The organism is Nonomuraea sp. NPDC047897, assembly GCF_043204415.1.
Classification (GTDB): Bacteria; Actinomycetota; Actinomycetes; order Streptosporangiales; family Streptosporangiaceae; genus Nonomuraea.
On sequence record NZ_JBIDCC010000018.1, the window covers coordinates 1 to 57,671 of the forward strand.

General features: G+C 72.3%; 47 protein-coding genes, 1 other RNA gene and 2 pseudogenes (1 of these 50 running past the window's edge). 21 read left to right on the forward strand and 29 right to left on the reverse strand.

The features are described from left to right. Positions 1-90: 90 nt before the first annotated feature. Entirely contained in the window at positions 91-630 is a 540-nt protein-coding gene (locus tag ACGF0J_RS32440; protein ID WP_393152031.1) for a nitroreductase family deazaflavin-dependent oxidoreductase, read from the reverse strand. Between the two features lie 370 nt (positions 631-1,000). On the opposite strand from ACGF0J_RS32440, the gene ACGF0J_RS32445 reads away from it, so the two are divergent. The 6 genes from ACGF0J_RS32445 to ACGF0J_RS32470 all read left to right on the forward strand — a co-directional run bounded on the left by ACGF0J_RS32445 (position 1,001) and on the right by ACGF0J_RS32470 (position 6,929). Continuing rightward, complete coding sequence (locus tag ACGF0J_RS32445; RefSeq protein WP_393152033.1) at positions 1,001-1,246, forward strand: hypothetical protein; 246 nt, start codon at positions 1,001-1,003, stop codon at positions 1,244-1,246. Positions 1,247-1,496: 250 nt separating this feature from the next. Then, complete coding sequence (locus tag ACGF0J_RS32450) at positions 1,497-1,910, forward strand: hypothetical protein (RefSeq protein ID WP_393152035.1); 414 nt, start codon at positions 1,497-1,499, stop codon at positions 1,908-1,910. 199 nt (positions 1,911-2,109) lie between these two features. Continuing rightward, complete coding sequence (locus ACGF0J_RS32455) at positions 2,110-2,655, forward strand: Ig-like domain-containing protein (protein ID WP_393152039.1); 546 nt, start codon at positions 2,110-2,112, stop codon at positions 2,653-2,655. Positions 2,656-2,947: 292 nt separating this feature from the next. Further along, the gene (locus ACGF0J_RS32460; protein ID WP_393152041.1) at positions 2,948-4,564 is read left to right on the forward strand and encodes a hypothetical protein; all 1,617 of its coding nucleotides are present in this window, start codon (positions 2,948-2,950) and stop codon (positions 4,562-4,564) included. Between the two features lie 98 nt (positions 4,565-4,662). Next, complete coding sequence (locus ACGF0J_RS32465) at positions 4,663-5,256, forward strand: hypothetical protein (RefSeq protein ID WP_393152043.1); 594 nt, start codon at positions 4,663-4,665, stop codon at positions 5,254-5,256. A 965-nt stretch (positions 5,257-6,221) separates the two neighbouring features. Next, positions 6,222-6,929 (forward strand): hypothetical protein, encoded by a 708-nt coding sequence (locus tag ACGF0J_RS32470; RefSeq protein ID WP_393152045.1) that lies wholly within the window; start codon positions 6,222-6,224, stop codon positions 6,927-6,929. Between the two features lie 496 nt (positions 6,930-7,425). On the opposite strand, the gene ACGF0J_RS32475 is transcribed toward ACGF0J_RS32470, so the two are convergent. From ACGF0J_RS32475 to ACGF0J_RS32485, 3 genes are read right to left on the reverse strand one after another with little or no spacing between them, the layout of a single operon-like run. After that, entirely contained in the window at positions 7,426-9,603 is a 2,178-nt protein-coding gene (locus ACGF0J_RS32475) for a hypothetical protein (protein WP_393152047.1), read from the reverse strand. Between the two features lie 28 nt (positions 9,604-9,631). Then, positions 9,632-11,230 (reverse strand): peroxidase family protein, encoded by a 1,599-nt coding sequence (locus ACGF0J_RS32480; protein WP_393152049.1) that lies wholly within the window; start codon positions 11,228-11,230, stop codon positions 9,632-9,634. After that, positions 11,227-12,534 (reverse strand): cytochrome P450, encoded by a 1,308-nt coding sequence (locus ACGF0J_RS32485; RefSeq protein WP_393152051.1) that lies wholly within the window; start codon positions 12,532-12,534, stop codon positions 11,227-11,229. The genes ACGF0J_RS32480 and ACGF0J_RS32485 overlap by 4 nt, the downstream gene beginning before the upstream one ends. A 217-nt stretch (positions 12,535-12,751) precedes the next feature. Between ACGF0J_RS32485 and ACGF0J_RS32490 the strand changes: the two genes are divergently transcribed. After that, entirely contained in the window at positions 12,752-13,708 is a 957-nt protein-coding gene (locus ACGF0J_RS32490) for an acyl-CoA desaturase (protein WP_393152053.1), read from the forward strand. 233 nt (positions 13,709-13,941) lie between these two features. Here ACGF0J_RS32490 and ACGF0J_RS32495 read toward each other — a convergent pair whose 3' ends face one another. From ACGF0J_RS32495 to ACGF0J_RS32510, 4 genes are all read right to left on the reverse strand, one after another. Further along, positions 13,942-14,385, reverse strand: coding sequence for a hypothetical protein (locus ACGF0J_RS32495; RefSeq protein WP_393152055.1), 444 nt, complete (start codon positions 14,383-14,385; stop codon positions 13,942-13,944). 215 nt (positions 14,386-14,600) lie between these two features. Beyond that, entirely contained in the window at positions 14,601-15,449 is an 849-nt protein-coding gene (locus ACGF0J_RS32500; RefSeq protein WP_393152057.1) for an ABC transporter permease, read from the reverse strand. After that, complete coding sequence (locus ACGF0J_RS32505) at positions 15,446-18,232, reverse strand: alpha/beta fold hydrolase (protein WP_393152059.1); 2,787 nt, start codon at positions 18,230-18,232, stop codon at positions 15,446-15,448. Before ACGF0J_RS32505 ends, ACGF0J_RS32500 begins: the two co-directional genes overlap by 4 nt. 175 nt (positions 18,233-18,407) lie before the next feature. Next, on the reverse strand, positions 18,408-18,815 hold the full coding sequence (locus ACGF0J_RS32510; RefSeq protein WP_393152061.1) for a PaaI family thioesterase: 408 nt from the start codon (positions 18,813-18,815) through the stop codon (positions 18,408-18,410). A gap of 239 nt (positions 18,816-19,054) precedes the next feature. Here ACGF0J_RS32510 and ACGF0J_RS32515 point away from each other — a divergent pair, with 239 nt between their 5' ends. Beyond that, positions 19,055-20,224 (forward strand): hypothetical protein, encoded by a 1,170-nt coding sequence (locus ACGF0J_RS32515; protein WP_393152063.1) that lies wholly within the window; start codon positions 19,055-19,057, stop codon positions 20,222-20,224. Here the strand turns inward: ACGF0J_RS32515 and ACGF0J_RS32520 are convergent. From ACGF0J_RS32520 to ACGF0J_RS32535, 4 genes are all read right to left on the reverse strand, one after another. Next, positions 20,182-21,207 carry a copper resistance D family protein gene (locus ACGF0J_RS32520; protein ID WP_393152065.1) on the reverse strand — a complete coding sequence of 342 codons (1,026 nt, stop codon included), beginning with the start codon at positions 21,205-21,207 and terminating at the stop codon, positions 20,182-20,184. The two genes, ACGF0J_RS32515 and ACGF0J_RS32520, sit on opposite strands and share 43 nt — an antisense overlap. Next, a complete protein-coding gene (locus tag ACGF0J_RS32525; protein WP_393152067.1) occupies positions 21,204-21,950 on the reverse strand; it encodes a copper resistance CopC family protein in 747 nt (248 codons plus the stop codon). Before ACGF0J_RS32525 ends, ACGF0J_RS32520 begins: the two co-directional genes overlap by 4 nt. 172 nt (positions 21,951-22,122) lie before the next feature. Then, positions 22,123-22,686 (reverse strand): TetR/AcrR family transcriptional regulator, encoded by a 564-nt coding sequence (locus ACGF0J_RS32530; RefSeq protein WP_393152069.1) that lies wholly within the window; start codon positions 22,684-22,686, stop codon positions 22,123-22,125. A gap of 118 nt (positions 22,687-22,804) precedes the next feature. After that, positions 22,805-24,142, reverse strand: coding sequence for a sensor histidine kinase (locus ACGF0J_RS32535; protein WP_393152071.1), 1,338 nt, complete (start codon positions 24,140-24,142; stop codon positions 22,805-22,807). Positions 24,143-24,302: 160 nt separating this feature from the next. Here ACGF0J_RS32535 and ACGF0J_RS32540 point away from each other — a divergent pair, with 160 nt between their 5' ends. From ACGF0J_RS32540 to ACGF0J_RS32550, 3 genes are all read left to right on the forward strand, one after another. Then, positions 24,303-25,469, forward strand: coding sequence for an acyl-CoA dehydrogenase family protein (locus tag ACGF0J_RS32540; RefSeq protein ID WP_393152073.1), 1,167 nt, complete (start codon positions 24,303-24,305; stop codon positions 25,467-25,469). A 103-nt stretch (positions 25,470-25,572) separates the two neighbouring features. Next, complete coding sequence (locus ACGF0J_RS32545) at positions 25,573-26,640, forward strand: acyl-CoA dehydrogenase family protein (RefSeq protein WP_393152075.1); 1,068 nt, start codon at positions 25,573-25,575, stop codon at positions 26,638-26,640. After that, positions 26,640-28,142, forward strand: a complete 1,503-nt coding sequence (locus ACGF0J_RS32550; RefSeq protein WP_393152077.1) for an AMP-binding protein — start codon at positions 26,640-26,642, stop codon at positions 28,140-28,142. Before ACGF0J_RS32545 ends, ACGF0J_RS32550 begins: the two co-directional genes overlap by 1 nt. On the opposite strand, the gene ACGF0J_RS32555 is transcribed toward ACGF0J_RS32550, so the two are convergent. Genes ACGF0J_RS32555 through ACGF0J_RS32590 form a run of 8 tightly spaced genes read right to left on the reverse strand, consistent with a single transcriptional unit; the run spans position 28,128 to position 38,227 of the window. Further along, the gene (locus ACGF0J_RS32555; protein WP_393152079.1) at positions 28,128-29,240 is read right to left on the reverse strand and encodes a C45 family autoproteolytic acyltransferase/hydolase; all 1,113 of its coding nucleotides are present in this window, start codon (positions 29,238-29,240) and stop codon (positions 28,128-28,130) included. The two genes, ACGF0J_RS32550 and ACGF0J_RS32555, sit on opposite strands and share 15 nt — an antisense overlap. A gap of 34 nt (positions 29,241-29,274) precedes the next feature. Next, a complete protein-coding gene (locus tag ACGF0J_RS32560; RefSeq protein ID WP_393152081.1) occupies positions 29,275-30,267 on the reverse strand; it encodes a helix-turn-helix transcriptional regulator in 993 nt (330 codons plus the stop codon). Between the two features lie 16 nt (positions 30,268-30,283). Beyond that, positions 30,284-32,140, reverse strand: coding sequence for a zinc-binding dehydrogenase (locus ACGF0J_RS32565; RefSeq protein WP_393152083.1), 1,857 nt, complete (start codon positions 32,138-32,140; stop codon positions 30,284-30,286). Between the two features lie 34 nt (positions 32,141-32,174). Beyond that, positions 32,175-33,605, reverse strand: a complete 1,431-nt coding sequence (locus ACGF0J_RS32570) for an Nramp family divalent metal transporter (RefSeq protein ID WP_393152085.1) — start codon at positions 33,603-33,605, stop codon at positions 32,175-32,177. A 46-nt stretch (positions 33,606-33,651) separates the two neighbouring features. Continuing rightward, on the reverse strand, positions 33,652-34,485 hold the full coding sequence (locus ACGF0J_RS32575; protein WP_393152087.1) for a GNAT family N-acetyltransferase: 834 nt from the start codon (positions 34,483-34,485) through the stop codon (positions 33,652-33,654). After that, positions 34,475-35,731 (reverse strand): TetR family transcriptional regulator, encoded by a 1,257-nt coding sequence (locus ACGF0J_RS32580; RefSeq protein ID WP_393152089.1) that lies wholly within the window; start codon positions 35,729-35,731, stop codon positions 34,475-34,477. The genes ACGF0J_RS32575 and ACGF0J_RS32580 overlap by 11 nt, the downstream gene beginning before the upstream one ends. A 22-nt stretch (positions 35,732-35,753) precedes the next feature. Then, positions 35,754-36,782, reverse strand: a complete 1,029-nt coding sequence (locus tag ACGF0J_RS32585; protein ID WP_393152091.1) for a dipeptidase — start codon at positions 36,780-36,782, stop codon at positions 35,754-35,756. Further along, complete coding sequence (locus tag ACGF0J_RS32590; RefSeq protein WP_393152093.1) at positions 36,779-38,227, reverse strand: flavin-containing monooxygenase; 1,449 nt, start codon at positions 38,225-38,227, stop codon at positions 36,779-36,781. The genes ACGF0J_RS32585 and ACGF0J_RS32590 overlap by 4 nt, the downstream gene beginning before the upstream one ends. Positions 38,228-38,338: 111 nt before the next feature. Between ACGF0J_RS32590 and ACGF0J_RS32595 the strand changes: the two genes are divergently transcribed. The 4 genes from ACGF0J_RS32595 to rnpB all read left to right on the forward strand — a co-directional run bounded on the left by ACGF0J_RS32595 (position 38,339) and on the right by rnpB (position 41,723). Then, positions 38,339-39,139: a Nif3-like dinuclear metal center hexameric protein gene (locus ACGF0J_RS32595; protein ID WP_393152259.1), complete on the forward strand. Its 801-nt coding sequence runs from the start codon at positions 38,339-38,341 to the stop codon at positions 39,137-39,139. A 2-nt stretch (positions 39,140-39,141) separates the two neighbouring features. Further along, positions 39,142-39,882 carry a zinc ribbon domain-containing protein gene (locus ACGF0J_RS32600; RefSeq protein ID WP_393152095.1) on the forward strand — a complete coding sequence of 247 codons (741 nt, stop codon included), beginning with the start codon at positions 39,142-39,144 and terminating at the stop codon, positions 39,880-39,882. Next, on the forward strand, positions 39,879-41,177 hold the full coding sequence (locus tag ACGF0J_RS32605) for a bifunctional RNase H/acid phosphatase (RefSeq protein ID WP_393152097.1): 1,299 nt from the start codon (positions 39,879-39,881) through the stop codon (positions 41,175-41,177). The genes ACGF0J_RS32600 and ACGF0J_RS32605 overlap by 4 nt, the downstream gene beginning before the upstream one ends. A gap of 159 nt (positions 41,178-41,336) precedes the next feature. After that, an RNA gene (gene rnpB, locus ACGF0J_RS32610) (RNase P RNA component class A) lies at positions 41,337-41,723 on the forward strand. Between the two features lie 29 nt (positions 41,724-41,752). Here the strand turns inward: rnpB and ACGF0J_RS32615 are convergent. Next, positions 41,753-42,136, reverse strand: a pseudogene (locus ACGF0J_RS32615) (tyrosine-type recombinase/integrase); the annotation flags it as partial. 15 nt (positions 42,137-42,151) lie between these two features. Continuing rightward, entirely contained in the window at positions 42,152-42,526 is a 375-nt protein-coding gene (locus ACGF0J_RS32620) for a hypothetical protein (protein ID WP_393152099.1), read from the reverse strand. Positions 42,527-42,567: 41 nt separating this feature from the next. Here ACGF0J_RS32620 and ACGF0J_RS32625 point away from each other — a divergent pair. Together ACGF0J_RS32625 and ACGF0J_RS32630 are read left to right on the forward strand one after the other, a co-directional pair. Further along, positions 42,568-42,705: pseudogene (locus ACGF0J_RS32625) on the forward strand (Tn3 family transposase); the annotation flags it as partial. Further along, on the forward strand, positions 42,668-43,159 hold the full coding sequence (locus tag ACGF0J_RS32630; protein ID WP_393152101.1) for a Tn3 family transposase: 492 nt from the start codon (positions 42,668-42,670) through the stop codon (positions 43,157-43,159). The pseudogene ACGF0J_RS32625 and the gene ACGF0J_RS32630, both read left to right, overlap by 38 nt. 610 nt (positions 43,160-43,769) lie before the next feature. Here ACGF0J_RS32630 and ACGF0J_RS32635 read toward each other — a convergent pair. Both ACGF0J_RS32635 and ACGF0J_RS32640 read right to left on the reverse strand, forming a co-directional pair. After that, positions 43,770-44,480 (reverse strand): hypothetical protein, encoded by a 711-nt coding sequence (locus ACGF0J_RS32635; protein WP_393152103.1) that lies wholly within the window; start codon positions 44,478-44,480, stop codon positions 43,770-43,772. Positions 44,481-45,020: 540 nt separating this feature from the next. Next, on the reverse strand, positions 45,021-45,359 hold the full coding sequence (locus ACGF0J_RS32640) for a DJ-1/PfpI family protein (protein ID WP_393152105.1): 339 nt from the start codon (positions 45,357-45,359) through the stop codon (positions 45,021-45,023). Positions 45,360-45,617: 258 nt separating this feature from the next. Here ACGF0J_RS32640 and ACGF0J_RS32645 point away from each other — a divergent pair, with 258 nt between their 5' ends. Beyond that, complete coding sequence (locus ACGF0J_RS32645) at positions 45,618-46,316, forward strand: hypothetical protein (protein ID WP_393152107.1); 699 nt, start codon at positions 45,618-45,620, stop codon at positions 46,314-46,316. Here the strand turns inward: ACGF0J_RS32645 and ACGF0J_RS32650 are convergent. From ACGF0J_RS32650 to ACGF0J_RS32660, 3 genes are all read right to left on the reverse strand, one after another. Then, positions 46,313-48,577: a SulP family inorganic anion transporter gene (locus tag ACGF0J_RS32650; RefSeq protein WP_393152109.1), complete on the reverse strand. Its 2,265-nt coding sequence runs from the start codon at positions 48,575-48,577 to the stop codon at positions 46,313-46,315. The two genes, ACGF0J_RS32645 and ACGF0J_RS32650, sit on opposite strands and share 4 nt — an antisense overlap. A 44-nt stretch (positions 48,578-48,621) precedes the next feature. Further along, complete coding sequence (locus ACGF0J_RS32655) at positions 48,622-50,253, reverse strand: hypothetical protein (RefSeq protein ID WP_393152111.1); 1,632 nt, start codon at positions 50,251-50,253, stop codon at positions 48,622-48,624. 183 nt (positions 50,254-50,436) lie between these two features. Continuing rightward, positions 50,437-50,949 (reverse strand): YbhB/YbcL family Raf kinase inhibitor-like protein, encoded by a 513-nt coding sequence (locus ACGF0J_RS32660; RefSeq protein ID WP_393152113.1) that lies wholly within the window; start codon positions 50,947-50,949, stop codon positions 50,437-50,439. A gap of 150 nt (positions 50,950-51,099) precedes the next feature. On the opposite strand from ACGF0J_RS32660, the gene ACGF0J_RS32665 reads away from it, so the two are divergent. Then, positions 51,100-54,465, forward strand: coding sequence for a BTAD domain-containing putative transcriptional regulator (locus tag ACGF0J_RS32665; RefSeq protein WP_393152115.1), 3,366 nt, complete (start codon positions 51,100-51,102; stop codon positions 54,463-54,465). Between the two features lie 25 nt (positions 54,466-54,490). On the opposite strand, the gene ACGF0J_RS32670 is transcribed toward ACGF0J_RS32665, so the two are convergent. After that, positions 54,491-55,300, reverse strand: a complete 810-nt coding sequence (locus ACGF0J_RS32670) for an ABC transporter permease (protein WP_393152117.1) — start codon at positions 55,298-55,300, stop codon at positions 54,491-54,493. Further along, positions 55,297-56,283: an ATP-binding cassette domain-containing protein gene (locus tag ACGF0J_RS32675; RefSeq protein WP_393152261.1), complete on the reverse strand. Its 987-nt coding sequence runs from the start codon at positions 56,281-56,283 to the stop codon at positions 55,297-55,299. The genes ACGF0J_RS32670 and ACGF0J_RS32675 overlap by 4 nt, the downstream gene beginning before the upstream one ends. A 118-nt stretch (positions 56,284-56,401) precedes the next feature. Here ACGF0J_RS32675 and ACGF0J_RS32680 point away from each other — a divergent pair, with 118 nt between their 5' ends. Together ACGF0J_RS32680 and ACGF0J_RS32685 are read left to right on the forward strand one after the other, a co-directional pair. Further along, entirely contained in the window at positions 56,402-56,923 is a 522-nt protein-coding gene (locus ACGF0J_RS32680) for a PH domain-containing protein (protein ID WP_393152119.1), read from the forward strand. A gap of 299 nt (positions 56,924-57,222) precedes the next feature. Next, on the forward strand, positions 57,223-57,671 hold the start of the coding sequence (locus ACGF0J_RS32685; RefSeq protein ID WP_393152121.1) for a PH domain-containing protein. It continues 1,090 nt past the right edge of the window; 449 of the gene's 1,539 nt are visible here — the first part of the coding sequence; it begins with the start codon at positions 57,223-57,225; its stop codon lies beyond the right edge, outside the window.

A 57,671-nucleotide genomic window follows, 5' to 3' on the forward strand; every position in this document is an offset into this window, starting at 1 on the left:
ACCCACCGATCTCCAACTCCGTCTCCTGGACCTTCTGGATATCGATCCGCGAGACCTGCGGTGAAGATCGCTCACATGCGGAAAACGGGGCTAGCCGGCACCGGGATCGGCCCGCTCCAGCACCACGACCGGAATGGTCCTGCTGGTCTTCGTCCGGTATCGCTCGTAGTCGCCCCAGAGCTCCGCCATCATCCTCCACAGCCGTTCGCGTTCCTCCCCCTTTGCCTCCACGGCCGTGACGGGGAACCGTTCCGCCCCTGCCTGCACCTCCGCGGACGGGTCGGCGAGCAGGTTGAGATACCAGGCGGGGTGCGCGTCCGCACCCCCGTTCGACCCCACGACGATCAGCCGCTCACCGTCCCTCCCATAGATGAGCGCCGTCCTCCGTGGCCGCCCCGACCTCCGGCCCCGGGTGGTGAGCAGCAGCGTCGTCACCCCCCACCGCCGGTGCCCCTTGCGCCCGTCCGTCTCGACGTACTCCTTGATGTGCTTGGCGACCCAGTCGATCGGGCTGTCCGTGGGGTCCGCCGAAGGGGTCGGGCTCGCCGCACCGGCCCGCGTGGAGGCCGAGCGTGCCGAAGATCGAGGTGATTGGCCGATGTCCCGGCAGGGCTGGATCGGATTCTCCATGGTCGACCGCTTTCTGTTTATAGCGTACACATCGATATGGACTATATACGCACTATCCTGACTAACAGGAAGCGGCGTCTGGCTCGTCGCGATCCAAGTTTCGTCACGCTTTTTGTCACAAAGGTGCTCGTTGCGGGGCGAGACTCACCCCCATGCTCGCCGGAACTCGCCTCGACCGCCGGCACGATCTGAGAGAGTGGCGCCGTCCGGCATGCGGGCTTCACGGGCGGGGAACACCCCGAAGAGCGAAACCCTTCACGGCGAGGCCCGTGTCGCCCCCCGTCGTCCGTGCCGCTCCCTGCCGGGATCGCCGCCGTTCCCCGCCGGCTGGGGCGCCGCCGTTCCCCGCCGCTCCCTGACCGGAGGACCGATGCCAGCCGACCCCTCGCTGATCACCGCCCACGCGGCGGTCCTGCAGTCCGACGCTCGCACGCTCGCCGAGTGCGCGGAACGCCTCCAGGCGATCAGGGCGAGGCTGGAGGCCGGAGGCTGCGCGCCCCGATGGCTGCGCGCGGCGGTCGAGGCCCACCTCGCCGCCTGCGCGACCGCCGCCGCCGACCTGACGACGGCAGCCACGCACCTGCGCCGCTACGCCGAGCGGGCGTACCGCGCCTGACCCCTGCCGACCGCTCCGGCCCCGGGACCGGACCATGGGCCCTTCGTGAGCAGGCCGGGCGACGCGGCAGGCCGGGTGACGCGCCCCTGCCGACGGTGGACTGGCGTTCTCCCGTGGTTGGGCCACCGGCAACCCGCAGGAAGCTCGGCCGTTCCCCGGAGTTGCTTATGATCTTCCGCTTTGCACCGCTCGCATCCCCGTCACCGGGGACTGCGAACACGACGAATCGGGAGCATCCACCTTCATGCGCATGCGTAGCAGTGTCGCCACCCTGACCGGTGTGGCGCTCGCCTCCACCTGGTTGCTGATCGGGCCGTCGCCGGCGAGCGCGGCCGGCCCCTGCGGCAGCGGGTACAGCCGCATCGGCGTCTACGCCATCCCCAAGAGCGGTCCGAAGATAGGGTCCCTGGAGGTCTACTACAGCTCGGGCACCGGCAAGAACTGCGCCCTCGCCTACGGGGTCGGCCCCAACTACTACGGGAAGACCACCTACAAGCACGTGGCCATCCGCCGGGCGGGGGGCAGCGGCGGATGGGTGTCGAACTCCGGGAACTTCACGTACTACGCGGGCCCGGTCTACATCTCAGCCAGAGGCACGTGCATCGACCTCGCCTCCTACATGGGCGGAACCGAGCGCTACGTCTGGAAGGTGCACTGCGGCTGACCCCGGGCCCAGTAGCGCGGGCACGGCCGCGGGACCTGTCCCAGGAGCTGTACTACAGCATCGAGGACATCGTGCGCGAATGGGCCGGCGGTGCCCCCAACTACGGTCTGCAGATCGCCGCGTACGGCGACAGCAGCGGCCCTTCGAACTACGTGAGTACCTGAGCAGTGAATGGGCCGGGACCGACGGCCGGGGGCCTGTGCTGTTCGTCGAATACGATGAGCCCGATCCGGAGGTCGGCGCCGTGGGCTGGTTCACGCCGGACGAGCCGGGAATCACGGACCGGACTGCCGCTGAGGCGATAGTGGCCGATCCGGACCTGGGCCGGGCCAGTGAAACTCAGCCGGTAGCGGAGGACGTGTCCGACGAGCAGGCTGTCGAGGAGAAGGATGCCTCTTCGGATGTCCATGACATCACGATGGAGGGAGCCATCGAAGGTGACCCCGTCGTGGACAATCCGTCTCCGGACACCACGCCTCCGGCGGTCGTCAGAACCGATCCGGAGAAGGACGCCACCGACGGCTCCGCCTCTGCCGTGTCCGTGCTCTTCAGCGAGGGAGTGACCGACGTCCAGCTCACCGTGAAGGACGCGGCGGGAACTCCGGTGCCGGGAACGGTGTCGGATGGCCACACGCCCGTAGGCTGGACTTTCACGCCCGGCCAGCGGCTGAACCCTCAGGAGTCCTACACGGCTGAGGTCAGCGGCGCCAAAGATGCAGCGGGCAACGTGATGACGGCCCCTTAACCATGGACGTTCACCACCGCGGCGGACATTCCTGCCTGCACGGCGCCTCCGTACGCAGACACGTCGTACGACTACGGTGACAGGGTGACCTACGAAGGACACACCTGGGAGGCTCAGGCCTCCAGCTGGCTCGGCGAGCCGGGGGAGCGAACTGGGCTTCTGGCTTGATCTCGGGCCCTGCGGTGGCGAGCCCGATCCGGACCCGGTACCCGCGTGCACCGCAAAAGCCTGGAACCCTGCTCTGTGGTACTCGTATGGGGACGAGGTCACCTATCTCGGCCACACCTGGCGGGTGATCGCCGACTGGGTCGACGAGGGCGTCGAGCCGACGGCGGGCGAGTTCTGGGAAGACCTCGGCGCGTGCTCCGGGCAGCCGCCCACTGATCCTCCGTGCACCGCCTACGAGTGGAGCATGTTCGCTCCCTACTACGTCGGCGAACAGGTCGCGTGGGACGGCCACATGTGGGAGGCCAAGGACTCCCGTGGGCAGGAACCCGGGGTCCATGCGGCGTGGAAGGATCTAGGAGTCTGTAGCGGCGAACCTCCGTTGAGCGCCAAGCGGGGACAGACGCGGTCGGCGGCAGCTCTGCCGGACATGCCGAACGTCCCCCCGAAGGCTTCCGGAATGTTCGACCGCATGACGCCGGCGAAGTGCGCGGAAAGGGCCAATCTGGCCGGGCGGCCCCAAGGTTGGCTGATGAACCGCTTCAGCTGGTGCCAGATGGGCAAACTCGATGCTTACTACTCGTCCGGGAAATGTCTGGGGAACACGACTCCCTGCATCCCGGAGCCGGCGGAATACTACAAGGCCGATGTCATGCCCATCGGATACACGTTCAACGGTGTCGAAGGCCGTGACCAGCCCAAGGGTGACACGGCTCGCGATATCGTGGTCGAAGCCTTCGTCTATAACCAAAGCACGTACGGGAATATGCCGCCCGGCAACAAGCTGACCCTGGGCATGGACATCGGCAACAAGACCAGATGCGAGCACGTCACTTCCCGGGGCGGCCAGACGGTTCAGAATCACCGTACGGCGCTCATCAGCAGCTGGATCATCGACGGCTGGGCGACCTTCCGCTTCAGATGTCCGCATGGCAAGGCGTCCACGAAGCGCATCATCGAATGGCTGGACGGAGCCAACGGCGTCAAGGAATACGTGGCAAATGACGAGCTGGTGAGTTTCACCAGCATCAAGCCGTACGCCAACTTCCCGGACTGGCCCGTCAAGGCCCTTGGCATCTCGCGCCACACCAAGTACATCACCGGCACCGACAAGTGGCTCGTGGGCAACATCATCCGCTGCGACAGCGCGGTGGAGTCCGACTATAAGGCCGGCGGCTGTGTCTTCTACAAGACCAACCCCGCCGTCCACTGGAAACCCCTGGTCACGAACAAGGCCGGTACCAAGACGTGGGACATCATCCAGGCGTACCAGCACTATTGGAACGCGTGTCTGGATCCCGACGCGCAGACCTGGCCGGACAACCCCGCGAAGGACATCGCTGGGTGTGACATCCCGCCCTCTCGTGATACCGGTTACCTGCATAGGGAGAAGGAGAAGCAGGCAGGCTCGAACCAGGACGCCACGTATGTGAAGTGCAGCAGGATGTGGCCCGGGTACCCATCGTCAGGCGACTATCCGAAGCAATGCGACGAGTATCCATTCGCATCGACTCGCCAGCGCACCCTCGCCCCCGACGGGACTTCACACTTCTATGGCGAATGGTCCTTCTGTCCGATCCGGGCCAACGACAACGAGAAGGCCGGCCTGTATCTCAAGCGCTATTACCATTCCGACAGAGTGCTGTACAGCGATAAGTTCCGTAACAGGTTCGCCTCTCCGCCGTCCGGCGACCCGGTTCCCGCGCGGGCGCAGCTCTGCGGGACTCCATCAGTCGCCAACTAGTTAGCCGCCCCGAAAGCCGCCCGGGCTGGTATACGCTGGATCGCCGGCGCCCCCTCCCCGGGCGGCCTCCCCTTCTCTTCGGACGGAGCAGACGGGCCATGACCATGCCCCTTCAGGCGATCAGTCATTATGAGCGGCTTTTGAACGAGCACCCATGGATGCGGGACGGTTTCCACTGGACGGTGGTTCGGACCCCGGCTGATCCTCCGTCCATCGAGGAAATCGGCGAGCGACTGTCGAGTTCTGCCGAGGCCGGTGTCGAGAAAGAGGTTGACGTCGCGTCGGGGGCCGACCTTTACCTTCCGCGCACCGTGGTGTCGGTGGACAGGCAAGAGGGAGGGTATTTTCTCTTCCAGTCCCAGGACGGCGGTATTGATGATCCTGCCGTCCTGCGCGAACTGAGTGGGAAAGATGGACCGGTGTGGAGCATCGCCTCCATACTTCACAAGCACAAATACACGTATGTCACCGACGGTGAAATACGCTGGACCTGGCGCGAGTTCCCGCGCGGCGAACGGCCGAACGTGGATGAGAATGTCGTGTTCGTCGAGAAGGCATGCGAGGACATGGATCTCCCGTTCGGCCTCGCCGCGCTCATGGCCGTCGTCGAACTGGGTAGCGGCGTGAGCATGGACCTCAACTGGCCACACGCGCTGAGACCTGCCGTCGTTTTGGACGATCCCCTTTGGTGATCTTCCTCACACGGATCATCCCGGTTGGGCGTGGCTGATGTCTCTCGCGGTCGTCGCTTTGGTACTCGTGGTCAGCGTTCGTCTGGTTGGCGGTGGCGAGCACCCACGGCCCAGCAGCGTGACTCCGCTGATTGAAACGTGAGGCTGGTGCGCGGACGGGCAGGTGCCGGGGCGCTGGCCGCGCAGTCTGCGGGGTGTTTGGTAGCGCGGGCCAGAGGGAAGCTGTGTGGCCTGTCTCTGGCCCGCGCCATGGCGCGGCCGTGGTCCCTCCCTTGTTTCGGCCGCGCAAGGGGCGCAGGTGTCGACTTAACGGACCCGGAACCGCCAGCCAGTGTCCCCGCGCCCGGTCTGTGTCATCCGGCCGCCCTTCCGAGCTGATCGGGAAAGCTCCCGGCGACCGCCGTGCGCCGCGCAAGTACGGGCGCGGCGGCCATCCGGAGATCCAGCTCGGTCTCGATGATGACCTCTTCCATCTCCTCGGGCGTCTTCGCCTGCAGTAGATCCCGCGAGGAGCGTCGCCCCGGTAGAAGGCCGTGAGGTGCTGGCCTCCGGGCTCCCACAGGAACAGCCATCGGGTTTGGAATTGCTGTGCCGGCTCGGCAGCCCATGCCCTGCCCCTGGGCGTCATCCACGATGATGTCCGTCGAGCCGCTGCCGGGTTTCCATGTCGGTCGTTACCTCACGGTGCTGGGGTGGATGTGATCGTTTGTGAATCGTCCCTGCGCTCGCGGCGACATCACCAGGACTTGCGGAACGTCATCGCCGACTTCTCCACGACGTCGCTCCGACTTCTGGCCGACTTGTCCGGACTTCCCGACGCGCATGCTTGAACTGCTTTCGCGGCGGGGATCTCGCCCCTACCTTGAGCACAAGAGCCAAGTCGCCCGGCAGGAAGGGCTAGGCATGGATGGGACTGTGCTGAGGCAACTCGCCCAGGCCAAGGTCTACGGGCGCACCGCCACTTCGTGCGCGTCTACGAGGAGACAGCCAGCAAGCTCGGCTACCTCGAACGGGACGACGTCTGGATCTCCGAGTACGGCGGTTCGGACGACTATCAGCGCGCGGGGCTCAGCCACTGGGACGGCCGCTCGTGGCGATCCGTCCCCAAGCCGAGCACGTACGGCTACGAGGTCTCGCGGCTGTCCGCGCCCGACCGAGGCGAGCTGTGGGCCCTGATCGATCACCCGGACGGGACCGCGGTCATACGGCGGAAGGGTTCCGGGTGGGCCGGCGCCGCCCCCCTGCCTCCCCAGCCTTGCTGCCCCTCTTCACCCGCCCGCGGGTTCCACGGCCTCGCGGCCCGCGCCCACGACGACGTGTGGGTGATCACACAGGACGCCGCCTGGAGGGCCGGGCCCGGCACGGTGCCCGACCGCGGCCTGGTCGCGCGCTGGGACGGCAGCGCCTGGACGTGGCTGAACCTGCCGCTCGACGCGACCTGGCTGCCCGCCGTCCGCGCCGACCGGGTCGGCGGCGTGTGGATCGCCGCCAACCCCGCCCGCGGTCAGCCGTACGTGCTCAACTTCCGCGACGGCCGCTGGACCCGGTCGGCGCTGCCCGCGGCAGGCGGTTGGGCGGGGTTCGTGGACATCGTCCCGGTGCCGGGGACCACCCGGCTGTGGGCCCTGGCACGGCGCGTCGACGGCACCCTGCTGATCTATGAGCTGGCCTGACCGCTCACGCCCAGCCGGCAGGCCAGGCGGCCGACGGTGCTGGCCGGGTCGGCCGACCGGCTGCGGAGGGCGCCACACGGGCCGCCCGGCCAATCCCTCACCACGTTCACCTACGAGGCCACCGGCCGAGGAACGACGACGGCCGCTCGGGAAGACAGCGGAGCATTGAGGCGTGCGGCGGTGGCCGGCCGGAGCGGTGGGGGGCCCCGCCGGCGAGACGGGGGAGTGTGGGCGTGGCGATGGTTGGTGGGAGCGGGGGGGTTGCTGCGGGAGGGCGATTGCGGGCGTGGGGTGATGGGTGGTGGCAGCGGTGGGGGTTGCCGGGGGAGTGTGGGCGCGAGGTTGACGGTCGGGAGCAGCGGTGGGGCCTGCTCAGGTGCGGTGGGGCATGCTCAGCAGCGGCGTGGCCTGCTCAGGAGCGATGGGGCATGCTTTTAGCAGCGGCGGGGGCTTGCTCAGGAGCGGTGGGGCCCGCTCAGGAGCGGTGGGGGCCCGCTCAGGGGGCAGGTAGGGGGACGACGGCGTCCTGGAGCGTCCGGCGGCGGGTGGTCGCCAGGCAGAGCAGGGGCCGGGCCCCATTGAGGCCCAGGTCGCGGAGCCGGTGGGCCAGCGGGTGCGCCGACCGTGGCGAGACGGCCAGCCGGACCCGGGGCAGGAGATGGAGCCGGCTCCGCCCGCGACTCCGTACGCAGGAGCGGAGCGTGTCGCCCGCCGTGCCCCGCGTGTAACCGACCAGACCGCCGTCGCGCGCCGGCAGCCACGGGCCGAGACGTCCGCCCAGGGTGAGCAGCCGGTCGCCGGGGCCGCCGACGCTGACACGGACCGACCCGCCGATGAGCCGGAACTCCATGGGCGCCAGGTGCGCCTCAGCGCCCCACACCAGCGGAGCCGCAGCCTGGGCGGCCGGCACGTCGACGACGGAGCCGGTCAGGACACAGCCCCCGACCCGCCGGTCGGCGCCGCGTAACAGGTCGAGCCAGACATGCGGCGACCCCGGCCGCCACGGATCGGGCACCACGACGCCGACGTGCATCTCGCGGTGGTCGCCCATGCTGGTGCGCCGTCCCCAGGCGGCGTGCACGGCGACGAGAGCGCGCCCGGCGACCCGGACGGCGGGGCCGAGGCCGGCCCCGGCCAGCAGACGTGCCGCCGCCGCCGGGTCCACGGCGAAGTAGGCCGTGACCGCGCCGCCGTCGTGACACCTGATCGGCAGCTCGACGGTGCCCCCCGGCCCGTCCACGGAGCGGGTGGGCACGGTGAGGAAGGGGAAGCCGTCGGGGTAGGGGGCCCGGTCGAACAGCCGGTACGCCTGCGTCCGCACGACCGGCCCCCGGTACGGCGCCAACCGCGCGTCGATGTGGTCGCGGGCCTCGGGCAGGTCGTCGGCGATGTTGGCGATGTAGTGGTCGATGCTGTGGCAGAGCGGGAACAGGTGCGTGGAGTCGGAGTAGTCCACCACGTACCAGTCGGGATGCAGGTCGAAGCAGTTGCCGGCGCCCTGCCCGTCGAGGGTGGGCACGATGTCGTGCTGGTTGGTGACGCTGGCGACCCAGGTGCGCGGGTCGGCGGGCCTCTTGAAGTCGACGGGCGAGCCGACGGCGATGGCGTGGGTGACGGTGTGCCGGGCGCAGAACCCGGTGTCCTGGGCCAGATTCATGATCGCCGCGCCGCCCGCGCTGTGCCCGATGAGCGCCACCTCGGCGCCCGGAGGCAGGCCGTAGTCGGCGACGGCCTCGGCCAGGGCGCGGCTGTAGGGGCTGCTGTCGAGCACGGCGCTGCTGAAGGCGCCCAGCAGGTCCTGGGGCGAGTCGAGATCGGGCCGGCCCGCCCGCATGCCGGGTGCCTGGACCACGTGGCGCACCACCCCGTCCGGACCTTCGACGCTCTGGATGACCATCCGTCCCGTCGTGCCGACCACGCTGATGTTGCGCAGGTAGCCGAGCAGCGATCCCGCGGTGCTGAGCCGTGCGGACTCGGCGGCCGGCAGGTCGATCCGGCGCGCGGCGCCCGCTCCCGCGTCGAGGGCGGCGACGGCCCTGTTGCTCATGCCGGTGATCGGGTCGGCGGTGGCGAACCCCGTGCCGGTCGCGATCAGCCAGGCGGTGTCGTCGTTCAGCGGATTCTCGTCCAGGAGGGCCCGCAGGGCGAGGACCTCGCCGAAGACCGGGGCGAGCTGGCTGAGCGCCCGCACGGCGCCGCGGTCCTTGAGCAGGGCGCGCAGCGCGCGGACGGCCTCCAGATCACGGTCGGCGGCGGCGGCCTCGACAAGCCGGACGATCATGGGGTCGTGGGTCAGCTCGGGGTGGTCGGCGGCGACGGCGGCGATCCGCAGCCGCAGCGAGGTGGCGAGCACGCGGATTGCCAGGCTCTCCTGCCCCGCCAGGGCGCCCAGTTTGGCGGCCAGAGTGCCCAGCCTGCCGCCGGCGGGCGCGTACCCGAGCCCCCTGCCGTCGGTGAGCGCGCGCAGCAGCGCCCGGTGGGCGAGGCCGCCGGCGGAGGGGGCATACGGAAGCGCTCCGAGCAGCGCGCCGTCGGTGAGCGCGGCCGTGGCGTTGACGCCCGCCTGCCGGATGGCGATCCCGATGTCGACCAGTTCGCGGGCGGCGTCGCGCAGCGGCCCGGCCCCCACACCACCGTCGCCCCCCACCACCCCGCTCCGCGCGGGCTCACCCACCGGCCCGCTCCCCGGGCCGTACATCGACTCACCCACTCGCCCGTCCCCTGGTCATGCTGACGAAACGGGGACGTGGGTCCTCCGGGACATTGCGGTGCAACACGTCGGACAGGCTGCGCGTGGTCGCGAGGATCCGCATGCCCTCCGGGGAGAACGTCGCGGCGTTGAACACCCGCGGGGCCAGCAGGGGGTTGGTCAGCGCCTGGGAGAACGCGTCGATAGCGATGATCTTCGTCAGGAGCGGCGGCAGGATGGCGTCGGGCGAGCCGGGCTCCTCGGCGAACAGGCCGACGTACAGGTCGAGGTCGTCGACGCTGCGGTAGAGCTCTCGCAGCGCTCCGGCGACCCGCTCATCCCCGGTGACGTGCTCGAATCGGCACACCCGGGGGAAGCGGCAGTGCTCCCGGTAGCTGTTGTAGGGGGCCAGGCCGAGCACGCGCGAGTCGGCGATGCTGGACATGTCCACGGGTGTCAGCAAGGGGTCGGTGTTGAACAGGCCGATGCGCCCGGCGCGCTGGCGGGACGCGTCCTCGAAGAGCCGGGCCAGACCGGGCTCGGGGATCAGCGCGCCGCCGCTGAGCAGGGTCTGCTCCATCGGCAGGTCGCGGCCGCCCACCGACAGGCGGGACGGGATCAGGCTGTGCCAGCGGTAGACGAGGTTGAACTCCACCGAGGCCCAGTTCTCCCGGTGCCAGGGCGCGCGGGCCAGTAGCGCCGACAACCGCGGATCCAGCGTGAAGCGGAAGTGGTAGGGCGTGATGTGGTTGATGTACTCCTCGACCACCAGCTTGATCAGCAGCACGATGAGGATGTTGCGCGCCGTCTGGAACAGGCGCTCGTCGTCCCATCGCGGGTGGCGCTCGGCGAGCAGGCGGGCCACCCGGTTGTGCTCGCGCAGGAACAGCACCGTGAGCATGGTGAAGCCGACCTGGGTGTTGCCCCGGTCACTCCCGGTCGCGAACAGGGTGGCGCGCTGCGCGTCGGTCAGCTCCTCGAAGCGGATGACGCTCAGCGGGGCGAACTCCGGTTTGATCTTCCCGTGCTCGCACAGGTGGGGCGGGAACTCTCCGCCGTTGATGAGCTGGCTCTTGAGCAGCCCGCCGTCGAACGTGCGCAGCGCGGCCGTGGCCGCCTCGTTCAGGCCGTAGACCTGGTTGAGGTCGATGTGGTGGTTGGAGGTGTTCTTGCGGGGGTCGCGCGGGATGTTGGTGTCACCCCGCAGGAATCCGTCGGTGAACCACTGGGCGAAGTAGGCGAACAGCACAGTGGAACGCGGGCAGGGGATCATGGTGTCGCCGCGGGTGAACAGGGCGGCGGCCCGCTCCGGGGTGGGCCTGCGTCCCTCGGCCGCGGCGATCGGCGGCAGGTGCCTGCCGTTGTAGGTGCGGTCGGTCAGCGAGACCCACGAGGTGTAGTCGGCCATCGTGCTCAGCGGCTCGGGTCGTGGGGGCATCTCACGGATCGCGCTGTCGATCAGTATGGCGTTGAGGCGGTGCCGTGCGGCCGGAACAGCCTGGACGAGATCCCAGAACGGCCGGCCACCGGTCAGCGCCAGGAACCGGAGCCGGTTGACCACCCCGTCGGTGGCCATGGACCGTGCCGTCACCCGGGTCGTCGCCATCGTCATCCCGCCTTCCCGGCTGAGCCGAGACCGAGGACGAACCGGTCGGGGAAGATCCCGCCGGAGCGGACGACCCCTCCGTCCGGCGGGGGGAGCGGGTGCACGCCCGGCCGCCGCAGCACGCGTCGCAGGACCTCGCAGACGACGCCGCCGGCCAGGTGCGCGCCCAGGCAGGCGTGATGGCCGTAGCCGAAGAACAGCCGGTGATGGTCCGGCCGGTCGAGGCGGAACTCGTCGGGCTCCGGCACCACGTCGGGGTCGAACATGGCCGAGGCCGGTGCGGGGAGCACGAACGTGCCCGCCGGGATCACCGTGCTGCGCGGGGTGCCGGCGGCCAGCACGTGGTCGCGCTCGCACACCCGGGGAAGCAGCTTGAAGAACGGGTTGAACCTCAGCGCCTCCCACACATGGCGGTCGAAGTGGGCAGGGTCGGGCTCGGCGGCGGCCTCCACCGCCCGTGCCAGCACCTGCGGACGCAGGAAGAGCTGGTCGAGCGCCTCGGTCATGGCCCCGGGGGCGCTCTCCACGAATCCGAGCGGCAGGCCGGCCATGTTGATCACGATGCGCTCGTCGTCCATGCCCAGCCCGGCAGGCAGATCCGTCCGGGCGAGCCGGGTGAACACGTCGTCGGGCAGATCGCGGCCGGCGCGCAGCGCGGCCCGGCGCTCGGCGAGCCGGTCACGCAGGTAGGCGGTCATCTCCGAGCCGGCCCGGACCGACGCCGCCTGGATCTCCGGATCGCCCGCGTAGTTGGCGAAGCCGTCGGTGACGACGGCCCGAGTCCACCTCGACAGCGTCTGCGGGTCGGGACCGGGAAAGCCGAAGTAGTCGGCGCACACGCGCAGGGCGACGCGGCGGAACACGTCGTGGACCGCTTCGACGCGGCCGGCCGGCCAGGCGGCGTCGAGCGCCTCGTCGGCGACGCGCCCCGCCAGCTCGCGCACGCGGGCGGTGTCGCGCTGGTCGAGCATGACCTGCATCAGGCCCTTGTCACGCCAGTTCGTCGGGGTGGCGTCACGGCCCAGCATGAAGGGGCCTCCCAGCGCGGCGTCGAGCCGCGGACCGAAGGCCCGGACCGAGAACACCGACTCGCGTGACAGCACCTCGGTCACGTCGGCGAAGCGGGTCACGACCGTGAAAGCGGGCGTGACGAAGACCGGCCGTCGCTCCCGAAGCTCGGCGAACAGCGCGCGCCAGTCGGTGCGCATCCACTCCCGGACGAGCCCGAACGCGGCCATCGGGTCGCGGGCCAGCGTCTCGTCATATCTGTCCAGAAGGCCGCCCGTCGTCGCCTGACCGACAGCACCCATGCCGTTGCCCACCCTCCGCCGTTGCCGGAACGCGCATAGATCATCACGTTGTGTAGCCACAATCTAGAGGGCGGGACCGACAATCCCTGATGGCTACCGTGCGGAGTGTTTTGCTTCCCCTGAGTGACGACATGCTCACCGTCCGGTCATTGCCGAAGGCCGGGGACCCGGCCGTTGAATGGGGAGCCGCAATCCCGCACCGATCATGGGAGATCGCGTGAACTCGTCACCCAACCCGCGCGCGGGCTCGGGCACGGCGGAGACGGTGACGGTCACGACCGGCCGCCGAACCGCCTACCTCGTCGTCCTCGTGGTCCTTCCCGTGCTGCTCCTGGCCCTCGCCGTGCCGGCGGCGTGGGGCTGGGGCATCGGCCCGCGCGACGTGGTCATCGCCGTCGTGATGTACGTGGTCAGCATCTTCGGGATCGCCGTCGGCTACCACCGGCTCTTCACCCATCGCTCCTTCAGGTGCCGCCGGCCGCTGCGCATCGCCCTCATGCTGGCGGGCGGCCTGGCGGTCGAGGGGCCCGTCACCCTGTGGACGGCGGAGCACCGCCGGCACCACAAGTACGCCGACCGCGAGGGCGACCCGCACTCGCCCTGGCGATACGGCGACGACGGCCTGGCCCTGCTGCGAGGCATGGCGCACGCGCACGTGGGCTGGTTCTACACCGCGCGCGAGCGCTCCAGCCGCCGCCACTGGGTGCCGGACCTGCTGGCCGATCCGGACGTCCGGCGGTTCGATGCCGCCTATCCGGCCGTCGCGGCGCTGTCGTTCGCGCTGCCGGCAGCGGTGGGCGGGCTGTGGTCGATGTCGTGGGCGGGCGCGTGGACGGCCTTCTTCTGGGGCGGCCTGGTGCGCTACGCCGTGGTGCACCACGTGACCTGGTCGGTCAACTCCATCGCCCACACCTTCGGCGAGCGCCCGTTCCGCACCAGGGACCGCTCGTCCAACGTGCGGTGGGTGGCGCTGCTGACGCTGGGCGAGGGCTGGCACAACTGGCACCACGTGGAGCCGACCTGCGCCCGGCACGGGGTGCTGAAGGGTCAGCTCGACCCGAGCGCCCGGCTGATCCGCTGGTTCGAGCGCGCCGGGTGGGCGTACGGCGTGCACTGGCCCGACCCCGCCCGGCTGGCCGCCCGCCGCACTTCCCAGGAAGCCCCGCCCGCCTGACGACCGTACGGCAGGCGCAGGGCATGGTGGCCCGCTCCCGCGTCCGCCCGCCGGGGCCCTGCGAAGGGGAGCGCGCCGGCCGACTCACTGGCCGAAGGGGAACGCGCCGGCCGACGCACTCGCCGAAGCGGCTCCCCGTGACGCGCCGGTGTCGCCGGAGGAACGAGGAGCGCGTCCACGCGGTGGTCCGGCGACGGACCGCCTGACGCAGGCACGCGGGGATTCGCGGCTCTCTAGGCGAGGTACGCGAAGACGAGGTCCAGGTCGCGCTGGATCTCGGCCCTGAGTCCGGCGTCGTTGATCTGGTCGTTCTTGTAGTGCGCCTTGCCGTTCTTCTGCTTCCCGTCGAAGTCGAGCAGCGTCTGCGTGACCCGTGCGCCGCCGGCGTCGTCCACTTCGTAGAAGACGTGGTTCTTGCCCTTCCTGTCGACCGTGAGATGACAGTAGGTCCAGGACGCGCCGGCGGGCTCCTTGGTCGGCTTCTTCGTGATCGTGATGTGCGCGGTGTGGGTGTCGCCGTCGAGGGTGACCGTGAAGCCCTCCAGGTAGAGCCACGTGCCGGGCTCGCCCTTGTTGGAGTAGTCGTACGCGGGGGTGGTGAATTGGATGACGTTCAGCGCCAGGCCCGCGTTGTGGATGTTCTGCCAGTTCTGAATCGTCTGGTGGACGTCCGGCATGTGACGCTCCGTTCGCTCGAAACCGTGATCCCCGAATCGTCCTCATCCTCATGCCGGGACATCGCCCCACGATTAACGGCAGATTGCAGGTGTTTCGTCGCTTGTCGGGGACGTCGTTCCGGGCGTCGCCCCGTTCGGAAGGCGGGCGGCGCCGAGAACCGGCCGCCCGCGACAGGTCGTGTCGCGGGCGGTGGAGACGGCGTCGGCATGACCCCTCAGCTGACCACGTCCTTCGTCCGGAAGCGGCGGAAGGCGACCGCGATGAGGATGGCCGCGTACGTCACCGACACCGAGGCGCCCTTGAGCATCCCGCTCCAGTCGAGGTCGGGCGCGAGGGCGTCCAGCCAGGCCGTGTTCCAGAACGTGGGCAGGAACTCGCGCAGCGTGCCCAGCGCCTCCACCGCCTGCAGGATGGTGCTCACGATCCACAGCCCCACCGCCCCGCCGACCGCGCCCAGGGGGGAGTCGGTGACCGTGGAGATGAGGAACGCGAGCGCGGCGACCACGAGCTGGCTCACCAGCGCGTAGCCGATCACGATGCCGAAGCGGGGCAGGACGTCGAGCGCCGCGATCGTCTCACCCGTGCCGGGGACCTGGATGTCGTGCCAGCCGAACGCCAGGGTGCCGGCCAGCAACGCCATCAGCGGCAGGCAGACGATCGCCGTGGCGGAGTAGCCGAGGGCCACGATGAGTTTCTGGCGCAGCAACCGGTCGCGGGGCACTGGCGCGGCAAGCAGGTAGCGCAGCGACGACCAGCTCGCCTCGCTCGCCACCGTGTCGCCGCAGAACAGCGCCACGGCCACGACCAGCAGGAAGCTCACCGACACCGACAGCACGAACGCCGCGAAGTTGAGCCCGCTCGCCGACGCCAGGTCGGACATGCGCAGCGTCGCCGGCCGGTCGCCGCCGGCCTGCGGCCCGAACTGGAACGCCACGACGAGGATCCACGGCAGCGCCATCAGCAGTCCGAACATGACGAGCGTGCGGCGGCGCTTGAACTGCCTGACGATCTCGACCTTGAGCGGGAGCGTCCGGTGCGGCGCGTAGCCGTTCGCGGCGGTCACGATTTCTCTCCGATGAGATCGAGGAACACGTCTTCGAGCCGGGGGCCGTGGCCGTTGGTGGACACGGCGCCGCTCAGCAGCACCGACACCGGCCCTGTGGTGATGAGCCGGCCCCGATGCATGACGACCACGTGGCTGCAGGTCTGCTCCACCTCGGACAGCAGATGGCTGGACACGATCACCGACCGGCCGTCTCGCGCGTAGCGCTTGAGCACCTCGCGCATCTCCCTGATCTGGGGCGGGTCGAGCCCGTTGGTGGGTTCGTCGAGCACCAGCAGGTCGGGCAAACCGAGCATGGCCTGAGCGATGGCGAGCCGCTGCCGCATCCCCTGGGAGTAGGTGCGCACGGCCCGCTCCAGCGCCTTGCCGAGGCCGGCGATCTCCAGGGCCTCGTCGACGTGGGCGTCCGCGACCGGCCGGCCGGTCGCGGCCCAGTAGAGCTCGATGTTCTCCCGCCCGGACAGGTGCGGCAGGAAACCGGCCCCCTCGACGAACGACCCGAGCCGGGACAGCACGGGAGCCCCCGGCACCACCTGCTCGCCGAAGATGCGGATGTCGCCGTCGTCGGGCCGGATGAGCCCCATCATCATGCGCATCGTGGTGGTCTTGCCGGCGCCGTTGGGCCCGAGCAGCCCGAGCACCTGGCCCCGCTCCACGCGGAACGACAGCCCGTCGACGGCCAGCTCGCCGTTGCGGTAGGCCTTGGTCAGGCCGGTGATCTCCAGGGGGACGTCCTCGTCGCCGGGGTCGCCGGCCGCGACTCTCGCGCCGTTGGCCCTGGCGCGGGGCCCCCCGCCGGCCTTGGCGAGGGACTCACGGCCGGTGCCGTTCGCCCCGGCTGCGACACGGACGGGCGCCGCAGTGGCGGGAGAAGCGGCGGGAGAAGCGGCGGGAGAAGCGGTGGCGGGAGCGTCGGTGCCGGTGCCGGTGCCGGTGTTGGTGCTGGCGCCGGTGACGGCGGCGTCCGTGGCCGCGCGGGACCCGGCGAGGGCGCGCCGGAGGCCGGAGCGGCGACGGGCCGGGGTGCGGCCCGTCGCCAGCAGGACGCCGGCGAGGACCACGGCCGCGAGCGGCAACGCCCACACCCACCAGTCGACCCCGGCGGCCGGCGCGGCGAGGGCGGCGACCGTCGGCACGGCCAGTGTCGGCGTGGCGAGGCCGACCCGGTAGGAGGCCGCCTCGACCGGCGTGGCGTAACCCATGTCGGTGGTCGCCACCGTGAGCCGTAGCCGGTGGCCGGCGGCGAAGGTGTGGTCGACGGCGGGCAGCGCGACCGTGGCCTCGACGCTGCCCGCGCCCTCGGGGATCGTCACCCGGAACGGCGCCACGAGCCCGGCCGGCAGCGTGGGCGGTTGGATGCTGTCGGCCACGTCGAAGAGCTTGGCGAACAGCGTCACCTGGCCCTTGCCCGACACCTTGACCTTGACGGTCGGGCTGCCCGTGAGCTGGAGCGGGGCGGCCAGCGGGCGCGACTCGAAAGAGGCGCTCTGGCCGGGCATGTCGAGGGAGAAGCCGGTGTTGCCCTGGCCGCCGAGCAGGCCGCTCACCCCGGGAACGGTCGAGATGGAGGCGGGGGAGCCGCCGGGCGGGTTGACCACGTGCTGCTCCGGGCCGGTGAGCGTGACCTGGGTCGTGGCGGTGCCGCCCAGGCCCGGGTAGGCGTCGGCCTCCGGGTGCAGGCGGATGCGCTGGCGCGTGCCGGGGTCGCGGCCGCCGTCGCGGGTCACCGTGAACGGCTTGGCGACGGCCGAGCCGTCACGCTTGAGATGGCGGCCGAACCAGGCGCTGGTCTGCTCGTGGAGCCAGTCGGCCTCGCCGTTGCCGCCGTCGTGACCGCCGTCGAACCACGCCATGCTCACCGGCGTGCCGGCGGCCGCGATGGCCTTGGCGTTGGAGTCGGCCTGACCCAGCGTGAACAGCGAGTCGCGCTGCCCCTGGAGGAGCAGGGTCGGCGCCTTGATCCGCCCTGCCGCCGTCACCGGGCTGGACCTGCGCAGCAGAGTGATCGCCTCGGGCGTCGCGCGGCCGGTCTCGGCGACCTTCTGGTAGATGTCGCAGATCTCGGGCAGAAATCGGCCGCATCGCGCCTCATCGGCCGACAGCGGCTCCGGCCGCTGCGTGAGAGCGCCGAGGCCCTGGGTCTCCATGCCCTGCACGGCGCCGCCGCCCCTGCCGAAGAAGAACCCGGCCCACATGCGCTTGAACACGCCGTTCGCGGGCCCTGCGCCGGTGGCGTCGGGGAAGAGGGCGTCGGCCAGGTCGGCCCAGGTGATCGACGGGACGATGGCGTCCACCCGCTGGTCGTGGGCTGCGGTCAGCAGCGCGATCGAGCCGCCGTAGGAGCCGCCCGCGATGCCCACGCGCGGATCGCCTGAGGCGTCGAGCAGCACGTCCGGCCGCTCGGCCAGCCAGTCGATCAGCTGCTTGACGTCCTTGACCTCGTAGTCGGGAGAGTTGAGCGCGATCTGACCGGTCGAGCGCCCGAACCCGCGCGCGGACCAGGTCAGCACCGCGTAGCCGTCCTGAGCCAGTCGCGTCGCCTGGGCGCGGACGCTCTGCTTGCTGCCGCCGAAGCCGTGGGCGAGCAGCACGGCGGGCGCCTTCTCACCGCCCGGCGGCGGGAAGAAGGTGGCGTCTATCTCGACCCGCTGGTCGTCGGCGGGGCCGTCGACCACGCTGATTCTCTGCTCCTGACCTCGCACCTCGGATCCCGACGGCCAGACCGACCAGCCGGCCACGGCGACGAGGGCGAGCACCGCGACGATCGCGGCCACACGTTTCATGGCGGTGAGCCTACTTTCCGCACCTGAGAGATCGCTGAGACGGAACGGCAGGGGCGCGGAGGCGCGGTCGCCACAGGGCCCGGACCCTGCCGCGAACGCCACCGGGCCCGGACCTCGCGGGGAACGCCCACGGGTGGGTCGGACCTCGCCGGGACGCCCAACGCCGTCCGCACGCTCAGGCGAGGATGGCGTAGACCGTGGACGCCCGTGCGGCCGGCTCGGCGGTGCCGTCCGGCGTGAGCGTGACCTCGGAGAAGGCCAGCGTCCGGCCGAGCTTCGTGATCCGCACGTCGATCAGCACGTCCGTGCCGACGACCGGTCTCTGGAACGTCGTGGACTGCTGCACGGTGGTCATCGGCACGAACCCGCCCCTGGCCGAGGCGATGGCGATCACGGTGGCCGTGTCGGCGGCGGCCATCATGGCCTGGCCGCACAGCCCGCCGCCCTCTCTGGCCAGAGCGTCGGACCAGGGGAGCCGCACTGTCGCGTGCCGCTCGCCGGTCTCCTCGACCCGCAGCCCGAGCCGCTGGATCCACGGTGCGAAGTAGTCACGGAGGATGGCGTCGCCCTCTTCTGGAGTCACGCGCTCATGATGCACGCTGGAGGGCACGGGCGAGGAGGGGGCACGACCGCCTGTGGACGAAGTCCGCACCCGGCGGGCCCGCTGTGGAAAACCCCGTGCCGGCGTTCGCGCGGCCAGGGCGGGAGGCGCTCCTCTGCCGCGTGCCTGATCTGCCGCGTGCCCGAGCGGGCAGTGGGGCCGTCGGGCCGTGGAAGGAGGGGCCGGGCTGCGCTGCCGCGGATGACCGTAAGATGCTCGCCGTGAAGGCACCAGCATTCGTCAAAGACGCCGCCGCCTGGGCCCAGCCCCACTGGACCAGAGGGCAGGCGGGGCGCGAGACGCCGCACGACCTGTTCCGGGTCCTCTACTACGGCTGGCTGGTGGCGCTCACGCTGAAACTGCTCGGCTCGGCGTGGGACGTCTCGTGGCACTTCAAGTGGCTGCGCGACGACCTCGCCCCGCCACACCTGCTCAACTCCGCGGGCACCGTGCTGGCGCTCGCGCTGACCATCGTCCACGGCTACACCGGCTACGGCGTCGACCGGGCCGCCCTGCGTCTCATCCAGTGGGGCACCGGCGTCTTCCTGGTGGCGGTGCCGCTCGACCTGATCAACCACCGGGTCAACGGCCTCGACATCACCTCGTGGAGCCCTTCGCACATCCTGCTCTACGTTGGAACGTTCTTCATGATCGCCGGGGTGATCCGCGGCTGGTTCATGGGCGCCCCGCCTGGCCGGGAGCGCACGGTGGTGCTGGGGGCGTTCTTCGCCTTCTTCCTGGAGAACGTCCACTTCCCCGAGCAGCACCAGGAGTACGGGATCCTGTCGATCGGCGCGTGGGACAACGACGCCACCTACGCCGAGCCGATCCTGCTGCGGTTCGCCGCCGAGCAGATGGGCCGCCCGATCGACCGGGTGATGATGACCGGGTTCGCGCTGCCGGTGCCCGATACCCTCTACCCCGTCTACGCGGTCGTCGCCACCGTGGCGGTGCTCGTGGTGGCGCGGATGATGATCGGCAGGGCGGGCGCCGCGACGCTGGTCGCCGCCGGCTACGTCGGCTTCCGCGTGCTCGTCTGGCCGCTGCTCACGTTCACCGGCTTCCCGCCGTCGGCCGTGCCGTTCTTCCTCGTGGTGGCCGGGCTCTGTGTGGACCTGGCGTTCGCGGTGCGGATGGCGCCGGCGCGCGCCCTGCTCGGGTCCGTCGGGGTGACCGCCGCCGTCTATGCCGCGCTGGCCGCCCAGAGCACGCTCATGGGCGCGCTGTACGGCCTGCTCACCGGCCACGAGGGCCTGGCGGGCAGCCCGCCCCTGGCGACGGCGTCGGCCGTCTGGGCGGGGGCGGGGCTGCTGGCCGTCTGGCTGGCCTGCGAGTGGTGGTCGCGGCGTCAGCCGATCGAGGCGCGGGTGATGGCGACGGCCACACCGTAGGACAGGCCCATCACGGCCAGTTCGGCGGTCGCCCAGGTGACCACTGCCGTGGCGCCGCCCCGGCGCACGGCGGGCAGCAGCCGAAACCTGATGTGCGTGGCCAGCGGCACCAGGAGTGCCACCAACGCCGCCTTGGCCACCACCAGCAGGCCGTACTCACTGGTCACGAGCGCGCCCGGCAGCTCGACGCCGGGCGTCAGCGCCATCGTGCCCAGGCCCGTGACCAGCCCCGACAGGGCGACCAGCAACAGGCAGACACTGGCGATCCTGGAGAAACGGGGCAGCACGACCGCGAGGAGGTCTCCGCGCGGCGCGACGAAGACCATGGTCGCGGCCAGGCCACCGGTCCAGGCGGCCGCCCCCATCACGTGGATCTCCATGGAGATCATGAGGGGGTCGTGCCAGACCGAGTTGACGGCGTGCCCGGTCACCGGGATGGGCAGCAGCCCGAACAGCGCGACGATGATCCGCAGCTCTGCCGGCACCTTCTCGCCGAACCGCACCGCCATCAGGCCGATCCCCGCCGCGGCGAGCGCGCAGGCGGCGCTGAACAGCAGGCCCTGGCCCGTGCCGACGGTGTCGACGTAGCCGGCGATCATGCCGAGCGTCGGCACCCCGCCGGGGTTCAGCTCCGCCGTCTGGAGCACGATCGTGAGCAGCGCGCTCACGGCCCACGCCCACGCGGCGGTGACGGTCAGGGGACGCACCCGGCGCATGACGGGCTCGGTGCGTTCGGGGGCGTCGAAGCCGAGCAGCTTGGGCAGCAGGCTCAGGCCGACGACCGCCACGGCGGCGACGTCGAGCGCCACCCGGACGACGGGCAGCCCGATGTCCACGACGGGGCCGGGCATGGGGATGCCGGGCACGGCCTCCTGGGCGGTCAGCGTGCTGGCGACCACGGCCGCGACGACCGCGCACACCGCGAACGCGCCCGCGGGAAGCCCGTTCCCGGCACGCCGTCGCACGGGGACGGTGACGCTCACGCGCCCGTCCCCTCGTCGTCCGGCGCGCCGGCCCGGGTGACGCCGGGCCGGGCCCCGGCCGGCGGCGCGGTGCCCGGCGCGGGGGCGTCGCGCGTGTCGGCGGTGGTGCGGGAGCGGCGCAGGGCGACGGCGGTGCCGGCGGCCAGCAGCAGGAGCGCTCCGACGATCCAGACCACGGCCATGCCCGCCCCGCCGTTGGCGGCGGCCTCGTATGCCTCGGCCCGCTGCGCCTCGTCGGCCGGCGGGGGAGCGGTGGCGGTGACGGTGGAGCCGCCGGGCGCGGCGGTCGGCGCCGGTGCGTCAGGTGCGGGCCGGTCCGTGGGGGCGGCCGTCGCGGCGGGATCCGCCGGTTGTGCCGCCGGCGGGTCGGACGGGGCCGGCGCGGTGGCCTGCAGGGTGAAGGTGATCTTGCCGGTGACGGGGTGGCCGTCGGCCGACAGGATGCGGTAGCCCACCGTGTACGCGCCGTTCGCCGGCAGCGGCCTGACCTTGACCGTCACCTTCTCCGCCGCCACGACCGCCGGATCGTCCACCCGGGCCGACCCGTCGGGGCCGGTGACGCTGACCTGCGCGTAGCCCTGGCGGGCCGGCTGGTCGAACACCAGCGTGATGCGGTCGGGCGCGGACGACAGCGTCGCCCCGTCCTTCGGGTCACTGCCGACCAGCACGTTGTGCGCCAGGGCCGGGGCCGGGAGCCCCGCCGCCGCGCATGCCAGCACCAGGACCGTGAGTAGCCGCCTCACCGATCACTACCTTCCGTCAACAGAGCACAAACCTGTATATGGTCGCATCCGTGCGGAACCTGTTCGGTGGCGCGGCCCCCTCCTACGTCCGCCACCGGCCGGATCACGCCGCCCCTCCTACGTCCGCCACCGGCCGGATCACGCTGCCCCTGACCAGCCGGGAGCGGGCCTGTCACAGGTCGGCGGGCGTCACCCCCACCTCCACGGCCGCTGCCGTGCGGACGAGCTGGGAGGCGCGGCGCCGCGACAGCGCCTGCGGGTGCACGTGGATCTGGATCGCCAGCCCGTCGATCAGCGCGAAGATCCGCCAGCTCGACGCCTCGGGGTCGGCGCAGGCGAAGTCGCCGGTGCGCACCCCGTCCTCGATGATCGCCCGCATCAGCAGCCTGCCCTGCTGGTCGAGGCGGCGGGAGATCTGCTCCAGCTCGCGGCTGCGGATCGACTCGGCCCAGGCGTCGATCCACAGCCGCCAGCCGTCCGGCGCCGCGCCCGGCGAGCAGCGTCGCAGCAGCGTGCGCAGGCGGTCGAGCGGCGGTCGTTCGAGCCGTTCGATGGACTCCAGCGCGGTGCGGTGGATCTGGGCCGCGTAGGCGAACGCCTGGGCGAACAGCTGTTCCTTCGTCTCGAAGTGGTAGAACAGCAGCGCCTGGCTGACGCCGGCGGCGCGGGCGATGTCCAGGGTCCTGGTGTGCCCGAACCCCCGCTCCGCGATCACCTCACATGCCGTCTTGAGCAAGTCCTCACGCCGTAATCGACTGAAACCAGATGTCACAGCGGGCCACTCTAACCAGTGGCCGGAGCAGGAGTAAGGACCAACCGGGCGGGGCTATGGGAGCGTTACCACCGGGTTTGGGTCAGTCGTCCCTGACCGGAAGCCGCAGCACGAACCTCGCGCCGCTGTCGCTGTCCTCCAGCGTCAGCGTTCCGTGGTGGGCCCGGGCGATGTCCCTGGCGATGGACAGGCCCAGCCCGGTGCCTCCGGCGTCGCGGTTGCGGGAGGCGTCGAGGCGGGTGAAGCGCTGGAAGACCACCTCGCGCTGCTCGGGCGCGATGCCGCCGCCGTCGTCGAGGACCTCCAGGATGGCGTGGCCGTCGATGCGCCGGACCGTGACGATGATCGTGGACTCGGCGTGCCGTTCGGCGTTGTCGAGCAGGTTCGTCAGCAGCCGGGCGAGCTGCAGCCGGTCGCCGGTGACGCGGACGCCCGGCTGCAGCGTCGGGATGAGCTTCTTGGAGCGCTGCCTCGTCTCGGCGGAGACGAGGTCGGCCAGGTCGAGGGGCTCGCGGGCCATCGGCGCGCCCGCGTCGAGCTTGGCCAGGGTCAGCAGGTCGGTCACGATGGCCTGCAGCCGGTCCAGGCTGGCCAGCAGTGCCTTGCCGATCTCCGCCCAGTCGGCGTCGTCGGGATGCAGCATGGCCTCCTCGACCTGGGCGCGCATCGCGGTGATGGGGCTGCGCAGGTCGTGCGAGGCGTCGGAGGCGAACCTGCGCTGCTGCTCCACCGCCGCCTCCAGCCGGTCGAGCGTCTGGTTGGCGGTCTCGGCGAGCGACCGGATCTCGTCGGTCTTCTCCGACACCGGCAGCCGCATGCCGAGGTCGCTGCTGGTGATCTCGGCGAGCTTGTCGCGGATCTCCTCCACGGGGGCGAGGGTTCCGGCCACGACCCGGGAGGTGCCGAACCAGGCCAGGGCCACGAGCAGCGCCGACACGCCGGCCAGCGCGACGAGCACGCCCGGGTGGACGTACCAGGGCACCAGGCGGTCGGCGGCGTACACGAGCCAGTCGCCGTCCTGCTCGTACACCCGGAAGACCCCGAGGAACTCGCACCTGCCCGGGAAGTACGGCAGGTCGCAGACTTCGGCGGTGCGGTGGGCGCTGAACTCGCCGGGCAGCATCGTGCTCATGCGCGGCAGGCCGGCGAGGTTGGGGGTGGAGGCCACCACCTGGCCGGAGGCGTTCACGACCTGCACGCCGTCCAACTCGCTGTCGATCACGGTGGGCAGCTCGCCGCGTTTGACCAGGTGGACGAGCTCCAGCCCGGTGTTAATGACCTGGGTCTGCATGTAGTCGCCGGCGCTGCTGTGCAGGGCGTACAGCACGAAGGCGTTGACGACGAGGCTGAGCAGCGCCGCGCCGGTCGCGGCGAGCAGCGTCAGCCTCGTACGGATGGACCTGCTGAACCGTGCGATCACGCCTTTCCCCCCGGTAATCAGATGATCACACTAGGTCGCCTCAGCTCTAATCAACGGAGATTCGTCGACAAATCCGGATAAAACGTGCAGGGCATTCGGTGCTAGGCGTCGCCGGTGGGGCTGGTTATTGTAAGTGAACACTGATGCCCGAGGAGGCGACGTGAACCTCGACGCGTACCGGCGCCAAGCCCGCGCCTGGCTGCAGGCGAACGCACCCTCCGCGGACCCGTCCGGCGACGACGGCGTGGCCCGGGCCAAGGACTTCATGGCGAAGCTCTACGACGCCGGATACTCCGGCATCACCTGGCCCGAGCGCTGGGGCGGGCAGGGGCTCACCCAGGCGGAGGAGCGCGCGTTCGCCGCCGAGGCGCGGCACTTCGCCCTGCCGACCTACGTCTTCTCCATCGGGCTCGGCATGACCGGGCCCACCCTGGTCGACCGGGGCACCGACGAGCAGCGCGAGCGGTTCCTCCGGCCGCTGCTGCGCGGCGAGGAGATCTGGTGCCAGCTCTTCTCCGAGCCGGGCGCGGGCAGCGACGTGGCCGCCCTGCAGACCAGGGCCGTACGCGACGGGCAGGGCTGGCTGGTCAACGGCCAGAAGGTGTGGACGTCGGTCGCCCAGCACGCCGACTGGGGCTTGCTGCTGGCCCGCACCGACGTCGAGGCGCCCAAGCACAAGGGGCTCACCATGTTCGTCGTCGACATGCGCCACCCCGGGGTGACCGTCAGGCCGCTGCGTGACATGACCGGCCGCGCCCACTTCAACGAGGTGTTCTTCGACGACGTCCCCATACCCGACGAGCGCCGGGTCGGCGCGGCGAACGACGGGTGGAGCGTCGCCGTCACGACCCTGCTGCACGAGCGGCTGTCGATCTCCGCCGGCGTCGGCACGAGCGGCGGCGAGGACGACCCGACCGGGTTCGAGGCGCTGCGCCGCACGGCCGACACCACCGACCCGCTGGTCCGCGACGAGCTGGTCGAGCTGCACATTCGCACGCGCGCCCTGGCGCTGTTCAACCAGCGCCTGGCACAGGAGACCGAGGCAGGCGTCTTCCCGGGCGCCCGTGGCAGCGTCGCCAAGCTGCTGCTGGCGGAGCTGACCATGTTCCGGGCGGACCTCGCGACCCGGCTGGCCGGGCCGGCCGGCGTGGTCGGCGGCGACCCGCTCTGCCACGCGATCAGCCTGGCGCCGGCCATGTCGCTGGGCGGCGGCACCAACGAGATCATGCGCAACATCATCGGGGAACGCGTCCTGGGGCTGCCGCCCGGCCCGCGCGTGGACAAGACCGTGCCGTTCAAGGACCTGAAGGTGGGGACGCAGGAGTGACGCCCACCCGCGGCGGGACCGCGCCCCGCAGGAGCGCACCCGGCGGGCCCGCGCCCCACAGGACCGCACCCGGCGGGACCGTACCCGACAGGAGGCAGACCCGATGGTGAAGCTCGTGCTCGACGAGGAGCAGCGCCGGCTCCGCCAGACCGTCCGGTCCTTCCTGGCGGCGGCCTCGCCGCCCGCCAGGGCCCGAGACGGCTACGACCCGGCCGTCTACGCCCGCCTCAACGGCGAGCTCGGCCTGTCCGGCATCATCGTGCCCGAGGAGTACGGCGGCGCCGGCGCGGGTTTCGCCGAGCTGGCCGTCGCGCTGGAGGAGACGGGCGCGGCCCTGCTGCCCGGCCCGTTCCTGGCCACCGTGTTCGCCACGGTGGCGCTCACCCGGGTGCCCGACAAGGACCTGCTGGCCGGCATCGCCGAGGGTCGCACCACCGCCACCCTCGCCCAGCCGCCCGGCGGCGCCGGCCACCTCGCCGACGTGACCGCCGCTCCCGCGCCGGGCGGCGGCGTGGCCGTGCACGGAGAGCTGGCGCAGGTGCTGAGCGGCATGGAGGCCGACGTGCTCGTCGTGCCGGCGCTCACCGGCGACGGCGTGACGCTGGTGGCCGTGGAACTGGCGGCCGGCGGGGTCACCCGGACCCCGCTGGAGACGCTCGACGTCACACGCGGCCAGGCGCGCGTCGAGCTCGACGGGGCGCCCGGCCGGGTGCTCGGCACGCCGCCCGCCGGCGACGCCATCGGCGACCGGCTGGCCGTCGCCCTGGCGGCCGAGCAACTGGGAGTGCTGCGCGGGTCGCTGGACGCCATCGTCGCCTACGCCAAGATCCGCGTGGCGTTCGGCCGGCTCATCGGCTCCTACCAGGGCGTCAAGCACAAGCTGGCCGACATGCACGGCAAGCTCGAACAGGCCGAGTCGATCGTCCGCCACGCCGCCTGGGCCGCCGACGAGGCGCCCGGCGAGCTGCCGGCCGCCGCCGCGCTCGCCCAGGCGTACGTGGGACGGGCCTGCTTCGAGGTGGCCCGCGACCACCTGCTGCTGCACGGCGGCGTCGGCTTCACCTGGGAGCACGACGCGCACCTGTACTACAAGCGGGCCAAGACCGACGAGGTGCTGCTCGGCCCGCCCCGCGTGCACCGCGCCCGCCTCGCCGCACTGCTGGACCTGTGATGGGCGCCGACCTGCCGCCGGGTTTCTACGCCATCGCCGCCGCCGACCCCGGCCGCCCGGCCCTGATCGACGACGACGGCACGCGCCGCACCTACGGCGAACTGCTCGCCCTGGTGAACCAGCTCTCCCACGGGCTGCGGGCGCGCGGGCTCGGCCCCGGCGACGTGGTGGCGGGCGTCCTGCCCAACGGCGTCGAGGCCGTCGCCCTGCTGATGGCCACCGGGCAGATCGGGCTGTACTACGTGCCGGTCAACTGGCACCTCACCGAACCGGAGATCGCCTACATCCTGGACGACTGCGACGCCCGGCTCGTCGTCGCCGGCCCCGAGTACGCCGCCAAGGTCCCCGGCGCCGAACCGGGCATCCGCGGACTGGCCGAAGGGCAGCCCGAGACGCCGCCCGGCGGGCGCACCGCCGGGGCCGTCATGTGGTACACCTCCGGCACCACCGGCTTCCCCAAGGGCGTGCGGCGCCCGCTGCCCGGCGCCGAGCCGGAGGCGGTCGTCCCGCTCTACACCTGGTTCCTCGGCGAGGTGGTCGACCTGACCCCGGGCGACGACGTCCACCTGGTGACCTCGCCGATGTACCACTCGGCGCCGTGCGCCCACACGCAGTTCGCGCTGCACCTCGGGCACACCGTGGTGATCACCCGCAGGTTCGACCCGGAGCACGTCCTGGACCTGGTGCAGCGCCACCGGGTGACGAACGCGATGATGGTGCCGACCATGCTGCACCGCATGCTCCGCCTCCCTCGGCAGGTGCGGGACCGCTACGACGTGTCGAGCCTGCGCCAGGTGATCCACACGGCCGCCGCCTGCCCGGTCGAGGTCAAGCGGCAGATCATGGACTGGTGGGGGCCGGTCCTGTACGAGTACTACGGCTCCACCGAGTCCACCATCGCCTTCGCGGTCAAGCCGCACGACTGGCTGGCCAGGCCCGGCACCGTCGGCCGGCCCGCGCCGACGTTCGAGGCGCGGATCCTCGACGAGGACGGCCGCGACCTGCCGCCGGGCGAGCCGGGCCTGATCCACGTCAAGTCCGGCCTGGGCCGCTTCGAGTACCACAAGGACCCGGCCAAGACGGCGGCCAGCATGCGCGGCGAGTGGTACGCCCCCGGCGACATCGGCTACCTCGACGAGGACGGCTTCCTGTTCCTGTGCGACCGGCGCACCGACCTCATCGTCTCCGGCGGGGTCAACATCTACCCCGCCGAGATCGAGGCGGTGCTGCTCGACCACCCCGCGGTCGCCGACGTGGCCGTCATCGGGGCGCCGGACGCCGAATGGGGCCACACGGTGGTCGCCGTCGTGCAGCCCGCCGACGGCGCCGCGCCGGGCGAGGAGCTGACCGCCGAACTGCTCGCCCACTGCGCGCCGCGGCTGGCCAGGTTCAAGCATCCGAGGACGGTGGCCTACCGTGACAGCCTGCCGCGCACCCCGACGGGCAAGCTGTCGCGCTCCCGCGTCCGGGAGGCGTACCTGTCGGGCCTAGCGGGCGGCTGAGAACACCAGGTCCTCGGTGTAGCGGCCGTCGCCGAGGTAGAACGAGGCCGTCAGCGTGCGGGCGGCCGGGTCGAACACCGTGCTCCACAGCGTGCGGAACGGCGACTCCGGCGACTCGCCCTGGCGGACGGCGCGCAGCCCGTCGCGCAGGTCGCCCTCCGACAGGGTCACGCCCTTGCTGCGTTCGTGCAGCGTCCGGATCCGGTCGAACGTCCCGAACGTGTGCGGGTTGTCGGCGGGCAGACTCATCGGGTCCGGGTGCAGGTGCAGCTGATGGTTGGTGACACACAGCGGCGCGTCGCCGTACTCGACGATGTGCTCGCCGCCGTCCCTGCCGCGTTCCCACACGAACGCCCCGCCGCGGGCGTCGGCGACCAGGTAGTGCAGTGGAACCCCGTGGTCGTACTGCTTGGCCCGCAGCAGCGCCTGCTTGGCCTGCTCGACGTTCTCGCAGGTGTCCAGGACGTACCGGGGGAGCTGGACGGCGCTGACGCCCACCTGGGGGGCGGCGTCCGCGGACGGGGTGGCCTGCTCGAAGTCGGCGACGAGCAGCATGACGGCGAGCCCCGCCTCGTTGATGCCGTCCATGCAGCCGTCGAGGTCCGACATGGTGATGACGGTGGCGGCCAGGCCGTCGTCCGGCCGCGTGCTGATGACGTACGGGCGGGAGGCCATCGGCAGCTCGCCTTCCTGGGGCTCCCCGCCGAGGATCTCGCTCGTGGAGAGCGTGAAGAAGTCGTAGTTGCGCGCGGCCCGGCCGTGTCCGTCCGCCGACGCGGACGGCGGGCACCACAGCGCCGAGCAGCCTGAGCCGCGCGGGACGAAGGCCAGCCCGTCGAGGGCCACGTCGTCCTGGTCGGGGTCGAGGCCGAGCGCCTGGGCCGCGCCGTCCAGGCGGGCGTGGTGCTGGGGCCAGCCGTGTTCGAACCACGCCCGCCGGGCCCGGTTCACGGTCGGGTTCGTGGGGACGGGCGCCCAGCCGAGCCGCCGGGCCTCCTCGGTGAGGGCGCGGCCGATCTCGACCTGTGTGCCGGTGAGCGTGAGGTGGTGCACGATCTGGAAGTCGTCGCGGGTGCCCGCGATCTGCGTCAGCTCCATGCCGTCACGGTCGCGTCCCGCGCTGACCGCGGGCTTACCGGCCGCTGACGCCGTCCCCCCGGTCGCCGTCACCCGTGCCGCCGCCCGCCCGGCGGTAGCGTTCGGACAGCTTCAGGACGATGTCCGCCAGCTCGGGCGGGTCGAGCACCTCGAAGTCCACGTCGAGGAACCCCACCCACACGGCGATGCCCATCAGGTCGTCCCCGCCGACCCGCAGCAGGCAGGTGCGCTCGTCCACCGGCTCGACCGCCAGCTCCGACGGCAGCGAGCTCACCTGGTCGGCGGGGGCGTGCAGCAGCACCGTCGCGTGGTGCCGCCACATCGCCGTGTTGACGCCCCGCTCCACCCACGCGGTGATGTCGCCGTCGCCGGGCAGCTCACGTGGCGTGAATCGCGGCCCCGCCGGGACGCGCGGCGCGAGCCGGTCCACCCGGAACGTCCGCCAGTCGCGCCGCCCGACGTCGTAGCCGACGAGATACCAGCGTCCGCGCCGGTGCACCAGCCGGTACGGCTCGACGTCGCGGGCCGTCGCGGCTCCGTCGTGGCCGGTGTAGTCGAAGCGGAGCCGCTCCTTGTCGCGGGCGGCGCCCGCGATGGTGGTCAGCACGTCGGGCGCGACGGACGGCGCCCGGCCCGGGATCTGCACGGTGTAGGAGTTCAGCGCGCTCACCCGGCGCCGCAGCCGTGACGGCAGCACCTGTTCCAGCTTGGCCAGGGCGCGCACCGAGGTCTCCTCGATGCCCTCGACGCCGCCGCCCGCGGCCCGGCCCAACCCGACCGCCACCGCCACGGCCTCCTCGTCGTCGAGCAGCAGCGGCGGCAGCGCGGCGCCCGCGCCGAGCCGGTAGCCGCCGGCCACCCCCGGCGTGGCGTGCACCGGATAGCCGAGGCTGCGTAGCCGCTCGACGTCGTTGCGGATGGTCCGGGTCGAGACCCCGAGCCGGTGGGACAGCTCCGGGCCCGACCACTCCCGGTGTGCCTGCAGCAGCGACAGGAGCTTGAGCAGACGGGCCGAGGTTTCCAGCATGCCGCCAGTCTGCCCGCTATCGCGGAAGAACCGCTTCCGCGTTCACGACGAGCTTGCCGAGGTGGTGGCCGGCCTCGCTGCGCCGGTGCGCGTCGGCGGCCCGCTCCAGCGGGAACACCTCGGCGACCGGCAGCCGTACGGCCCCGGCGCGCACCAGCGGCAGCACCTCGGCGAACACCTCCGCCGGCGGCACGCCCGGCGACCCCGAGGAGAACACCGCCCCGTGCCGCGCCGCGCCCGCCGGGTCGGCGATCGTCACCACCCGGGCCGGATCGCCGGTGAGCCGGACCGACAGCTCCACCACGTCCCGGCCGGAGGCGTCGAGCACCAGGTCCACCGGGCCGGGCAGCCGCTCCTCCAGCCCGTCGCCGTACGTCACCGGGTGCACCCCGATGCCGCGCAGGAACGCGTGGTGCCGCTCGCTCGCCGTGCCGACGACGCGGGCGCCACGGGCGCGGGCGAGCTGCGCGGCGACCAGCCCGACGCCGCCCGCCACGCCACGGATCAGCAGCGTCCTTCCCGGCCCCGCGCCGAGCTCGCCGAGCACCCGGGAGGCCGTCTCGGCGGCCACGGGCAGCGCGGCCGCCTCCTCGTAACCGAGCCAGTCCGGCTTGGCCACCAGCTCGCCCGCGTCGGCCACGGCGTGGGTGGCCAGCGCCCCCGACGGGACCCGGCCGAACACCGGCTGCCCCACCTCCCACCGCGTCACGCCGGGGCCGACCGCGTCGATCGTGCCCGCCAGCTCGATGCCGGTGCCGGCCGGCCCGTCCAGGGGCGTCCCGAGCAGGCCGGCACGGATCTTCCAGTCGATCGGGTTGACCCCGGCCGCCCGGACCGCGACCCGCACCTGGCCGGGACCCGGCTCGGGCAGCGGCACCTCCTCCGGCACCAGCACCTCCGGGCCGCCGTGGCGGTGATGGCGCACCGCCTCGGCGGTGACCAGCAGCACCGCCTTGCCGACCAGCTCGCGGGCGGCGAGCGCGGCGTGCGCCCGCGCCGCCTCCCGCAGCGGCACCGCCATGCCGACGACCGTGGACAGCCGGCCCGCCGCCGCCTCGGTCAGGGCGCGCCCGGCGAGCCGCCGGAACTCGGCGGGCGCGAACTGCACCTGCTCCATGCCGACCAGCCGCACCCCCCGCCGCTCGGCCGCCGCCGGGTCCACGGGGGCCGGGGAGCCGCTCGGCACGCCGTAGGCGAAGAACGCGCCGCCCCGCGCGACGCGCTCGAACGCCGCCGCGCCCACCTCGCCGCCCACGCCGTCGAACACGACGTCGAACTCGCCCGCCACCTCGTCGTAGCCGACCGTCACCGACGCGCCCAGCCGCCGGGCCACCGCGCTCTTGGCCGCTCCCCGCACGGCCGCCGTCACGTGGCCGCCCGACGCTGCGGCGAGCCGTACCAGCGGCAGGCCGAGCGCACCGCCCGCGCCCGTCACCAGCACGCGCGCGCCGGGCTTCAGCTCGGCGGCGTCGGTCAGGCTCAGCGCCGCCGGCCCCACCTGGATCAGCGCCGCCGCCTCCCGCAGCCGCAGCCCGTCGGGCACCGCCACCAGCGTGTCCACGCCGGCCACCGCCCGCTCGGCGTACCCGCCGCCGCCGGGCAGCAGCGCGGCGACCCGCCGGCCGACCCAGGACGGGTCGACGCCCGGCCCGGCCGACAGCACCCGGCCCGCCACACCGGTGCCCGGCACGTACGGCGGCTCGTTCGGGAACCACTCCCGGCCCCACCCCGAGCGCAACTGCGCGTCCAGCGACATGACGTCGGCGACTGCCACGCCGATCACCACCTGCCCCGACCCCGCCACGGGATCGGGCGCGTCACGGACCTCCAGTACCTCGGGGCCGCCGAACCTGGTCACCTCGATCGTTCTCATGGCCCCGAGTCTGCAACCTCAACTATGGTCGAGGTCAACCGAAGAGCTTCTGGGCCTGCTGGACGACCGTCAGCACGGTCAGCGTGCCGAAGAAGAGCACCGACCAGACGAGCGCGGCCAGCCGGTACGACCTGACCCTGATGGCGGCGGGCAACGCCCGGCGGTTGAGGATGATCAGCAGGATCGAGTAGACGAACATCATCACCGCCGCGAAGCTCGCCGAGAGCACCAGCAGGATGAGCGGCTGGTCGAAGCCGAGCAGCAGGATCGTGATGCCGACCAGCGTCATGGCCCACACCACGAGGAAGTAGACCCGGTTCACCGTGATCGGCTTGTCGCGCAGGTAGACCGTCTTGATCGTGTCGGAGGCGAGGCGGGAGCTGTAGTCGACGATGCCCATGGCGGAGGCGAACAGCGCCAGCGCCCCGATCACCCAGAACAGGATCCCGAACCACGGAGCCACCGTGCTCTGCAGCGTCTCGCCCTCCACCCTGAGGAACTCGATGCTGTTGGCCAGCCCCGGCCTGCCGAACACGGTCGAGTAGGCCAGCATCGACATGAGCGCGATCGTCACGAACGACACCAGCGCGAACGTCGCCCCCTGCTCGACGTTGGCGAAGCGCCACCACTCCCGCCAGCGGGCCAGGTTCGCCTTGGTCGGCGCGAACTGGAAGCCCGTCGAGGACGCCGCCTCCTCGTGCCCGGTGACGGGGCTGACCAGGCGCGGCACGTACTGGCCCATGCCGAAGCCCTTGTCGCGGATCCAGTTGCTCTGGCACAGGTTCTGCCCGCCGCCCGCCCCGGCGTACGCGATGGCGCCCATGAGCACCGCGAACTCCAGCGGCGGCACCGGGAACCGCGCCCCGACGGTCAGGCCGCGGCCGAGCTGCACCCAGCTCTCGGCGGTGATGGCGAACACGACCGCCACCACGATGAGGATGAGCACGAGGGCGATCTTCACGAAGATCACCCGTTCCAGCGCCACGTAGATGACCGGCGCCATCGTCAGTGCCAGCGCGATGACCAGCAGCATGCCGATCGCGATCCACCGCACGCTGTCCTCGGCCGCGCCGGTGAGGTAGCCGACCATGGTGGCCGACGTGGTGACCCAGCCCGGCCACAGGTTGGAGGCGAGCGCCATCAGGACGAACACCAGCCCCCAGTGCCGCCACATCCGGCTGAACCCGGTCAGCGCCGTCTCGCCGGTGGCCAGCGTGTAGCGCTCGATCTCCATGTTGAGGAACCACTGCGTGATGATGCCGACCAGCGCGCCCCAGATGAAGATCAGCCCGACCTGGGAGGCGATGTACGGCCACAGGATGAACTCGCCCGACGCCAGCCCCACTCCCGCGCCCACCAGGCCGGGGCCGATGATGCGCCAGGCGTGGCGCGGCGGCTCGGGCAGGTCGCGAACGGTGACGGGCGGCAGGACCTTCGCAGGAACGGTGGGAGTGAATTCCGACATCGCGGATCTCCTCTGTTCGACGTGCGTAAACGTCACATTACAGAGATCATGAACCGGAGTGGAATACCTGGTCGACAACGATGTAAGCACCGTCGTCGGTGAAGCCCGCGACCCGCCCGCCGCGCGCCATCAGGCCGCCGAGCACCTCGCGCACGGCCAGCCGCCACGCCTTGCCGGCACCCGGGTCGTCCCGGCGCAGCGTCTCGATGTCGCGCGGCGTGGCCACCAGCACCGCAGGCCCGTCCGCAGGCCCGTCCGCAGGCCCGTCCGCAGGGCCGATCACCGGCCGCTCGTCGCGCGCCGCCACGCCGACGGCGTACGGCGGGCCCGGGGGCGCGGCGGGCGGCCCGGCCAGCTCCCACACGGTCATCAGCCGGTCGGGCTCGTCGCCCCGGTTGATCGCGTCGTCCAACGCGCCGTAGAAGCTCTCCAGGTACGCGGCCGGCCGGGCGCCGAGCTTGACCAGGTTGAAACGGGCGTTGCGGCGCACCAACGGGTCGAACGTCCAGCTGATCCGGTCGAGGCCGCGCTCCAGGCACCAGGCGCGCTGGTGCAGCTTGATCGCGTAGCCGATGCCGCGCCCGACCCTCGCGCCCGTCACGTGGGAGTGCAGGGTCCGCTCGGCCGCCCGGAAGCCGACGGACGCCCCGACCAGCTCGCCGTGCTGGAAGGCGCCGGCCAGATAGCCGCCCGCGTGCGCGAAGGTGATCATCAGCTCGACGGGCACCGGCGGGTCGCCGGGACTGAAGTGCCAGATGTCGTCGAAGAGCTGGTAGGCCCGCTGGAACTCGCCGATCCCGGACAGCTCGCGGACCGTCACCCCGGCCCGGTCCGCCGCCTCGCGCGCGGCCCACCACTCAGCCGTCACCTCAGCCGTCATCGCGGCCTCCCTTCACCGTGCCTCCACCCGGGCCTTCCCCACCCGAGCCTTCCCTGAGCGGGTGCGGATGCGTCGCGAGCACGCGGCCCGCGCACCGGCCGTCGGCGCGCGCCGTCAGGCGCCCGCCGCTCACCCGTACCGCCGTCTCGGTGTCGTCGTCCGGCGACGGCAGCCCGGCCGCCGCGGCGACGGCGCCGCGGTCGTCGCACACCAGCCGCACCGGCGGCCAGGCGGCGGGCGGCACCGCCCGCCGCAGGTGGTCGCCGAGCCGGGCCAGCGCCAGCCGGGCGAGCGGCCCCAGCTCGGCCGGGTCGCCGGTCACCACGACGGCCGCGACCCGGTCATCCGGGGGAACGGCGCGCAGGACGTCCTCCAGGGCGGACAGCCGGCGCAGCCCCAGGAACACGACCAGGCCGTCGCCGCCGAGCCCGGCCGGCGTGCCGCGCAGCGCGTCGGCGACGGGCGGCGGGGCCCACGGGAGGTCCACGGGGTGGGGCCGCACCCGCGCCGGCGGGGTCAGCGGGCCCGGCCCGAGGTCGAGGTCGGCCAGCCGCTCACAGGCGTTCACCACGTCGGCCGGCCGGACCAGCTCCGGCGAGACCGCCGCCAGCTCGGACGCCCCCTGCAGCACGGTCAGCGCCGCGCCGGCCACCCGCACCAGCCGCCGCCCCCGCTCCCCGCCGAGCCGCTGCCCGTCGAGCCGCTGCCCGTCGAGCCGCTCCAGGGCGAGCCCGAACAGCGTCGCGTGCAACGTCATGAGCTGCGCGTACGCCTGCCGGCTGGACTCCTCGGCCTGGACCAGCGGCAGCAGGTCGCGCTCCAGCCGGCCGAACACGGCACGGTCGTCGCGCGCCCCGGACCGCACGTCCGGCCCGCCGTCCGCGACGACCTGGTCCAGCCACGACCGGGCGACGGCGCCCAGCGCCCCGCGCACCGTGCCGGCACCGGGCTCCGGAGCGGCACCGGGCTCCGGAGCGGCACCGGGCTCCGGGGCGGCGGTGGGCCCTGGAGCGGCACCGGGCTCCGGAGCGGTGGCGGGCAAGGGGCGGTCGGCGAGGGCGGCGAAGAACAGGGCGCGCTTGCCCGGGAAGTTGGAGTAGACGGCCCCCCGCGTCAGCTCGGCCCGCTCGGCGATGTCGTCGATCCTGACGTCGCGGAACCCGCGTCCCGCGAACTCCTCGCGCGCGGCGGCCAGGATCCTCGCCCGGTTGCGCTCCTGGGACTCGGCCCGCGTGATCCTCGCCACCGCACCACGATAGCGCCGGAGGTCAGGCCAGCCGCTCGCCGAGGAACCGGTGCACGTTCCCGCCGATGATCTTGGCGACGTCCTTCTCCGGAAGGCCGCGCCCCAGCAGGCCCTCGGTCACCATGGGCAGCCCGGCCGGACCCTCCAGGCCGGGGACGGCCGTCCTAGGATCGAGCCCCCGGGCGTTGAGGCCCTCGCAGCACGGCGGCGTCAGGTCGTCCATGACCTCGCGGATGAAGTCGGGGCCGAGACCCACGTGGTCGATGCCGGCGACGTCCGCCACATGCTCGATGTGGTCGAGCAGGTGGTCGAGCCGGGCCTGCTCGGGCCGGTCGGTGAGGAACGGGGCGAAGAAGTTCACGCACACCACGCCGCCCGTCGCGGCGACGCCGCGCAGTTGCTCGTCGGTGAGGTTGCGGTGGTGGTCGCGCAGCGCGCGGGCGGCGGAGTGGGTGGCCATGACCGGCTGAGTGGCCAGCTCCAGCACGTGCGCCACGCCGGAGGCGCCCAGGTGGGAGACGTCGAAGACGATGCCCAGCCGTTCCATCTCGCCCAGCGCGGCGACGCCGGCCGAGGTCAGGCCGCTGCCGGTGGCGTCCTCGCCGCTGCCGTCGGCGAGCGGTGTGCGGCCCCAGTGCGCGATCGAGGCGATCCGCACGCCCAGCCGGTGCAGGGTCGAGACGAGCTCCACGTCCGCGTCGAGGCCGGGCATGCTCTCCATCGCGATGACCAGCGCGATCAGGCCGTCGTCGAGCGCCCGGTCGATGTCGGCGCCGGTCAGGCAGATCCGTACCCGGTCGGCGTTGCCCTCGGCGATGACGTGCGCGCACTCGATCATGCGCAGGGTCTGCCGGAGCGCGCCCTCGGGCCGGTACTGGTCGTCGATGAACACCGGCAGCACCTGCAGCCCGACCCCGCCGTCGGCGAGCTGCGGCAGCCAGCGCTCCCGGAAGAACGAGGCCCACTGATCGGCCGGCCGGGCGGAGACCGCCATCAGCAGGTCGTTGTGGGTGTCGGCCACCACGGTCCGCCGGTGCAGGGGTGTCGTCATGGAAGGGACCTTACCGCCCGGCGGTACGCGGGCAGCGGCGGCCTGGCCGTGAGCCGGCGGTAGAGGGTGGCCCGGCCCGGCCAGTTGTTGGTGACGCGCCCCTCGGGCGTCCTGTACCAGCTCTGGCAGCCGTCGCCCCAGACCATCCGCGCCATCGCGCGGTCGAGCTGCCGGGTCCACGCCGTCATCGCCTCCGGCCGCACCTCCAGCGGTCCGTGCCGGGGCAGCTCGCGCAGGCAGGCCAGGATGTGCCGGACCTGGCACTCGATCATGAAGACGATCGAGTTGTGGCCCAGGTTGGTGTTCGGGCCGTACAGCAGGAACAGGTTCGGGAAGTGCGGCACCGAGATACCCAGGTAGGCGTGCGCGCCACCGGTCCACTGCGCGGCGAGCGGGCGGCCGGCGCGGCCGGTGACCTCGATCGGGGCGAGGAACTCCGTCGTCCGGAAGCCGGTGGCGCAGACGATCGTGTCCGCCTCGTGGACGCCGCCGGTCGTCTCCACGCCTCCGGGGACGACCCGGACGATCCGCTCGGTGACCACCTCCACGTTCGGGCGGGTGAGCGCGGGATAGAAGGCGCTGTCGATGACCACGCGCTTGCAACCCACCGGGTAGCCGGGTGTGAGCCTGGCCCGCAACTCCGGGTCGGGGACCTGGGCGCGCAGGTGCTCGCGGGCGCGCCGCTCCAGGACGGCCGCGCTCCAGCCTCCGGCGAGGGCGGGGTGGAGGGTGTGTTCCATGTAGTGGAAGAGCCACTCCCGGTACACCCGCTGCAGGCCCGGGACCAGGCGTAACGCCAGCCGGGCGGCCGGGCCGAAGGCGGCGTCGGGCTTGGGGACCACCCAGTTGGGGGTGCGCTGGAACACCGTCAGCCGTCGGGCGCGCTCGGCGACGCGGGGGATGAGCTGGGCGGCGGACGAACCGCTGCCGATCACGGCCACGTCCCGGCCGGTGACGTCGTGGTCGTGCCTCCAGCGCGCCGAGTGGAACATGGTGCCCGCGAAGTCTGACATGCCGGGAATCTCGGGCAGGTGGGGGCGATGGAGCTGGCCCACCGCCATGACGACCGCGTCGAAGGTCTCGCTGCCGCCGTCGGCCGTGGCGAGGTGCCAGCGGGAGCCGTCGAAGGAGGCGCTCACCACCTCGGCATTGAAGCGGATATTTCGCCTGACGTCGTATTTATCGGCGCAATGCTCAAGATAGGCCAGGATTTCTCCTTGCTCCGGGTAGCGGCGCGTCCAGCTCCCGTACCTCTCGAACGAGTACGAGTACAGGTGCGACGGGATGTCACAGCCCGCGCCCGGATAGGTGTTGTCGCGCCAGGTGCCCCCGAGCCCGCCCGCCCTCTCGAACACCGTGAACGAGCCGAACCCCGCCCGCCGCAGCCGGATGGCCATGCACAGCCCGCCGAACCCCGCCCCGACGATCGCGATCCTGGGTGCCATGCCGCCCTCCGGGTGGTACGTCAGGATGCCCGTACAGCTGCCCACACGGTACGCCGAACGACGTTCGGACGACACCCCCGCCGTTCCCGATAGTCTGCGCAGGTGGCTGCAGTGACGCTGGCGGATGTGATCAGGGAGCTCGAGGCGGCCTACCCGCCCGCCCGGGCCGAGTCGTGGGACGCGGTGGGCCTGGTCTGCGGTGACCCGGCCGCGCCCGTACGGCGGGTGCTGTTCGCGGTCGACCCGGTCGGCGCGGTGGTCGAGGAGGCGCTCACCTGGGGCGCCGACCTGGTGGTCACCCACCACCCCCTCTACCTGCGAGGCACCACCACCGTCGCCGCCGACACCCCCAAGGGCCGGCTCGTCCACACCCTCATCAAGCACGACATAGCCCTCTACACCGCCCACACCAACGCCGACGTGGCCAACCCGGGCGTCTCCGACGCGCTCGCCCGCGCCGTGGGGCTGGTCGGCGACCTGGTGCCGTTGCGGCCGTTCCCCGACGACCCGTGGCGCGGACTCGGCCGCATCGGCGACCTGCCCGAGCCGGTCACGCTGGAGGAGTTCTCGGCGCGGGCGGCCGCCGGCCTGCCGAAGACCGCGTGGGGCATCCGCGTCGCCGGAGACCCGGCACGCCGCGTCTCCAGGGTCGCGGTCAGCGGGGGAGCGGGCGACTCGCTGCTGGGCGCGGCCCGCGCCGCGGGGGTGGACGTGTTCCTCACGGCCGATCTGCGCCACCATCCGGCCAGCGAGTTCGTCGAGGCCGGCGGCCCGGCTCTCGTCGACGCCGCCCACTGGGCCACCGAGTGGCCCTGGCTCGACAGCGCGGCGTCGATCCTGCACGGCGCTGGCGTTACGGTTGAGACGCGCGTCTCCGCCACGGTCACCGATGCTTGGACACGAGGATACTGATCATGAAAGCAGCCCCTGAGGCCCAGAAGCGACTGCTCGACCTGGCAGAGCTCGACTCCGCTGCCGACCGGCTGGCCCACCGCCGCCGCACCCTGCCCGAGCTGGCCGAGATCGAGGAGCAGTCCAAGCGCTACGCCAAGCTCGCCACCGAGGTGATCGAGGCCGAGACCGAGGCGGGCGACCTGGCCCGCGAGCAGACCAAGGCCGAGAGTGACGTCGACACGGTCCGCGCCCGCGCCGACCGCGACCAGAAGCGGCTCGACTCCGGCGCCGTCACCTCGCCCAAGGACCTGTCCAACCTGCAGTCGGAGATCGTCTCCCTGCAGCGCCGCCAGGGCGACCTCGAAGAGGTCGTGCTGGAGATCATGGAACGCCGCGAGGCCGCCGACAGCAAGGCCGCCGACCTGCGCACGCAGCGCGACGAGCTGGCCGCCACCCGCGCCGCCGCCGAGGACCGTCGCGACGCCGCGCTCACCGAGATCGACAAGGAGGCGGCCGAGGTCCGCTCCCGCCGCGGCGGCGTCTCCGCCGACATCCCCGCCGACCTGCTGGCGCTGTACGAGAAGCTGCGCGAGCAGTACGGCGTCGGCGCGGCCATGCTGCGCGGCGGGCGCTGCCAGGGCTGCAAGGTCGCCCTGTCCATCGCCGAGATGAACCGCATCAAGGCCGCCCCGCACGACGAGGTGCTGCGCTGCGACGAGTGCCGGCGCATCCTCGTCCGCACCCCAGAGTCGGGACTGTGACCTCCTACGTCATCGAGGCCGACGGCGGCTCGCGCGGCAACCCCGGACCCGCCGGCTACGGCGCCGTGGTCCGCGACGCCACAGACGGCCAGGTCCTGGCGGAGGTCGCCGAGGCGATCGGCGTCACCACCAACAACGTCGCCGAGTACCGCGGGCTGATCGCCGGGCTGCGGGCCGTGCTCGACCTCGCGGGCGAGGGTGCGTCCGTCGCGGTGCGGATGGACTCCAAACTGGTCGTCGAGCAGATGGCCGGCCGCTGGAAGATCAAGAACGAGGGGCTGCGCCCCCTGGCGCTGGAGGCCGGCGCGCTGGCCCGGCGGCTGCGGGTCACCGAGTGGACCTGGATCCCCCGCCACCGCAACGGACACGCCGACCGCCTGGCCAACGAGGCCATGGACGCCGCCGCCCAGGGCCTCGCCTGGAAGGCGGGCGGCACCTCCGGCGCCGGCGGTACCGGCGCGTCCGGTGCAGGCGCTGCCGGCGCCCTCGCACCCGGCCGGGCTCCCTCCGGGGCGGATGCGCCCGGCGCGACCGAACAGACGGACCTGCTCGACGTCGCGGGCGCCGCCCCGTCCGCGACGCTCGCGGCCGACCTCTCCGGCCCGGCCGCCTCGGTCGCCGCCGCCCAGCAGCGCGCCGCCGGCCAGGGCAAGGGCACCGGCTGGGCGCCGCCCACCCGCGTCGCCACGTCCCTGCTCCTGCTCCGACACGGCGAGACCCCGCTGTCGGCCGAGCGCCGCTTCTCCGGGCTGGGCGACGCCGAGCTGACCGCCAACGGGCTCGCCCAGGCGGCAGCGGCGGCCAGGAGGCTGTCGCGCGAGCCGTACCGGATCGACGCCGTCGTCTGCTCGCCGCTCAAACGCGCCCGGCAGACCGCGGAGGCGGTCGCCCGGAGCACCGGCCTCGACGTCGACGTGGACGAAGACCTCAGGGAGACCGACTTCGGCGCCTGGGAGAGGCACACGTTCACCGAGATCCAACGCCGCTGGCCGGACGAGCTGGCCGCCTGGCTCGCCGATCCCGAGGCCGCGCCGCCCGGCGGCGAGAGCTTCGCCGCCGTCGCCGACCGGGTGCGGCGGGCGGAGGAGCGCCTGGTCGAACGGTACGAGGGCCGGACGGTCCTGGTGGTGTCGCACGTGACGCCCATCAAGACCCTGCTGCGCCTCGCCCTGATGGCGCCGCCCGAGGCCCTCTACCGGATGCACCTCGACCTGGCCTGCCTGTCGCTGATCGAGCACTACGCCGACGGCCGCAGCGTGGTGAAGTCGTTCAACGACACCTCCCACCTGCGTTGACACGTCCCCGCCCGGCGCAGTGGCGGCCGTGCCAAGGTGCACCCGACACGGCCGCCGTCGCGCCACCGTCCCCCTCAGGCGATGGACATCCGCATTCCACCGCGGGGATCTTGCACGCTGCTAGGAGATCACTTGAGTCCTGGTAACCTTCCCAGTGGACGAGCCGGTCGGGCGACCGCGTCGGGCCGTACGGCCCGCCGAGGAAGGTCCGGGCTCCACAGGGCAGGGTGGTCGGTAACACCGACCCGGGGTGACCCGCGGGACAGTGCCACAGAAAACAGACCGCCTCCCGCTCGCGGGAGGTAAGGGTGAAACGGTGGTGTAAGAGACCACCAGCGCCCACGGTGACGTGGGCGGCTCGGTAAACCCCACCCGGAGCAAGGTCAAGAAGGGCCGCTCCTCGGAGCGGCCCGCGCGCGGCGCCTGAGGGCTGCCCGCCCGAGCCGCGCGGGTAGACCGCTTGAGGCCGCCGGCAACGACGGCCCTAGATGGATGGTCGCCCCTTCGCACGAAGGACAGAACCCGGCCTACAGACCGGCTCGTCCCTTCCACACCTCAGACCAGGGGGTTGAGGTTCATGCTTCCTTCTCGTTCCGGCTCTGTTCCGCCAGGTCCTTTTTCGATCTTAGCGTCGATAGCACCGCGCCCGAGGTCCTCGTAGTCCGGGAACAGGTGCTGTAGGTGTCGAACGTCTCGGCGATGGTCGCGTGGCCGAGGCGCCGCTGGATGCTCTTGGGGTTGAGGTTCGCCGCGATCAGGGTCGAAGCGTAGTAGTGGCGGAGATCGTGGAACCGAGTTCCCTTGGGGAGCCCGGCCTTCTCGACGGCCTCGCGCCAGCAGTCCCCGAACGAGGAGCGCCGGGGGATCTTGTGGATGCGGTTGGTGATCAGTACGCCTTCCGGGCCGCGGGGGTAGCACTGAATGTGCCTGGTGATCCCCTCCAGGACGCCGTCATCGACGGGAAGCGTCCGCCGCTACGCTTTCGTCTTGAGCTCTACGAGGGTGCTCCTCTGCGCCTGCTTCTCGATCCGGACGCGCCGCTTGAGGAACTCCACTCTGTCCTCGGTGACGCCGAGTGCCTCCCCCTCCCGCAGACCGAGGCCGTACCCGAACCAGACCGCCAGGCAGTACCTCGGCGTTATGGCGTCGGCGAGCGCCAGCACGGACCGGGTCGGCAGAGGCTCGACGACGCGAGCCTCGACCCGGGGGAGCGGAACCCGCAGGCAGGGATTGGCGGGGATGACGCCGTCGTCCACCACCGCCTGCATGAGTGCCCGCAGTACGGCGAACACGGTCCCGACCGTGGAAGCGGCGAGAGATCCCTTGAGCGTGGCGACGAAGGTCTTCATGCCCGTGCGGGTCAGGGAGCCGATCCGCCGGTGCCGCCTTCTACGGCCGCCTCAACACCATGATCAAAACCCGGGTGAACGTCGGCCTCATCAACGACCACTGGGACGACCTGCTGCGCGTGGCCGGCTCCCTGAGCACCGGTGCGGTCCGCCCAGCCGAGAGCTGTTTCGCTACCTGACCGGCGGCGGCACCCCCACCCCGATCGGCCGCCGCTGATGGAGCTGGGCAAGCTGGATCGCTCGGTCTACCTGGCCTGCTACCTCAACGACGAACTGCTGCGCCGCCGGGTGAACACCCAACTGAACCGGCAAGAAGCCCGTCATACCCTGGCTCACAAGATCTTCCACGGTCAGAAAGGCGAGCTGAGGCAGAGGTACAAGGAAGGCCAGGAAGATCAACTAAGGGCCTTGGGGCTGATGACCAATGTCTGCATTTTGTGGAACACGGTCTACACGGCCCGGGCGCTGGAGCAGATCCGGGCCGAGGACAAGAAGATCGCCACCGCCGACATCGCCCGGTTGTCCCCGCTCGGTTTTGAGTGGCTGAACTTCCTGGGCCGCTACAACTTCTCCCTGCCCGAGGCGGTGCGGGAGGGCAACTTCCGGCCGCTGCGCACCCCCGGCCAGCAATAGCCCGCTGGCGGTGTCCGCCGCTCGAGGGGGTGGCGACGGGCCACAGACGAGCGCCGGGGATCGTGGTGAGGCGTTTCGGGCGGCTGTCCGAAGCTGAGCGTAGGCACGGCGTATCGCGGCCGTCCTGGAGACCGTCGAGCACCTGCAGGCCGCCCTTGCCGAGCTCGTGCTCAAGATCATGCGGTTGTTCGCCGACATCGAACGCCCCGCTGATCGCACCCCCTCTTGCTGAACAAGGAGCCCCCGATGGGCAAAGAAGACGCGAGGAAGACCCCAGCGGCGCCACGAACCGGACATGGCTGCGATCCAGGAGATCATGACCGATCTCGAAACCGAGGTCGCCGCAGTCCTCAGCGGTGGAGATCCATGCTGGTGATGGAGGCGCTCGCGGACTGGAGCGTGCGGCAAACCCATCGGGGCGTTTGAACGGTGGGGTGCCGGTGGCTTGTGGGCCCGGGGACCCATCGACCTGCCGGGCCGATGGGTAGCCCATGCCGAGCAACTCGGCCACGTCGTGGCCGCCTACAACCTGCAGACTCCTGATCTGACGCATATCCACACGTCCAACGTGCTACCGAAAAGCTTGATCGGGAAGCCTAACGGAGTCCTACTAGTTGTCGATCAGGTAGCAGGAATGGGCGCCCTGCATCCAGTCATGGCCGAACTCCGTGCCGGTGACGCGGCCGATGAGTACGAAGGCGGAGGTGACGCACTCCGCGAGGGGTGGGCTGTAACCGTCGAGAGACAGCTGGGTGAAGTCCTCCCACTCGGCGGGCATGTCCTCCTCGTCCTCCTCCCCATGCGTCTCCGACCAATCCTCGTAGGCGAGCCAGCCAGGCAGCAGGTCGGGATGGGTTCGCCAACTCGTGTCCGCCCAGTCGAACCGCAGCCCTTCCGCGTAGACGTCGAGCGCGTGCGGGTCGCCGCCGCGACGAGCCCTGGGCCGAGTGATACTCATCTCGGTCAGGTAGGTGCCGTTGGCCGCGTACAGGAGGGTGCCGGGATCGTTCACATGCCAGCTCAGCCCGAGCGCCCGGCCGCCCGTTGACAGCTCGTCGAGAGCGTCGATGGCCTGAACGCCGTGGTACTGCACCACCTGGGTCCATCGGTCATTCAACCGGCCGATCCACACCACGCCCTCGTCTTCAGAGAAGTCGCGCTTGCCCAGCTCCGCCCAGCTCAGCTGAACTTCGCTCCCGAGATCCGCGCCCATGAGCCGCGCCGTGTCGTGCACTCCCCAGTTCTCCACCCATAGGCCCAGGAATTCCTGGCCCATGCCGTAGGACCGGGTGAGATGCCACAGCCGCTCCTCATCTCTCACTTTTCCTCCTCGCGAATCGGGACAGAGGCCGCCGGTACGGCTTTCGCCGCTCCGGCGGCCCGCGTTTCTACTTGAGATGCACCCAGAACTTGTCGTTGGCGAGCACCCGATATCTGGCGTAGAAGATACGGAGTTCGTGAGGTCCTGATTCGGTTCGCAGAACTCGTTCTCACGCAAAGATGGGTTCGAGGTACTTCTGAGAATCGTTTGTGACGGCATCCGGAGGCATGACGGTCCCTCAAGAGACTTTCCGAGCGACGCCGACGACATCGAGCGCCACCCCTGCCCACGCTGCACGGCCGAACTCGGCTCGCCGTGCCCCGCCCGCTCAGGCGCGGTCGCCGGCACCTACCACACCGGCCGCTTCACCAAAGTGCCTCGCCTGGCCAAGCTCCTGCGCGTGCCCACCCCGCCGACCGCGGCCCCGGCCAGCCGTGGCGCCCCGGCACCCCGGTCTCGCCCGCCCTCGCGCCGGACACCCCGACCGCCGACATCCGCATCGGCTACGCACGATGCAGTGCGCTCACTCAGGAACTGCAATCACAACTCGACGCGCTGGCCGCGCGCGGCATCGGCGGCGAGAAAATCTTCTCCGAGAAGATCAGCGCCCGGGTGCGCGTCCGGTTCGACGAGCGACAGCGCCAGGTCGATGCCGGTCGAAATGCCCGCGCTGGTGCTCACGGGGCCATCGTGGACGTACAACACCGCGTCCTGCACCCGGGCGGCGGGATACCGTTCGCGCATCGCGTCGATCAGTGACCAGTGCGTGGTGCAGCGCCGCCCGTCGAGCAGGCCGGCCTCGCCGAGGGCCGCGGCGCCGCTGCACACCGACGCGACGCGGGCTCCGGCGTCGAAGGCGGCGCGCAGCCAGCCCGTCACCGCGTCCGGTGTCAGCGGCCGGCCGGGACCGGGCGCGTACAGCCGGGGGCCCGGCACGGTTAGGGCGCAAGAGCGGGCCACGGTGAGGTCGGCACCAGCCCGGCACCGGACGGATCCGGCACTCTGCGCCGATCAGCCGTGTGGCAGGCGCCTCCGTGCCGACGTCCTCCCCGACGGTCGCGGCTCCGCCTGCGGGGGGACGCCCGATCCGCCCGCAGGGGGACGACCGCCCGACGGCGCGCGCCTAGCCTCTGGCAGGTGTTGAACGACCACGTCACCTTCCGCCGTGTCAGCGCCGGCATCCTCATCATCGTCGCCCCGCTGCTGCAGGCGGCGGCCGTCGTCGTCGACCCGGGCACCTGGGGCGACGACAGGGAGGCGGTCAGCTTCGGCGCCAACCCGGCTCTCGCCCAGACCCAGTCGGTGCTCTACCACTGGAGCTGGATGCTCATGGCCGTCGCCGCGCTCGGCCTGGTCCACCTCACGCGGCACCGGGCCACCCGGCTCGGGCACGTCGCCGGGACGATGACGGTGGTCGGCTACATGGCGTTGTCCGGGCTGCTGCTCAGCGACCCCGTCGAGTGGTGGCTGGGCAGGCGCTACCCGCCCGAGCAGGCGCAGCGCATCCTGGACGAGATGCTGGGCCTGCCCGGCGTGGTCTACGGCTTCCAGCTGCCGTGGATGTTCCTCGGCTTCCTCGGCCTGCCGCTGCTGCTGGTCGCCGTGTGGCGGGCGGGTTTCGTCGGCTGGTGGGTGCCGGCGACGGTCACACTCGGGTACGTGGGGTCGTTCGGCTTCGGGTACGGGCCGCTGACCACCCTGTTCTGGGCCGTGCCCGTCGCCGGGCTCGGCTGGACCGGGCTGAAGGTGCTGCGGCTGGACGACGCGGGCTGGGCCGCGTTCTACCGGCCGGCGGCGCGGGCCGAGACCGCCCCCGCCCCCGCCGCCGGAGCCTAGATGCGGACCGACACCGTGCCCGGCAGCGGCGGCACCATGTGCACCCGCGCCGAGCCGATGTCGAAGTACAGCCCCACCAGCTCCAACCGGCCCTCCCGCACCTGCTCGTCGACCTTCCGGTACGTGCGCAGGTTCTCCAGCTGCTGCTGGACGTTGACCCGGCAGAGCTGATCGAGCGCCCGAGAGTCCAGCGGCCCGTCGGCGGTCTCGATGAACCTTGCCAGGCTGTGGTGCCCGTGCCGCAGCCAGCGGCGCATCCCCGGCAGGCTGCCCGCCTTCACCCCGCCGCTGAGCAGCCCCGCCATCGCCCCGCACCCCGAATGCCCGCACACCGTGATGGTGTGCACCCCGAGCACCTGCGTGGCGTACTCGATCGCGGCCACCACCGAGTCGTCGTGCGGCTCGGCGCCCTTGCGGGGCACCAGGTTGCCGATGTTGCGCACCGTGAACAGGTCACCCGGGCCGCTCGCGGTGATGAGGCTCGGCACGACCCGCGAGTCGGCGCACGTGATGAACAGGTGCGTCGGCTGCTGTCTGTGGGCCAGCTCGGTCAGGATCGGCCGCACCAGCGGCGCCGTACGCCGGTGGAACTCCCGAGCGCCGGCCGTGAGCTGGCACTCGGCCGGCACGCGCGGGCCGGGCTCCGGCTCGTCCTGCGGCTGCCAGGAGGTGCGGCGGCGGCGGTGCGCCCACGGCAGCCACCACCGGTCGGGCGTGGGCGGCGGGCTCTTGACCGGGTTCATCCGTGCGCCGCTGGCGGCCAGCGCGTACCACTCGTCGTGCAGTTCGTCGATGTCCACCGTGCCGCCTTGCCGTTCGTGGCCCAGCCGCCAGGAGTGAATGGTCTCGAAGGCCGCGTTGTCCATGAAGTCGATGTTGAGGTCGAGGTCCACGGCCGCGCCCGTGGGGATGGTGCGCAGCTCGTGCGTGAGCCTGGGCACGCCCAGGAAGGTGAGCGAGCCGCAGATCGAGGCATGCCAGCGGCCGTCCGGCATCTCCCGGACCCGCACCGTCACCCACGTGAGCCGGCGCAACGCCAGCAGCGCCGCCAGCGCCAGCCCGGCCAGCACCCCTTCGGCCAGCCCCAGGAGGATCACGGCGCCCATGGTGATGATGTACACGGGCACCTCGCCGTGGCCGTGCACCTTGCGGACGTGGCCCAGGTTCACCATCTGCACGCCGATGAACACCAGCAGCGCCGCCAGCGCCTCCATCGGGATGAGCTGGATCGTCCAGCCGAAGCCCAGCGCGAACACCAGCACCCACACCCCGTGCAGGATCGCCGACGACCGGGTCTGCGCGCCCGCCTGCGCGTTGGCCGTGCTGCGTACGATCACCCCGGCCACCGGCAGGCCGCCCAGCGCGCCGGTGACCATGTTGGCCGCCCCCTGGCCGGTCAGCTCCTGGTCGAGATCGGCGCGCGGGCCGGCGTGCATGCCGTCCACCGCGACGGAGCACAGCAGCGACTCGACGCCGGCCAGCAGCGCCACCAGCAGGACGGCGCCCACGACCTGGTGCCAGTCGCCGTTCGGCAGGACCGGGAAGGCCAGCTCGCCGAAGCTGCCCGACAGGTCGACGCGGGTGACGTCCCACCGGAACACCCACGCCGTGACCGCGGCCACGAGCAGCGCCGCGAGCGGCGCCGGCACCGCCTTGACCTGCTTGGGCAGCCGCGTCCACAGGGCCAGCACCGCGATCGTGAGCAGGCCCACCGCCACGGTGTGGCCGTGCATCGCGGCCACCTGCGAGGGCAGCTCCATGATGTTGGCCAGCGCCGAGCGCTGCGGGCTGCCGCCGAGCACGATGTGCAGCTGGGACAGCGCGATCACCACGCCGACGCCCGCCAGCATGCCGTGGATGACGGCGGGGGAGACGGCCAGCGCCGCCCGTGCCGCGCGCAGCAGGCCGAGCAGGAGCTGTACGGCCCCGGCCAGCAGGGTGATCATGCAGGTGGCGCGCCAGCCGTACGTCTGCACGAGGTCGGCGACCACCAGGGACAGGCCCGCCGCGGGTCCGCTCACCTGGATGGCGGACCCGCCGAGCGCGCCCGCGACGATGCCGCCGACCACGGCGGCGATGAGTCCCGCGGCGAGGGGGGCACCCGAGGCCATCGCGATGCCCAGGGAAAGGGGCACCGCGATGAGGAAAACCACGAGGGAGGCAGGCACATCGTACCTGAGAGTCCTCAGGAGGTTACGCTGAGTGTCGCCGGTCATGCGGCAAACCCTAACCCCCGGCCGTGCCTCCGCCCGGGGGGTCATGAGCGGGTTTTACGGAATCCATGGCCTGGTGAGGGCCGCGCGTGTCACCGGTAGTAGTCGGGAAGATCGTGCTCGGGGGCGCGCCGGCGGCCGCCGTCGCCCTGCCGTGCCCGGCCGTGCTCGGCAGCGCCCTGCGCGTCGGTGTACGCGGGCCACCCCGGAGTGCCGACCGGCGGCTCGGGCCAGGGGGCCTGCGCCGGCGCGGTGTAGTCGCCCGTCTCGTACGCCACGGGCACGACGGGAGCCGCGGGCGACGCCGACAGCAGGTCGTCGTGGGCGGAGACCGCCCGCGACGGCGCGGTGGGGACACCGGTGGCGGGCGACGGGCCCGTCAGCGGGTCGGAGTCGTCGGCCACCGCCCAACCGGCGCGCACCTCGTACGAGGCCCGCGACGGGGCGGCGGCTGGCTGCTGCGGCTCGAACCCCGGCCACGAGGCGGCGACCGGCGCCGAGTCGTCGAGGATGTCGGCCACGGGCGCCGCGGGCCAGGACCCGGACGTCGCCGCGGGAGCCGTGGTGCTCCAGGCCGGGTCGAGGGGGTCGGCGGCGCGTCCGTGAGTGGTCGCGGGAAACGGGTCGCTGGTCGGCGCGCCGTGGATGGGAGCCACCGGCACGGCCGGGAAGGAGCCGCTGCCCGCCGGGGTGAAGGAGCCGCCGGTCGCACGGGTGCCCGGCGCCATGGTGGACAGCGGGTCGGCCGGCGGAGCCGCCGGGGCCGGGCCCGCCGTCTGGGCGGCCGCCGCGGCCGAGCGGGAACGGCGTGCCGAGCGGGAGCCGCCGCGGCTCGTGCCCGGAGCCGCTGCGGGCCCGGTCGTCGCCGGAGCGGGGGCGCCGGAGGTGGGGGCGGCGGAGTTGGGGACGGCGGGCCGGGAGCCGGCGCCGAGCGGGTCAGGCCGGCCGGCCGGGGTGGCGGGCTGGGCCCCCGCGCCGCCCAGGATGCTCATCACATCGGGTGTGGGGGCGGCGAACGTCACCGTGCGCTGGTCGGCCAGGTCGGAGGCGGAGGCGGCGGGCCGCTGCACGGGCGCGGGCTCCACCAGGTCGGCCAGTCCGGCGGTGGGGGCGGGCGCCGCGGCGCGGGCCGGACGCTGGGGCAGCGGGGCCTGGACGGTGACGGCGTCGGGGTCGGCGCTGACGGCGGCCTCACGCCGGGCGGAACGCCGGCGCTCAGCCGGTCGCCGCCGATCGGCCGGTCGGTCGGCGGGCCGGTCGGCGGGCCGGTCGGTGGTCTGGTCGGCGGCCTTGCCGGGGACGCTGTCGGGGGTGTTCTCGACGGGGCGGGCGGCGCCCTTGCGCGCCGCCACCGTGCCGTCGGCGCCGAAGCCGCCCTCGGCCGCGTCGCTGCGGATGCTGGCCCAGAACTCCTCGTCGTCGTCGTCCGAACGGGGGTTGCCCCACTCGTCCACGCCGCGCTTGCCGCGCTGGCCGGTGCGCACCGGCTTGGGCTTGGGCTCGTCGATCGGGCTGAAGTCGGGGCTGAAGTTGCTCATCCGGGGTTCGTGGGCCGCGAACTCGTCCGTGGACCGAGCGTGGGTCTGCTCCTCTTTCTCGATCATCTGCTTGAGCCGTTCGGGGGGCAGCGAGCTCTCCCGGCGGTTCATGGAACGCATGCCCAGTGCCACGACGACGAGCACGAGGAGCACGATAGCGACCAAGCTGACGACGACCGCTGTCATTGCACCACCCTCAAAGCCATGGCCTCCCTGTGGCACCGGTGAGATCGCGCGGCCATCGACGCGACCTGCCCCCTTTGATCACCAGCGCCTGACAATTGGATCTGATTGTGTCGGACCACTGCGAGCGTTGTCACACCCTAAGCCAAGAATTGGTAACGATTATTACCCCTGGTGTTTGATTTCTCACTCGATGTTGACCGCGGTGAGCCGTCCGCGGGCGATGGTCTTGTCGGCGATCTCCTTGAGAACGACGGAGAGGGGGGCGCCCTGCGCCGCCTCGACCCTGCCCTGCAACGTGTAGACGGTGAAGCGGTAGCTGAGGCTCTCGTCGCAAGGAGGCTGGTAGCCCACCTTGCCGCTGGTGGCCCGCGCCTGGGCCGAACCCTCCGGCGGGCTCTCCGAAGCCCCCGGGCCCAGCTCGGTCGTGGTGGCCGGGATGTTGTAGAGCACCCACTGCACCGCCGACTCCGACGAGCTGTGGGAGTCGACCACGATCGCGGTCGACTTGGCCTCCGGCAGTGGCTCGCTGGACCAGCGCAGCGGCGGGCTGCCCTGCCGGCCCGAGCACCCGTACTCGCGCGGCAGCGGCTCGCCCTCGCGCAGATCCGGGCTCGAGACGTTGATCTCGGCGATCTCCTTGGCCTCCGACCTGCTGATGAAGCCGGCGCAGCCCGACACGAGAAGCGCGAGACCCACCGCCGTCACACTGACGGCCGTGCGTCCCAGGCGTCCTGTCGTGTTACACAGCCCCATGCCGGATGATGCTACGCGGCTATCGGGCATGCGCCGACCGTTTCGCGATGGTCGGTGGACGGTAAAGGACGCAAAATCGGCCACAATCGAGGCATGGAGGGGGTGGGCACGGACGCGGACACGACCTTCGGCATCCTCGGGCCGCTTGAGGTGTGGCGGCACGGCCAGGTCGTGGAGGTCTCCGGGCAACGCCTGCGCACCCTGCTGGGGCTGCTCGCCCTCGACGGCGGGGTGACAGTTCCGTTTGACCGGCTGGTCGCCGGGGTGTGGGAGGACAGCCCGCCCGGCAGCGTGGGCAACGCCCTGCAGGCCCTCGTCTCCCGCCTCCGCGCCGCTCTCGCCCGAACTCGCGGCGAGCACGGGCACCAGGGCGCGGCGGGCAGGCACCTCGTGGTGGCCGACCCCACCGGCTACCGGCTCGCCGTGACCGCGGGGCAGGTGGACGCGCACCGCTTCACCGCGCTCGCCCATGGCGGCAGGTCCGCGCTGGCGTCGGGTGACGCGCGGGCGGCGGCCGAGACGCTGCGCGAGGCGCTGGCGCTGTGGCGCGGCCCCGCGCTGGCGGACCTGGCCGGGGTGAGCGTCGCCGTCGGTGACGTCGCCGCGCTGGACGCTCTGCGTCTGGCCGCGACCGAAGACCGTATCGAGGCCGACCTGCTCCTCGGCAGGCACGCCGAGGTGCTCGACGACCTGACGGCGCTGCTCGCCGCGCACCGCCTGCGGGAGCGCCTGCACGGCCAGCTCATGCGGGCGCTGTACGGCGCGGGCAGGAGGGTGGAAGCCCTGGCCGCCTACGAGTCGGCCCGCCGGACGTTCCGCGACGAGCTGGGCGCGGAACCGTCACCCCGGCTCGCCGACCTCCACCTGGCCCTCCTCCGCGACGACCCCCCTCCCACCCTCCGCCCCGAGCCGGTCCCGTCCGCCTCCCGCGCGAAGCCACCCGCTCCCTCCGGCGAGGCGCCTGAAGGAGCGCGGGGCTCTCTCGGCGCGGCGATTCCGGCGCGTCCCGGGCCGGACGGCGGCGGGGTGGTTCCGGCGCGTCCCGGGCCGGACGGCGGCGCGGTGGTTCCGCCTCGCCGTGGGAATCTGCGTGCCCGGCTGACCAGCTTCGTGGGCCGGGAACGCGAGGTCGCGCACACGGGCGAGCTGCTGGCCGGCCACCGCCTGGTCACGTTGATCGGACCCGGGGGAGCGGGTAAGACGCGGCTCGCCACGGAGGCGGCCGAGACGATGGGCGACGCGATGCCCGACGGGGTGTGGCTGGCCGAGCTGGCCACGGCCGTCGACGCGGCCGGCGTGACGCAGAGCCTCATCGGCGCGCTGGACGTGCGCGACGGCATCATCGCCGCCCCGGGCGCCGCCGGCCCACCACTGGACCCGGCGGACCGGCTGGTCAGGGCGTTGCACGGCAAGCGGCTGCTGGTCGTGCTGGACAACTGCGAGCACGTGGCCGAGCACGCCGCGGTCCTGGCCGACAGGCTGCTCGCCGAGTGCCCCGGGGTGAAGATCCTCGCCACCAGCCGCGAGCCGCTCGGCATCACCGGAGAGGTGACCCGCATCCTCCCCCCGCTCGCCGTGCCGCCGTCCGGGGCGGGCGTGTCGGAGGCGGCGAGCTACCCGGCCGTCCGGCTGTTCGCCGACAGGGCGGCCGCCGTACGCCCCGGCTACCGGGTGGGCGGCGACGCGGCGGCCGTGATGAGCATCTGCCGGGCGCTGGACGGGCTGCCGCTGGCCATCGAACTGGCCGCCGCCAGGATGCGGTCCATGACCGCCGAGCAGCTCGCGGCCCGGCTCGGCGACAGGTTCCGGCTGCTCAACGGCGGCAGCCGCACCGCGCAGCCGCGTCATCGGACGCTGCGTTCGCTCGTCGAATGGAGCTGGGAACTGCTCGACGACGACGAACGCGTCCTGGCCCGCCGCCTGGCCGCGTTCTCCGGCGGCGCCACCCTGGAGACGCTGGAACAGGTCTTCGGCGACGTGCTCGACCCGCTGTCGCGGCTCGTCGACAAGTCGCTGGTCGGGTACGAGGCGAGCAGGTACCGGATGCTGGAGACGATCCGGGCCTACGCCGCCGCACGTCTCGCCGAGTCGGGCGAGGAGATCGCCGTACGCCGGGCGCACGCCCGCCACTTCACCGAGCTGGCCGAGGCCGCCGAACCGGCGCTGCGCACGGCCGCCCAGCTCGACGCGCTGGCCCAGCTCACCGCCGAGCACGAGAACCTGTCGGCGGCGCTGCGCTGGGCGCTCGACAACGGCGAGCAGGAGTCGGCGCTGCGGCTCGTCGGCGCGCTCGGCTGGTACTGGTGGCTGAAGGGGCACCGGATGGAGGGTGCGACGCGGGCCCACGAGGTGCTGGCGGCCACTCCCGGCGCCAGCGGCGAGCTGCGCGCGCGGGCGCTGGCCGTCCACGGCATCAACGCGGTGGGCGCGGCTCTGGCGTGGGAGGAGAGCCGGGACTCGGGGCAGGAGCTGCGCCGGCTGATCGACCGGGTGGGCGAGGTCCACCCGATCGTCGCCATGGCCGTGCCTGCGGTGGCGATGTACGGCCTGGCGGAGCCGGAGGACGAGCGCCACATCGACGAGATGGTGCGGCACGCCGACCTGTGGGCGAGCGCGTCGGGCCTGGTCTACCGGGCGCTGCTGCACTACGCCGCCGGACGGGTCGAGGACAGCGAACGCGACACCCGCGAGGCGTTCGAGCGGTATCGCGGGACGGGCGACCGGTGGGGGATGGGCACCGCGCTCGGCACCCTGTCGGACGTCCACCTCCTGCGCGGCGAGGCCGAGCGGAGCGTGCGGGTCATGCGCGAGGCGCTGGATTTGATGGACGAGCTGGGCGCGGTCGAGGACACCGCGTACATGCGGGCCAGGCTGGCGCTCGGTTTCAACGTGCTGGGCCGGCAGGCCGAGGCGGACACGCTGCTGGCGGAGGCGGAGAGCATCGTGATCAGCCTCGGCGACCGGATCGGCGAGGCCGGCGTCACCGCGGCGTGGGGGGAGTTCGCCAGGCAGCGCGGCGACCTGGAGACCGCCCGGCGGCAGTACGCCCAGGCGCAGAAGGTGCTGGACGAGACAGTGGCCGCGCCGCCGCAGATGGCGGCCGCGCTCAGCTCGTCGCTGGCGCTGCTTGCCGTACAGGAAGGTGATCTGGGGCGGGCCAGGACGACGGCCGGCCTGGCCGTCCGCCAGGCCGAGGATTCCGGGGACGCGCAGGTGCTCGGGATCGCGGTGATCGCCTGCGCCGGCCTGGCGCTGGCCGCGGGCCGCGCGGCGGACGCGGCGACGCTGCTCGGCGGCGCTCAGGCCATCAGGGGCACCACGGCCGTGATCGAGTGGGACCACCGGCGGATCACCGAGGACGTCGCGGCCGCGCTCGGCGAGGGCGGGCTCGCCCATCACCTGGAGCGCGGCCGGACGCTGCGCCGCGCGGACGTCGTGGCGCTGGCCGCGAGCCTGTGACCCCCCGCTGCCGGCTGCGTCGGTGTCAGGCGTGGTCGCGGAAGACCTTGATGGCCAGCGGCGCGAACACCAGCGTGAAGCCGGCCGACCAGAGCAGCGACACCAGGATCGGCCCGGCCACCTCGCCGCCGATCAGCAGGCCGCGGATGGCGTCGGACAGGTGGGTCACCGGGTTGACGTCGGACCAGGCCTGCAGCCAGGACGGGAACGTGGCCGACGGCACCAGGGCGCTGCTCGTGAACGTCAGCGGCATCATCACCGAGAAGGAGAACATCTGCACCTTCTCCGGGTTGGCCGCCTTGAGTCCGATCACCACCGACATCCACGACATGGCCAGGGCGACCACCACGAGCAGGGCCAGCGCCCCGAGCAGCCCGGCCACGCTGGTCGTCACCCGGAACCCCAGCACCATGCCGAACCCCACCAGCAGCGCGAACGCCCACACCTGCTTGAAGGTGTCGGCGACGACCCGGCCGGCCAGCGGCGCGGTGCGGGCGATCGGCAGGCTGCGCAGCCGGTCGAAGACGCCCTTGGAGATGTCGGTGTTGAGGCCGACCGCCGTGGACAACGTGTAGAAAAGGGCGTTCTGCACCAACAGGCCGGGCAGTGCGAATTGCAGGTAGTCGCCCGTCGAACCGGAGATCGCCCCGCCGAACACGTAGGTGAACAGCAGCAGGAACATGATCGGCTGGATGCTGAGATCGAGCAGCTCCCACGGGTTGTGCTTGATCTGCACCAGGCTCCGCCAGGCGAGCGTCAGCGTCTGCCGGACGGTCGCGGCCGGCCCCACGCGCCTGCCCGCGACGGGCGGCGCGGTCGTCGTCACGGCGGTCATACGAGGGCCTCCTCGGCCTTGGTGTCATCAGTGGTGTCATCAGTGGCGGTCTCCTCGGCGTGGTGCCCGGTCAGGGCCAGGAACACCTCGTCGAGCGTGGACTTGCGCAGCGTCAGCTCCGAGGCGACGACGCCCAGGTCGTCGAGGCGCCGCACGACGGCCGGCACCACGGACGGGTCGTGCACGGCGGCGGTCACCCTGCCGCCCACTGTCTCGGGAGCGGCCCCGATGACGTCGGTGACGATGCCGGTCACCAGCTCCAGGTGGTCGCCGTGGAGGGGGCGCACCTCCAGCACCTGGGCGCCGGTGGTCGCCTTGAGCTGGTCGGAGGTGCCCGACGCGATCACCTTGCCGTGGTCGAACACCACGATGTCGTCGGCGAGCTGGTCGGCCTCCTCAAGGTATTGGGTGGTCAGCAGCACCGTCACCCCGTCGGCCATCAGCCCGCGCACGACGGCCCACAGCTCGGTGCGGCTGCGCGGGTCGAGGCCCGTGGTCGGCTCGTCGAGGAACAGCACCTGCGGCCTGCCGACCAGGCTCGCCGCCAGGTCGAGCCGCCGGCGCATGCCGCCCGAGTAGGTCTTGGCGGCGCGCCCGCCCGCCTCGGTCAGGTCGAACCGCTCCAGCAGCGCCGCCGCCCGCGCCCTGGCCTCGGCCCGGGACATGCCGAGCAGCCGGCCGATCATCACCAGGTTCTCGACGCCGGTGAGCATCTCGTCGACCGCGGCGTACTGGCCGGTCAGCCCGATGAAGGAGCGCACCTGGTGGGCCTGGCGGCGCACGTCGAACCCCAGCACGGTGGCCTTGCCCGCGTCGGGCGCGAGCAGGGTGGCGAGGATGCGCACGGCGGTCGTCTTGCCGGCGCCGTTGGGGCCGAGCACGCCCAGCAGCCGGCCGGGAGGCACCACGAGGTCGACGCCGTCGAGGGCTCGGGTGTCGCCATATTGCTTCACGAGACCCTCGGCCTCTATCGCGTAGCGCATGACTTCCCTTTCAGTGGTCTGTGCCTCCACTGTGTCGTACGTCACTGACATTTCCCTGATCGCGGCGCCGACGCCGCTGAGAGATCGCTGACGTGCCGCGCGGCTTAAGCTGGGATTCGTGACACCTACTGGCCCGCTCCGTGATCCGGCGCACCGCGTCTCGCCGAAGGCCGTCAGGCTCTGGCTGCTGGAGGCCCTGATCGCCTTTGTGATCATGGTTGGTGGCTCCGCGCTGGTCGCGGCCTGGGTCGGCGGCAGCGACTGGCCGTGGGTGCCCGGCTGGTTCGCCGACCGGCCGTGGGTGCTGCCCGCGACGGTGGCGGCGCTGCTGACGCCGTTCCTGGTGGCGGAGCCGTTCGTGCGCTACTCCGTGCACCGGTGGGAGCTTTCGGGCGACGTCGTGTACGCGCGGACGGGGTTCCTGACCAGGGAGTGGGTGTTCGTGCCGGTGAGCAGGATCCAGACGGTCGACAAGGCGCAGGGCTGGCTGGAGCGCATGCTCGGGCTGGCCACCCTGGAGATCCGCACCGCCTCGCACGCGGGCTCGTCCACGATCCAGGGGCTCGACTTCCAGGTGGCGGCCGGGCTGGCCGACCGGCTGGCGCACCGGGCCGAAGAGCTGAGGGACGACGCCACGTGACCGGTCCGGCCGAGCTTCCCGAGCCCTCCGAGGCACCCCGCCGGCACCACCCAGCCGCGCCGAGTCCCGGCCCCGTGCCGCAGGGCGCCGCTCCTGGCGCCGGTGCGCCTCCCCAGGGCCCCGTCCCGCCTCCTCAGGGCCCCGTCCCGCCCCCGTACGGGCAGCTCGGGCATCCGCCGTACGGCGGGCAGGGGGAGCCGCCGTACGGGCCGGGAGGGCCGCGACAGCCGGGACCGGGGCCGGGACCGGGGCCGGGACCGGGTCCCGGCGCGCGGGCACCGCTGCGGCTGAGTCCCAAGGTGCTGCTCATCGACCCGGTGCGGATGCTGCCCAACCTGCTTCTGCCGCTCGTCGGCGTGCTGTTCGTGGGCGGGTTCTCCGGCTCCTCCTACGTGTGGGCGACGGTCACGGTCGTGGGGGCCGTGGTGTTCGCGCTGATCCGGTGGGTGACGTTCACGTACGAGATCGTCGGCGACCGGATGGAGATCAACCGATCGCTCATCAGCCGGTCGCTGCGCACCATCCCGCTCGAACGGGTGCGCGGCGTCGACGTGTCCACCCCGCCCCTGCACCGGCTGCTCGGCCTGGCCGTCCTGAAGATCGACACCGGCGCGAGCGGCGGCGACGAGGAGGGCAAGCTCGACGGCGTCACCCTGGAGGAGGCCGAACGCCTCAAGGCCGCCCTGCTGCGCCGCGTCGCGGTGGCCCGGGCGCGGGCGGGCACGGCCGAGACGGCCGGCTCCGGATC

What these genes read in the sequence shown, in the direction of transcription:
- ACGF0J_RS32440 (WP_393152031.1), bottom strand. Translation starts at nt 630, where the DNA reads ATGGAGAATCCGATCCAGCCCTGCCGGGACATCGGCCAATCACCTCGA.
- ACGF0J_RS32445 (WP_393152033.1), top strand. Translation starts at nt 1,001, where the DNA reads ATGCCAGCCGACCCCTCGCTGATCACCGCCCACGCGGCGGTCCTGCAG.
- ACGF0J_RS32450 (WP_393152035.1), top strand. Translation starts at nt 1,497, where the DNA reads ATGCGTAGCAGTGTCGCCACCCTGACCGGTGTGGCGCTCGCCTCCACC.
- ACGF0J_RS32465 (WP_393152043.1), top strand. Translation starts at nt 4,663, where the DNA reads ATGACCATGCCCCTTCAGGCGATCAGTCATTATGAGCGGCTTTTGAAC.
- ACGF0J_RS32480 (WP_393152049.1), bottom strand. Translation starts at nt 11,230, where the DNA reads ATGACGATGGCGACGACCCGGGTGACGGCACGGTCCATGGCCACCGAC.
- ACGF0J_RS32485 (WP_393152051.1), bottom strand. Translation starts at nt 12,534, where the DNA reads ATGGGTGCTGTCGGTCAGGCGACGACGGGCGGCCTTCTGGACAGATAT.
- ACGF0J_RS32495 (WP_393152055.1), bottom strand. Translation starts at nt 14,385, where the DNA reads ATGCCGGACGTCCACCAGACGATTCAGAACTGGCAGAACATCCACAAC.
- ACGF0J_RS32505 (WP_393152059.1), bottom strand. Translation starts at nt 18,232, where the DNA reads ATGAAACGTGTGGCCGCGATCGTCGCGGTGCTCGCCCTCGTCGCCGTG.
- ACGF0J_RS32545 (WP_393152075.1), top strand. Translation starts at nt 25,573, where the DNA reads ATGGTGAAGCTCGTGCTCGACGAGGAGCAGCGCCGGCTCCGCCAGACC.
- ACGF0J_RS32550 (WP_393152077.1), top strand. Translation starts at nt 26,640, where the DNA reads ATGGGCGCCGACCTGCCGCCGGGTTTCTACGCCATCGCCGCCGCCGAC.
- ACGF0J_RS32555 (WP_393152079.1), bottom strand. Translation starts at nt 29,240, where the DNA reads ATGGAGCTGACGCAGATCGCGGGCACCCGCGACGACTTCCAGATCGTG.
- ACGF0J_RS32560 (WP_393152081.1), bottom strand. Translation starts at nt 30,267, where the DNA reads ATGCTGGAAACCTCGGCCCGTCTGCTCAAGCTCCTGTCGCTGCTGCAG.
- ACGF0J_RS32565 (WP_393152083.1), bottom strand. Translation starts at nt 32,140, where the DNA reads ATGAGAACGATCGAGGTGACCAGGTTCGGCGGCCCCGAGGTACTGGAG.
- ACGF0J_RS32570 (WP_393152085.1), bottom strand. Translation starts at nt 33,605, where the DNA reads ATGTCGGAATTCACTCCCACCGTTCCTGCGAAGGTCCTGCCGCCCGTC.
- ACGF0J_RS32575 (WP_393152087.1), bottom strand. Translation starts at nt 34,485, where the DNA reads ATGACGGCTGAGGTGACGGCTGAGTGGTGGGCCGCGCGCGAGGCGGCG.
- ACGF0J_RS32585 (WP_393152091.1), bottom strand. Translation starts at nt 36,782, where the DNA reads ATGACGACACCCCTGCACCGGCGGACCGTGGTGGCCGACACCCACAAC.
- ACGF0J_RS32590 (WP_393152093.1), bottom strand. Translation starts at nt 38,227, where the DNA reads ATGGCACCCAGGATCGCGATCGTCGGGGCGGGGTTCGGCGGGCTGTGC.
- ACGF0J_RS32600 (WP_393152095.1), top strand. Translation starts at nt 39,142, where the DNA reads ATGAAAGCAGCCCCTGAGGCCCAGAAGCGACTGCTCGACCTGGCAGAG.
- ACGF0J_RS32620 (WP_393152099.1), bottom strand. Translation starts at nt 42,526, where the DNA reads ATGAAGACCTTCGTCGCCACGCTCAAGGGATCTCTCGCCGCTTCCACG.
- ACGF0J_RS32650 (WP_393152109.1), bottom strand. Translation starts at nt 48,577, where the DNA reads ATGACCCCCCGGGCGGAGGCACGGCCGGGGGTTAGGGTTTGCCGCATG.
- ACGF0J_RS32655 (WP_393152111.1), bottom strand. Translation starts at nt 50,253, where the DNA reads ATGACAGCGGTCGTCGTCAGCTTGGTCGCTATCGTGCTCCTCGTGCTC.
- ACGF0J_RS32665 (WP_393152115.1), top strand. Translation starts at nt 51,100, where the DNA reads ATGGAGGGGGTGGGCACGGACGCGGACACGACCTTCGGCATCCTCGGG.
- ACGF0J_RS32670 (WP_393152117.1), bottom strand. Translation starts at nt 55,300, where the DNA reads ATGACCGCCGTGACGACGACCGCGCCGCCCGTCGCGGGCAGGCGCGTG.
- ACGF0J_RS32675 (WP_393152261.1), bottom strand. Translation starts at nt 56,283, where the DNA reads ATGCGCTACGCGATAGAGGCCGAGGGTCTCGTGAAGCAATATGGCGAC.